Source organism: Streptomyces sp. NPDC050509 (assembly GCF_044457965.1).
GTDB lineage: Bacteria > Actinomycetota > Actinomycetes > Streptomycetales > Streptomycetaceae > Streptomyces.
In genome coordinates, this window is the sequence record NZ_JBITHL010000008.1 from 450,932 (window position 1) to 497,732 (window position 46,801).

Below are 46,801 nucleotides of genomic sequence, written 5' to 3' on the forward strand. Positions count from 1 at the left end.
TCGGTCATCTCGACCCTGCGCTCCAGCCGCTTGCCGGACGTGGCCCGGTAGCGGTCGCGGACCGGCCGGTCCGTACGGCGCAGGAAGCGCAACCCCTGGGAGAGGTCGGCGCGTTCGGTGACGAGGCCGACGGGCGAGGGCGCGAGGACCGTCCGGCCGCCGCGCGACACCGTGAGGCTCAGGGCGCCGGTGGCGGGGTCCAGGGAGACCCGGGCGTGCGGTACGCGCGCCACGGCGGCGCGGCCGGGGCCGGCGGCGGGTGCGGGGGCGGACACGTCCCAGAGGTGCTGGGGCGAGCCGGTGTCCTGGCCGGCCCGCGCGGGGCCGGCTGTGAGGAGGGTGGCCGTGAGGAGTGTGGCCGCCAGTGCGGCGCGGAGCAGCGCGCGGAGCGGGGTGATCGCGGTCCTGAGCGGAACCGCCATGGGAACCTCCCGGGGTGGTGGGGTCGGGGGCCGGTGTGCCCGCCCCGTACGGGGCGATGTCCTGTGGTCGCGCGGACGCCCGGGGCTACGGGCACGCCTGAGGGCTACGGGCACGCCCGGGGCTTACGGCAGGCCCCAGGCCGGCCCCGGTTCGCCGACCGGGACGGGCGCGATGACCAGGTCGGGGCGGCGGCCGGAGTGGACCAGCACCTCGCGGCCCCGGGGCAGATCGATGGCGAGGGTGCCGTCGCCGAGGTCCTCGGTCCTGGCCGGGGTCCCGTCGTCCAGCAGTACGGTGAGCGCCCCGGCCAGCCCGTGCCGGAGCCTGAGCGGCTCGCCCGCCAGGCTCCTGATCCGGATGAACCGGGTGGCCCCGGCCTTCCGTACGGCGCTGACCAGGAAGGCGCCCTGGGTACGGAAGTCGTGCAGCGTGACGTCCGCCCAGTCGGCCGGGACGGCGGGGAAGACGCGGATCACGCCGCCCCAGCTCTGGCAGAACATGTCGTGCAGCGACTGCGAGGCGGACAGCGGCGTCTCGATGACCGGACCGGCCTCGGTGTAGTGGGTGTTGGCCCGGCACGGGAAGCGGCTGCCCGGGTCGAAGAACTTCCGCAGATACGTGAGCGCGGTGTCCCCGTCGCGCATCATCGCGTACATGGAGGCGGCCCCGGTGTAGCTGTACCCCCGGTGGGCGCCGGTCAGCGCGTGCCAGTGCGTCAGCGACGTCGCGATCAGCTCGCGGGAGCCCGGCTGGTCCCAGTTGACCAGGTACAGCGGGTACACCATGAGCAGGTGCGAGTAGTGGCGGTGGGACTGCGCGTACGGGGTGTCCGCGCCGATCATGAAGCCGTTCCCGTCGACCGGGTACGGCGTGAGCCGGGCCAGCACCTCCCGCCAGCGTGGCGCCGACTCGTCCTCGACACCGAGCAGTTCGGCGGATTCCAGCAGGGTCCGGCAGCCCCAGCGGATCAGTGCCAGGTCGTAGTTGGTGTCCTGCGGCGGTACGACCGGGTACTCGGGCGAGAGCGTGCTCGGCAGGTGGAGGCGGCCGTCACTGCCCGGGGTGAGGAAGTGCAGGTAGTAGGCGATGGCCCGGCGCAGCACGGGGAAGACGGTGTCGCGCAGCAGGCTCTCGTCCATGGAGTGACGGTAGGAGAGCCATACGTTGTGCAGCGCCCAGGTGAGGTCGCCGGTCTCGGCGCCGGTCCCCGGTCTGCCCACGCCGCGGTTGGCGAACATGTCGGAGCTGCGGCCGACGCCCGAACTGTCCGCGCGGTAGGCGGCGGGCACATTGGCGATGAGCTGTTCCTGGTTCTGCCGCAGGGTGGTGGCGAGCGAGTCCAGTTCCAGGTGGTTGGAGCCGTGGATGAGCCAGTACTCCAACTGGACGTTGAGGTTCCACCAGACCGCGGGCCAGGGGGTGGGCTCCAGCCAGGGGCCCGAGGTGGCCATGACGGGGCCGTCCGCCCGGCTGGCGGAGGCGATCTTGTAGAGCTGGATCCAGTGGAAGGACTGCATCCGCTGGTCCGGGAAGGAGACGAAGCTCTTCCGGTAGAACGCGTGCCACCAGCGCAGATGCCGTTGGCGCAGGGCGCCCCAGGACGCCGCGCGCCGCAGGTTGCGCAGCGAGTCCGCAGCGGCGGCGGTGAGGGAGGGCGCGCTGTGCCCGACGCTGAGCAGCAGCTCGTCGCGGGTACGGCGACAGGCGGTGGCGGTCTGTCCGACGCCGGTCAGGGGCTGGAGCACCTGCTCGGTGCCGTCGGCGGTGGTCCGGGTGGTCCAGGGCGGGTGGGCGGTGTAGCCGGCGGGCGGCTCCTCGCTGATCCTCCGGGGGCTGACGGCCTCCTCGGGGTGGAAGGTCCAGACGGCCCGTTCACCGCCGGTGGCCGTGGTGCGGACGGCGAGGACCTCGTCGTGGATGAGGGCGGCGAGGGTGAGCGTGCCGCGGGTGGTGGTGACGGTGCCGGTGAGTTCCGCGTTCCACAGGCTCAGCCGCCAGTCGACGGCGGTGATCGTGCCGACCGGGTCCAGCGTGAGGTGCCCGACCGGGAGCCGGCAGGTGCCCCAGGCGCTGCCGAACTCGGGCCGGTGGTCCTGTACGCGTCCGTGCTGGACGGTGAAGCGGATCCGGTTGCTGTCCGGCTCCTGGTAGACCATGGTGCCGAGCTGCCCGTCGCCGAGGAACGGGCCCTCGTACCAGGACGTGGGCAGCCGGGTCCACAGCAGGTCCTGGCCGCGCAGGAAGCTCGCCCAGGCGCCGTCGGTGGACATCGCGTCGCGGAGTTTCCAGGGACGTGCGGTGCGGGCGGGGTGCTCGGGGACCTCGGGGTGCGCGGGAGGTGCGGGGGGTGCCGCGTGGGCCGCTGCGGGCAGCGCCGCCGCTGCCGCGCCGCCCAGCGCGGTGCCGAGTAAGGCCCTGCGGTCCACGGGCGAGGGCTTTCCTGACGGTGAGGTCATCGTCGTCCTCCAGACCTGACGGATCATCGAATGCATCGGATACATCGGGTGTGTCGGTGAACCTAGGTACGTTGCGTGCACCTGTCAATGACGGGGAGTCGGCGGAATCAGGCCACTTCTGCCCGGCAGTCTGCGGATTCGAGCCTCCTGCCCCTGGTGGTCCCGCTCGGGCTCACACCCCGGACTCATCCGATGTATAGCCGCTGGTCGGCGGCCGACCGGCCCGGGAAAGTCCACAGGATTTATTGCGCAACAAATGTTGTGCAATTTTTCTTTTCTTATTACGGTCGGTCCATGGCAGACCAGGAACAGCGGGACCAGCGCCGGATCACCGACATCGCCACCCTCAAGGCCCTCGGCCACCCCCTGCGGCTGCGGCTCTACCGGGCGCTCTTCATCGCCCGTCAGGCCACCGCCTCACACCTCGCCGACCAGGTCGACGAGGCCGTCTCGCTCGTCAGCTACCACCTGCGCAAGCTCGCCGAGCACGGGCTCATCACGGAGGCCGAGCCGCAGGGGACGGACGGGCGGGAGCGGTGGTGGCGGGTCGCCTCCGAGGGGGTGAGCTGGGGGCACGAGGACTTCAGCGACGCGCCCGAGGAGGTCGCCGCGTACAGCGCGATCGGCCGGCTCGTCTTCGAGCAGCGCGTCAGCCAGTACCGGGCCTTCCTCGACAGCCAGAACGCCTGGCCGTCCGAGTGGCGCACCGCAGCCTTCAGCGGTGAATACATGGCAGCGCTCACCGCGGCGGAGCTGGAGGCTTTCAGCCGTGAGCTGCACGAACTGGCGCTGAAGTACCAGAACGCCGGGCGCGCCGCCGAGGACACGGGCGACACCGAGGGGCGCGAGACCGTCGCGCTGCATCTGTACGGCTTCCCCTTCCGCCCCTGAGACCCCTTCCGCCCCTGAGACCCCTTCCGCCCCGGAGACCCCTGAGATCCCTGGGAGTCCTGAGCCTCCTGAGAGAGGACGGCACCGCTTGTGAGCGCGCCCCCCGGACCCACGCCCGCCCCCTCCGCCACCCCCACCCGCCCCGTCCCCGCCCCCACTCCCGCTCCCGAGCGGCCCGCCCACCGGGACGCCAACGTGCTGCGCTGGCTCGGTGCCTACACCGCCTCGATGGTCGGCGACAGCGTCTACTACATGGCGCTGTCCTGGGCCGCGGTCCGCAGCGGCAGCCCCGCGCAGGCCGGGTTCGTCCTCGCCGCGGCTTCCGTACCCCGCGCCCTGCTCATGCTCGGCGGGGGAGTGATCGCCGACCGGTTCGGGCCCCGACGGGTCGTCATCGGCGGTGACGCCGTACGCTGCGCCGTCATCCTGGGCGTCGCCCTCGCGCTGCTGTTCACCACCCCCGCGCTCTGGATGCTCCTCGCGGTCGCCCTGGTCTTCGGCGCCGTCGACGCGCTCTTCCTGCCCGCCGTCGGCGCCCTGCCGCCCCGGATCACCGCCCCCGGCCAGCTCGCCCGCGTCCAGGGGATGCGCGGCCTCGCCCAGCGCGTCGCCGGGGTGACCGGGGCGCCGCTCGGCGGGTTCGCGGTGGCGCTCGGCGGGTCGCCGGCCGCGTTCGCCGTCGCCGGGGCGCTGTTCGCCGTATCGCTGCCGCTGCTCCTCGCCGTACGGATGCGTCCTGGGCCGGCCAAGGACCCGGCGGACGGTCACGCGGACCTCGGGGCCTGGGGCGAACTGCGGGACGGGCTGCGCTACTTGCGCCGCCACCGGGTGCTCGCCCCGCTGATGGCCACCGTCGCCGTCGGAGAGCTGGGCTTCGTCGGCCCGCTCAACATCGGGCTCACGCTCCTCGTCCAGGAACGCGGCTGGGGCGCCGACGGCATGGGGTGGATCCTCGCGTCCTTCGGCACCGGCGCGGGCCTCAGCGCGCTGCTGCTGACCGTACGGGGGCGCATACCACGCGCCGGGCTCGTCATGCCCCTCTTCCTGTGCGGCGGCGCCGTCTGCGTCGCCGCCATGGGGTACGTGCCGTCGATCCCGTACGCCGTGGCCGCGGGCGCCCTCATCGGGCTGCTCGCCGGCCTGAGCGGCGCGCTGGCCTGGGCGATCCTCCAGACGGCCTGCGACCCGGCCTATCTGGGCCGCGTCACCTCCGTCTCGACGCTCGTCACCCTCGGGATCGCGCCCCTCTGCTACCCGCTCGTCGGCGCGGCGGTCGGCCTGTGGGGCGCTGGCCCGGTCTTCCTCGCCTGTGCGGCGGTCTGCGCGGCCGGGGGCGTCATCGGACTCGGCCCGAAGACGCTGCGCAGGGCCGAGCTGCCGAAATGAGACCGCCCGGCGCCAGGAGTCCGCATCCGCACGCCCCCGTACCTACCTACCTGCGTACGTACTACGCGATGCCCAGCTTCGCGTCCCTGACCCGCTCGATCGCGTCCTTGTCGCCCGCCAGCTCCACCCTCGCCGCCTCCTGGCGGCCCGACACGAACAGCAGCAGCTCGCTCGGCTCACCCGTCGCCGTCACCACCGGGGCGCCCCGGTGCGCCACCGCCGTCTGGCCGTCCGGGCGGCGCAGGACCAGGCCGACCGGGGACTTGCGGCCCATCATCCGGCCGCCCTTCTCCAGGCGCGACCACAGCGTGTCGGCGAAGACGCGGTCCACCTCCCGGGGCGTCCAGTCGGGCTGCGCCCGGCGCACGTCCTCGGTGTGGATGTAGAACTCCACCGTGTTCGCCACCTCGTCGAGCTGCTTGATGCCGAGCGGCGACATCCGCGGCGGACCCGACCGGATGAGCTGGATCAGCTCCTCGTACGGCTTCGCGACATACTCGGCCTGCACCCGCTCCAGCCGGTTCCTGAGCGCGGCCAGCATCATCCCGCCCGCCGCGTCGGGGCGGCGTTCGCGGACCACCACATGGGCCGCGAGATCCCGGGTCAGCCAGCCGTCGCAGAGCGTCGGTGCCTCGGGGCCCGCCGCCTCCAACAGGTCGGCGAGCAGAAGTCGTTCACGCTTGGCATGGGTCGACATGCCTCCAGCGTACGGCGGCCGGAACCCGTCCGCCCAGTGGACGTCGCGCCGGGGAACCGCACGGGCGCGGCACAATGGCCGTATGACCAGCACGAGCGGGGCGCCGTCCCCGACCGGAGGGCTCGACCCCGCCATCGCCGACCGTCTCAAGCGCAGCGCCGACGGCCTGGTCCCGGCGATCGCCCAGCAGTACGACACCGGCGAGGTGCTGATGCTGGGCTGGATGGACGACGAGGCCCTGCACCGCACGCTGACCACCGGCCGCTGCACCTATTGGTCCCGCAGCCGCCGCGCGTACTGGGTGAAGGGGGACACGTCCGGCCACGTCCAGCACGTGAAGTCCGTCGCCCTGGACTGCGACGCGGACACCGTCCTCGTCCAGGTCGACCAGGTGGGCGCCGCCTGCCACACCGGCGCGCGCACCTGCTTCGACGCCGACGTCCTGCCCCTCGGGTAGGGCTGGACAGCCCGCCCGCACGCCTCCCTTCCCCGTACGCGCAACGAGTAGGGTCAGCCGCCATGGACCTTGAGACCTTCCGCAAGCTGGCGGTGGACCGCCGTGTCATCCCCGTGAGCCGGCGCCTCCTCGCGGACGGGGACACCCCGGTCGGCCTGTACCGCAAGCTCGCCGCCGAACGCCCCGGCACGTTCCTGCTGGAGTCCGCGGAGAACGGCCGCTCCTGGTCCCGCTACTCGTTCATCGGCGTACGGTCGGCCGCCACCCTCACCGAGCGCGGCGGGCGGACGCACTGGCTGGGCACCCCGCCCGTCGGCGTCCCCGTAGACGGCGATCCGCTGGGCGCCCTGCGCGCCACGGTGGAGACCCTGCACACCCCCCGCGACCTGGCCTCCGGCATGCCGCCCTTCACCGGCGGCATGGTCGGCTACCTCGGGTACGACATCGTCCGCCGGCTGGAGAAGGTCGGCGACCACGCCCGCGACGACCTGCGCATCCCCGAGCTGACCATGCTGCTCACCTCCGACCTCGCCGTCCTCGACCACTGGGACGGCTCCGTCCTGCTGATCGCCAACGCGATCAACCACAACGATCTCGACACCGGCGTGGACGAGGCGTACGCGGACGCCGTCGCCCGGCTCGACGCGATGGCCGCCGACCTCGACCGGCCGTTCCACTCGCCGCCCGCCGAACTGCCCGCCTCCGAGCTGCCCGAGTTCACCGCGCTGTGGGGCGGCGCCGCCTACCAGGACGCCGTCGAGGACATCAAGGAGCGGATCAGGGCGGGCGAGGCCTTCCAGGTCGTGCCCTCGCAGCGGTTCGAGACGCCCGTCACCGCGAGCGCGCTCGACGTCTACCGGGTACTGCGGGCCACCAACCCGAGCCCGTACATGTACCTCTTCCGCTTCCCCGCCACCGAGGACGGCGGGGCCGCCTTCGACGTCGTCGGCTCCAGCCCCGAAGCGCTCGTCAAGGTCGAGGACGGCCACGCGATGGTCCACCCCATCGCCGGCACCCGGCCGCGCGGCGCCACCCCGCAGGAGGACCAGGCGCTCGCCGACGAACTCCTCGCCGACCCCAAGGAGCGCGCCGAGCACCTGATGCTCGTCGACCTCGGCCGCAACGACCTCGGCCGGGTCTGCGAGCCGGGCAGCGTCGAGGTCGTCGACTTCATGTCGGTCGAGCGGTACTCGCACGTCATGCACATCGTGTCCACCGTGACGGGACAGGTCGCCAAGGGCCGTACCGCCTTCGACGTGCTGACCGCCTGCTTCCCGGCGGGCACCCTCTCCGGCGCGCCCAAACCGCGCGCCCTCCAGATCATCGACGAGCTGGAGCCCACCCGGCGCGGTCTGTACGGCGGCTGCGTCGGCTATCTCGACTTCGCCGGGGACTCCGACACGGCCATCGCCATCCGTACGGCGCTGCTGCGCGACGGCACGGCCTACGTCCAGGCGGGCGCGGGCGTCGTCGCCGACTCCGACCCGGTCTCCGAGGACACCGAGTGCCGCAACAAGGCGGCGGCGGTGCTCCGGGCCGTCCACACCGCGAACCGGATGGGCGGCGCCTGACCCCCGCGCGGTGCCCCGGGCTCCGGGGGGTTTGCGGCGGTAGGGGATAGTGGGGTACGTGAGTGCCGTACCCGTACCCCAGCCCCGTACCGCCGCGGCCCCCGCGGCCACCGACACGCGCGGCAGCCGCCGCAGTCTCGCCGCGGCCCTGCTCCTCGGCGCCCTCGGCGCCGCCGTGGTTCTGATCGCCTCCGGCCAGACCTGGGCGGAGGGCGCGGCGGCCGTCGGAGGCGGCTCCCTGCCGCTCAAGGCCGACGGCCGGGACATCACCGGCGTCCCGGCCGCCCTCGCCATCGTCGGCCTCGCCGCGCTCGTCGCCGTCTTCGCCGTCCGCAGGGCCGGACGGCTGCTCGTCTCCGCGCTGCTCGCCCTGAGCGGTACGGGCGCGGCCGTCGCCGCGTTCCTCGGCGCCTCCGACAGCGCGGCGCTCGACGACAAGGCCGCGCAGACCACCGGCGACACCGCCGCCACGGTCTCCGGGCTCAGCCACACCGCGTGGCCCTACGTGACCACGGCGGGCGGCGCGCTGATCCTGCTCGCGGGGGCGCTCGCCCTCGTGTACGGCAGCCGCTGGCCCGCGATGTCCGGCCGGTACGAGCGGCCGGGCCAGGCCGCCGGGGCCGGGACGGGCGGCGCCCCGGGACGTGGCCGCGGTGCGCGCAAGGCGCCCGTGGTGGACCCCGACCGGCCCGAGGACCTGTGGAAGGCTCTGGACCGCGGCGAGGATCCGACCCGCGAGAGCTGACTCACACCGGGCCACCCCCGGGAACCTTCCGCCCCGCGCGTGCGGGACAATATGGCGTGAGCGTCCGACTCACCCGGCGCAACCGGCGCAACAGCAACGAGGAGCAACTCATGGCGGGCAGCAGCCACGGACACACCCCGGCGGCCTGGACCGGCGTCACCATCGCCTTCATCGGCTTCTGCGTGTCGGGGGTCGGCATGGTGGCGGTCAACTTCCTCGCGTTCTACGGCGGCCTCGCCGTCGTCGTGCTCGGTGGGATCGTGAGCATGGCGATGAGCGCCGCGGGCATGGGCATGCCCAAGGAGTCGCCGGAGGTGGCCGCGGCCAGGAACGCCGCGGCGAACAAGCAGGTCAACCTGCGCTCAGAGGACATCAGGGCCCAGATCCTGGCGCAGACCGCGTCCCACGAGCAGCACCACGAGGCCGCCGCGCCGCTCACGGCCCAGGCCCAGACCGTCTGACCCCGTAGCTCCAGAGCTGAAGCGGTCTCCTGCACACAGCGCAGTCCGCTGCACATGACGCAGTCCGGCGAGGCCGGGCTGCGTCTTTCCGTGGGAGCGGCGACAATCACCGGGTGGACCACGCGCCGAACGCCCCGCACCCGCCCGCCGTACCGCCGCCGACCACGCCGCCGTACGAGCCGGGCGGGTCCTACGGGCCGTACGCGTCGGCCGGGTCCTACGGGCCGCGCGCGCCGTACGAGGTGCCGCAGTCCGCGTCCCGGGTCAGGCGGCTGCTGACCCCGCTCGCCACCCTCGCCGGGATCGCCGCCGCGTTCACCTACGTCGGCCTGGTCGACCCGAACGAATCCGGCCACTACCCGCCCTGCCCGCTCTACAGCCTCACCGGTCTCTACTGCCCCGGCTGCGGCGGCCTGCGCGGCGCCCACGCCCTCGCCCACGGCGACCCGCTCACCGCGCTCGGCGACAACGCGCTGGCCTTCGCGGGCTACGCCGTCTTCGCCGTCGTGTGGGTGATCTGGGTGGTGAGAGCCGGAAAAGGGCTCCCCCTGCGCATCACCCAGCGCCCCCTGTGGTGGTGGACCCTCGGCACCGTCCTCGTGGTCTTCAGCGTCCTCAGGAACCTGCCCTTCGGGGCATGGCTCGCGCCCTGACGGGCCGCCGCGGTGGCACGCGCGGCCGACCGGATGCGAGCCCTTCGGCCACTTCCGGCTAGCATCGGGAGGGCCGGACACGACGACATGGCCGAACAGGGCCCGATGGCGGCCCCGGCCGCCATCGGTACGATCCGTAACTGAACCGCACCCGTCCCGGAAGGGGGCCGCTCGCGTGAGTGTGCTCGACGAGATCATCGACGGCGTACGCGCCGACCTCGCAGAGCGGCAGGCGCGCGTCGGCCTTGACGAGCTCAAGGAGCGCGCGGCCAAGGCGCCCCAGGCCAAGGACGGCGTCGCCGCGCTGAGCGGCGAGGGCGTCCAGGTGATCTGCGAGGTGAAGCGCTCCAGCCCGTCCAAGGGCGCGCTCGCCGCGATCGCCGACCCCGCCGCCCTCGCGGCCGACTACGAGGCGGGCGGCGCCGCAGTCATCTCCGTACTGACCGAGCAGCGCCGCTTCGGCGGTTCGCTGGCCGACCTGGAGGCCGTCCGTGCCCGGGTCGACATCCCGGTCCTGCGCAAGGACTTCATCGTCACGTCGTACCAGCTCTGGGAGGCGCGCGCGCACGGCGCCGACCTGGTGCTGCTGATCGTCGCCGCGCTCGAACAGCCGGCGCTCGTCTCGCTGATCGAGCGGGCCGAGTCCATCGGGCTCACCCCGATCGTGGAGGTCCACGACGAGGACGAGACCGAGCGCGCTGCGGACGCCGGAGCGAAGATCATCGGTGTCAACGCGCGCGATCTGAAGACCCTCAAGGTCGACCGCTCCACGTTCGAGCGGGTCGCCCCGGAGATCCCCGCCGGCGTCCTGAAGATCGCCGAGTCGGGTGTGCGCGGGCCGCACGACCTGATCGCGTACGCCAACGCCGGGGCCGACGCCGTACTCGTCGGCGAGTCCCTGGTCACCGGCCGTGACCCGAAGTCCGCCGTCGCGGACCTCGTCGCCGCCGGCGCGCACCCCGCGCTGCGGCACGGGAGGGACTGACCCCGCCATGCCCGCCGCCACCCGCTCCGCAGCCGCCGTCACGCCGGACACCCACGCGCCGCTCGCGCGCGGGTGCCGCCCGCGTGGCTGCCGCGCGCCGGCCCGGCGGGTGCACGGACGGCGGGTGCGGTACGTGATCGGGGACGAGCCCGGCCAGGTCAACGGAATGCGATGGCCCGTGTAACCGCGCCCCAGGCCCCTGCGGACCGTTAGATCCCGGGGGCCCCGGCGCGGTGCGCGCCGGAGCAGGTGATCGCCACGAGGTGCGCGATGGCGCCCGCCCGGCGCACTACGGTGCTCTCCGTCCGTTGCTTCTGAGGAGTTCCCGCGTGTCCGAGTTCTTCATTCCCGACCCCGAAGGTCATGTCCCGAGCGCCGAGGGGTACTTCGGTGCCTTCGGCGGCAAGTTCATTCCCGAGGCGCTCGTCGCCGCCGTCGACGAGGTCGCCGTCGAGTACGACAAGGCGAAGAGCGACCCCGCCTTCGCCGCCGAGCTCGACGACCTCCTGGTCCACTACACCGGCCGGCCCAGCGCGCTGACCGAGGTCCCCCGGTTCGCGGAGCACGCGGGCGGCGCCCGGATCTTCCTCAAGCGGGAGGACCTGAACCACACCGGTTCGCACAAGATCAACAACGTGCTCGGCCAGGCCCTGCTGACGAAGCGGATGGGCAAGACCCGGGTCATCGCCGAGACCGGCGCGGGACAGCACGGGGTCGCGACCGCGACCGCGTGCGCGCTGTTCGGGCTCGAATGCACCATCTACATGGGCGAGATCGACACCCAGCGCCAGGCCCTCAACGTGGCCAGGATGCGGATGCTCGGCGCCGAGGTCGTCCCCGTGAAGTCCGGCAGCCGGACGCTGAAGGACGCCATCAACGAGGCGTTCCGCGACTGGGTCGCCAACGTCGACCGTACGCACTACCTGTTCGGTACGGTCGCGGGCCCGCACCCCTTCCCCGCCATGGTCCGCGACTTCCACCGCGTCATCGGCGTCGAGGCCCGCCGCCAGATCCTGGAGCGCGCCGGACGGCTGCCCGACGCCGCCGTGGCGTGCGTGGGCGGCGGTTCGAACGCGATCGGGCTCTTCCACGCGTTCATCCCCGACGCGGACGTCCGTCTGGTGGGGTGCGAGCCCGCAGGACACGGCATCGCGACCGGCGAGCACGCCGCCACCCTGACGGCGGGCGAGCCCGGCATCCTGCACGGCTCGCGCTCGTACGTCCTCCAGGACGAGGAGGGCCAGATCACCGAGCCGTACTCGATCTCCGCGGGGCTCGACTACCCGGGCATCGGCCCGGAGCACGCGTACCTCAAGGACAGCGGACGCGGCGAGTACCGGGCCGTGACCGACGACGACGCGATGCAGGCGCTGCTGCTGCTCTCGCGCACCGAGGGCATCATCCCGGCGATCGAGAGCGCGCACGCGCTGGCCGGGGCGCTGGAGCTGGGGCGTGAGCTGGGGAAGGACGGCCTGATCGTCGTCAACCTCTCCGGGCGTGGAGACAAGGACATGGACACCGCCGCCACGTACTTCGGACTGTACGACGGCAGCGGAACCGGTAACGGGGAGAACGGGGAGGACGCCAAGTGAGCGGGAACATCGGGCTGCTGAGCGACACGCTCGCCGCTGCCAAGGCCGAGAACCGGGCCGCGCTGATCGCCTACCTCCCGGCGGGCTTCCCCACCGTGGACGGCGGCATCGCGGCCGTGAAGGCCGTCTTCGAGGGTGGCGCTGACATCGTCGAGGTCGGGCTGCCGCACAGCGACCCGGTGCTCGACGGCCCCGTCATCCAGACCGCCGACGACATCGCGCTGCGGGGCGGCGTGAAGATCGCCGACGTGATGCGCACGGTCCGTGAGGCGTACGAGGCGACCGGCAAGCCGGTGCTCGTGATGACGTACTGGAACCCGATCGACCGGTACGGCGTCGAGCGGTTCACCGCCGAGCTGGCCGAGGCGGGCGGCGCCGGGTGCATCCTGCCCGACCTGCCCGTCCAGGAGTCCGCCGTCTGGCGCGAGCACGCCGAGAAGCAGGGTCTGGCGACCGTCTTCGTCGTGGCGCCCAGCAGCAGGGACGCCCGGCTGGCCACGATCACCGAGGCCGGCAGCGGCTTCGTCTACGCGGCGTCGCTGATGGGCGTCACCGGGACGCGGACCTCCGTGGGCCTGGAGGCCCAGAACCTGGTGGCGCGGACCCGCGCCACCACGGATCTGCCGGTCTGCGTCGGGCTCGGGGTGTCCAACGCCGAGCACGCCGCCGAGGTCGCGGGGTTCGCGGACGGGGTCATCGTCGGCTCCGCGTTCGTCAAGCGGATGCTGGACGCGCCCGACGAGGCCGCGGGGCTGGTCGCGGTGCGCGAACTCGCCGCTGAGCTGGCCGAGGGCGTACGCAAGCGCTGACGGCCCGCCCCTCGGGGCGTCGGGTGGCCGTGTCACCCGTACGGGTGGAAGTGGGACCGGGGAGGTGCGCAGGCACCTCCCCGGTTCGTTTGCGGGGCGTGAGCGAGAAGAACCGTGAGGTAAAGAGGAGCGCGAGAGAGCGGCTCCAGCAGGAACGCGTGGCGGACGCGGCGCGCGAGAAGCGCAGGCGCACCCTGATCATGGCGGCGACCGTGGCCGGGGTGCTCGGCCTGGTCGGTGTCGTCGGGGTGATCGCGGCGAACGTGAAGAAGAACAGAGGATCGGAGGCGGCGGGCGCGGTGAGCGCGCCGTCCGGTGTGAACGGCAAGGACGATCTGGCGATCCCCGTGGGGGCGGCGGACGCGCCGTCCACCCTCGCGGTGTACGAGGACTTCCGCTGCCCGGCCTGCTCCCAGTTCGAGAACGGCTTCCGCGGTGTGATCCACGATCTGGAGCGGTCGGGCGAGCTGAAGGTCGAGTACCACCTCGCGACGATCATCGACGGCAACATGGGCGGTACGGGCTCGCTGCGCGCGGCCAACGCCGCCGCGTGCGCGCAGGACGCCGGGAAGTTCGCCCCGTACCACGACCTGCTGTACGCGAACCAGCCGGCGGAGACGGACGACGCCTTCGCGCAGAACAGCAAGCTGCTGGAGCTGGCGGGCAAGGTGAACGGCCTGGAGTCGGCGCCCGGCTTCCGCCAGTGCGTGGAGAAGGGCGAGCACGACCGGTGGGTGGAGAAGGCCGCCGAGGCGTTCCGCACGGGCGGCTTCTCCGGGACGCCGACCGTGCTGCTCAACGGGGAGGCAGTCTTCCCGAAGAAGGGCGGCGAGGACATCACCCCGGCGAATCTGAAGAAGTGGGTCCAGGAGGCCAACAAGGGCAAGAAGCCGGGCACCGCCACGCCCACCGCGCCCGCCTCGATCCCGGCGGGCGCCCTACAGCGGGGCCAGCGTGGCCCCGACGAGGCACCCGCCGGGGAGTCCGCGAGCGGATCGGCGACGGAGCCCCAGGCCCAGCCGGGCACGCTGCCCGCCGCCTGAGCAGGAGGCGCCGGGGCGCCGGGAGGCCGGTGGGACCCCGGCGCGGCCCCGCTCGTCAGGGACGGCGGTTACGGAGAAAAAAATGCCGGGCGGGTTGCCGCAGCTCCCGCCCGGCACTGTACCGTCGGGTCTGATATGGACCTTGCCTACATTCCCAGCCCGTCGACCGGAGTGCTCCACCTCGGACCACTACCGCTGCGCGGCTATGCGTTCTGCATCATCATCGGTGTCTTCGTCGGCGTCTGGTACGGCGGCAAGCGCTGGGTCGCCCGGGGCGGAAAAGTCGGCACGGTGGCCGACGTCGCCGTCTGGGCGGTGCCCTTCGGACTGGTCGGTGGCCGTCTCTACCACGTGATCACCGACTACCAGCTCTACTTCAGCGAGGGCGAGAACTGGGTCGACGCCTTCAAGATCTGGGAGGGCGGCCTCGGTATCTGGGGTGCGATCGCGCTGGGCGCGGTCGGCGCCTGGATCGGCTGCCGTCGCCGGGGCATCCCGCTCCCGGCGTACGCGGACGCCATCGCGCCCGGGATCGTCCTCGCGCAGGCCATCGGCCGCTGGGGCAACTGGTTCAACCAGGAGCTGTACGGCAAGCCGACGGACCTGCCGTGGGCGCTGGAGATCTCGGCGGGCCCGAACCGGGAAGCCGGTCTCTACCACCCGACCTTCCTCTACGAGTCGCTGTGGTGCGTGGCCGTCGCGGCCCTGGTCGTCTGGGCCGACCGCCGCTTCAAGCTGGGCCATGGCCGGGTCTTCGCCCTGTACGTCGCCGCGTACTGCGTGGGACGTGCCTGGATCGAGTACATGCGCGTCGACGAGGCGCACCACATCCTGGGCGTCCGGCTGAACGTCTGGACGGCGGTCCTCGTCTTCCTGCTCGCGGTCACCTACATCGTGATCTCGTCGCGGCTGCGGCCGGGGCGTGAGGAGATCGTGGAGCCGGACCTCGACGCGAAGGCCGACGCGACGGCGGACGGCGAGACCGGTTCCGGTTCCGACGGCAAGGTGGACGCGAAGGCCACGAAGGTCGCGAAGGGCGCCACCCAGGCCGACGCGAAGGCCGACACGGACTCCACGGACGAGGGGAAGACCCCCGCCGGGAAGCCTGGCCAGAGCTAGTACCCGTACCTTGTAGTACCCAGTACCCCTCCCGGCACGCTGTGCCGGGAGGGGAAGCGGTGCGGCGGTCGCGTCAGGTGACCGTCTGCGACCCCCGCACCGCCAGGGCGAGTGTGCGCCGCGCCGCCGCCACGATCGCCGCGTCCACAAAACGCCCGTCGACCAGCGCCTGCGCGCCCGCCTCCTCGGCCGCCGCCTCGACGATCTCCTCCGCCGACGCGATCTCCTGCGGGGACGGCCGGTAGGCGCGCTCGATCACCGGGAGCTGGCGCGGGTGGATCGCCGCCCTGCCCAGCAGGCCCAGCGCCCGGCCGTGGCGGCAGGATGCCGCCAGCCCGTCCAGGTCCCGTACGTCGGGGAACACCGACTGCGCCGGGGGCGCCAGCCCCGCCGCGCGGGCCGCCACCACGGCCCGGCCGCGCGACCAGTCCAGGCCCCTGTCGTCCCGTACCCCCAGATCGGCGCGGAGATCCGCCTCGCCCAGGGCGATGCCACGGACCGCCGGGTGCGCGGAGGCGATGGCGTGGGCGTGTTCCACGGCGAGGGCCGATTCGAGCAGGGCGTACAGCGGGACGCCGGGGGCGCGCGCCGCCGCGCGGTGGATGTCGGAGGCGTGGGTGACCTTCGGCAGCCGGAGCCCGTCGAGCCCCGGCAGTGCGGCCACGGCGGGCACATCCGTCTCGTCCGCGACCCGGACATGGACGGGGAGCGGGTGCGGCCCGGTCAGGAACTCGGCGGTGGCGGCCCGCGCGTACGCCTTGCGCTCCGGCGCGACCGCATCCTCCAGGTCCACGATCACCACATCCGCGCCCGAGGACAGCGCCTTCACCATCATCTCCGGCCGGTCCCCGGGGACGTACAGCCAGGTCAGCGGGGTGGGTACGGTGCTCACAGCGCACCCTCCGCACGCCGCGCGGCGATCTCCCCCGCCGACAGGCCCAGCTCGGTGAGGACGGCGTCCGTGTCCGCGCCGTGCGGCCGGCCCGCCCAGCGGATCGCGCCGGGGGTCTCGGAGAGCCGGAAGAGCACGTTCTGCATCCGCAGCGGCCCCAGCTCGGGGTCCTGGACCTCGGTGATCGTCTCCAGCGCCCGGTACTGCGGATCGGTCATCACGTCGCGGATGTCGTAGACGGGCGCGATCGCCGCCTCGGCCTTCTCGAACGCGGCCAGCGCCTCGTCGCGGGTGTGGCGGGCCATCCAGGAGCCGACCGCGTCGTCCAGGGTGTCCGCGTGGCCGGCGCGCCCGCCGCCCGTCGTGAACCACGGCTCGTCGATCAGCTCAGGGCGGCCGACCAGCCGCATCACCCGTTCCGCGACGGACTGGGCCGAGGTGGAGACCGCCAGCCAGGAGCCGTCGGCGGTGCGGTAGGTGTTGCGGGGCGCGTTGTTGCGGGAGCGGTTGCCCGTACGGGGCTGGACGTAGCCGAGCTGGTCGTACCAGAGCGGCTGTGGCCCCAGCACGGTCAGGATCGGCTCGATGATCGCCAGATCGACCACCTGGCCCCGGCCCGTGGCGTCCCGCCCACTGAGCGCGGTCATCACCGCGTACGCCGTGGCCAGCGCGGCGATCGAGTCGGCGAGGCCGAACGGCGGGAGCGTGGGCGGCCCGTCCGGCTCGCCCGTGGCGGCGGCGAAACCGCTCATCGCCTCGGCGAGCGTGCCGAAGCCGGGGCGATGCGCGTACGGACCGAACTGGCCGAAGCCGGTCACCCGGGCCAGCACGAGCCGGGGGTTGGCCAGGGAGAGTTCGTCCCAGCCGAGGCCCCACTTCTCCAGGGTGCCGGGCCGGAAGTTCTCGATGATCACATCCGTCCGCGCGGCGAGCCCGAGCAGCAGCTCACGGCCGCCCCGGGTGGAGAGATCGAGCGTCATGGTCCGCTTGTTGCGGCCGAGCAGCTTCCACCACAGGCCCACCCCGTCCTTGGCGGGGCCGTGCCCGCGCGACGGGTCGGGGCGGGTGGGGTGCTCGACCTTGATCACCTCGGCGCCGAAGTCACCGAGGAGGGTGGCCGCCAGCGGCCCCGCGAAGAGCGTCGCGAGATCGAGGACGCGCACCCCGGCGAGGGCGAGGGGGCGGGCGGAGGCTTCGGGCGCGGTGGCGGTCTTCCCGTACGCCTTCCCGTACGTCTTCTCGTCCGTCGTGTCGTCCGTCGGGTCGTCCGTGTCGTCGGTCATCGGGCCTCGATCTCGGTGCGTACGGCGTGGGTGGCCTCGCGGGTCAGCTCCGCGAGGGTGTCGAAGCCGGTGCCGTGGAAGCCGGCGACGGAGGTCGCGAGCCGGTTCTTGAGCGGCGCTGTCCAGCGGTCGGGCAGCCTGGCCGGGTGCCCGGCCAGCAGTCCGGCGATCGACCCGGCGCTCGCGCCGTTCGAGTCGGTGTCCCAACCCCCGGACACGGCACGGCAGATGGAGCCGCTGAAGTCGCCGTCAGCGTGGGTGAGCGCGGCGGCGAGCAGCGCGGCGTTCGGGACCGCGTGGACCCAGTGGTAGTGACCGAGTTCGGCGTGCAGCACATCGGCCACGGTGTCGAAGTCAGGGTGGGCGCGGGCCGTTTCGATGCCGAGGCCCACCGCCCCGGCCAGCCGGGAGCGCGGTGGTACGACGCGGAGCCCGGCCCGCAGACAGGCGTGCACGTCGGCGCTCCTGGCCGCCGCCGCGATGATCGCCGCGACGAACATCGCGCCGTACACCCCGTTGGCGGTGTGGGTGAGCGTCGCGTCCCGGTGGGCCTGCGCGGCGGCGGACGCGGGGTCGCCGGGGTGGGTCCAGCCGTGGATGTCGGCCCGGATGGCGGCCCCGATCCACTCCCGGAACGGGTTGCGGTACCGGGCGGTGTCCGGCGGCTCGATCCCGGCGAGCAGATTGCGGTACGCGATCCGCTCGGCGGTGAAGGTACGCCCGGCCGGCAGCTCGTCCAGCCACAGCCGGGCGACCTGCGCGGTGGTGAACTCCGGCCCGTGGCGCTGGAGGAGCAGCAGATTGAGGAGCGGGTAGTTGAGATCGTCGTCCTCGGGCATCCCGTCGATGTTCTCGGCGAGCGAGGTCGGCGCGGAGCGCCGGTTCCAGGGGTACGCGGCGGCCAGCTCGGCCGGTACACCGCGCGCGGTGAACCAGGTGCGCGGCGGCCAGTTGCCGGTGGCGCGGCCGAGGGCGCGGATACCGGCGAGGGGAAGTTTCTCGACGGGCTTGCCGAGCAGACAGCCGGCGGCCCGGCCGAGCCAGGCCGCGTGCAACGCGCCCTGGGTGAGCGCGGGTTGGGAATCGCCTTGTGGTTCCTCCGGTCCGGGGGGCCAGGACGGGCAGGCCGCCCGGATCGCGGTGAGGTCCGTCGGCTCCGTCTCGGCGCGCGGGGCGGGCAGTTCGGCCAGTTCATCGAGCAACCGCCCTGCCAGCGACCGCAGTCGGGGCGCCGCCGGTTCGGGCGAGGCGCCCGCGCGGTCCGGGGCGGGGGCGCCGCCCGCCGCGTGCCAGCGGCCGGCGATCTCCGTGGCGTCGCGGCCGTCCTCCGCCGCCTGACGCAGCTCGTGGCCGACCAGGTCCTCGGGCTGCACCCAGGTGAGCCGAAGGCCCGTCACCGTACCCCCTGGAACTGACGCACCGTCAGCCGGGCGAAGGCCGACTCGTGGGCGCGGCGCCGCTCCGTGTCCCGGGCGAACATCTCGTACGCCACCGCGGTCAACTCCCGTGCCGGGGACCGCAGATCGAGGCGGCTCGCCTCGGCCACCCGGTCCGCCCACTCCGGCGGGACCGCCGCCGCGCCGCCCAGCGCCCCCGCGAGCGCGCCGCTCATCGTGGCGATCGAGTCGCAGTCCCGGCCGTAGTTGACCGAACCGAGCACCGTACGGCGGTAGTCGCCCGCGCCGATCAGCAACATGCCCAGCGCGATGGGGAGTTCCTCGATGGAGTGCAGCCGGGAGGGCCTGCGGGCGCCCAGGGAGGGCGCGCGGTAGTGCGGTCCCACCGTGTCGAAGGGGGTGACGGCCTCGCGCAGTCCGCGCAGCGCCGACTCCGTGCAGCGGTGCCGGGAGGCGACCTCGCACACCGCCTCGATCGCGGCGCGTGTGCCGTCCTTCGCGACGGCGAGGCAGGTCTCCACCACCGTGGCGGGCGTGGCCTCCGGCGCGCAGGCCGCGGCGACGGCCGCGGCGAAGACCCCGGCCGCCTCACGTCCGTACGACGACTGGTGCGCGCCCGCCACATCGATCGCCTCGGCGTACGCGGCCCGCGGATGCGCGGCGTTGACCAGTCCCACCGGCGCCATGTACATCGCGGCGCCGCAGTTGACGATGTTCCCCGTGCCCGCCTCGCGCGGGTCGACATGACCGTAGTGCACCCGTGCGACCAGCCACTTCTCGGCGAGGAAGATCCGCTGGAGAAGCAGCGCCTCGGCCTCCAGCTCGGGGATCCAGCGCGGGGTGGAGATCAGGTCGGGGACGAGGTGCTCGGCGATCGTGTACGCGTCGAGGTGGTCGCGGACGCGGGCGTACACCCGGATCAGGGCGTGGGTCATCAGGGTGTCGTCCGTGATGTGGCCGTCGCCCTTGTGGTACGGGGCGAGGGGGCGTGCGGTGCGCCAGTCCTCGTACCACGGCCCGACGATGCCGGTCACCCGGCCGCCGTGCCGCTCCACGATCTGCTCGGGGGAGTACCCCTCGACCGGGCCGCCGAGCGCGTCGCCGACGGCCGCGCCGATCAGCGCGCCGGCGATCCGGTCGCCGAGGTCCGGCGAGACGGGAGATTCGGAAGGGTCAGGTGTGACGGGAGGTGGAGGTGTGCCGGGCGTCGGGGGAGTGCTCAGCGTCGTCATGTCGGAATTGTCCCCCCGGAGCGGTCAGTTCCGTGGCTGTGAGAAGCCCGGCGAGTTCCACCAGATCCGTACCGGCGAGCCGGGGCAGCGCACACCCCGCGAGCGTGCGGCAGGCGTCCCGCCAGGCGACGGGCACGGCGTCCCCGCCGCCGAGCGCGCCGGTCAGCGCGCCGGCCAGCGCGGGGGCGGAGTCCGCGACCCGGGAGAGACAGGCGGCGGCCGGGACCGCGCCGCTGACCTCGCCACGGGCGGCGAGGGTCAGGGCGAGGGCGACGGGGACGGTCTCGGCGGCGGCGATGCCGTAGCTGTAGACGTGGTCGACGATCTGATGCTCCAGCAGCGGTACGAGGGCGAAGGCGCCGGCCGGTTCATGGGCGAAGTCCCGGGCCAGTTTGACGGCGTGGCGGGCGTTGCGGCCGATCTCCGTGGTGCCGGGGAGCTGGGCGAGCGCGGCGTCCACGGCGGCCTCGGGATCCGCGCCGCCCAATGCGGCGGCGACGGCCGCGGCCATCGCCCGGGCCCCGTGCACCCCGTCGCCGTCCTGGGTGTACCGGGCGTCGAACTCCGCGAGCGCGGCGGCGCGTGAGGGGTCGCCGGGGTGGACGGTGGCGAGAACGGCGGCGCGGACACAGGCAGCGTCGTCGAAGTAGTGCGGATTGTCGTGACCGGTGGCGGGCGGGCGCAGCCCGGTGGCGAGATTGCCGAGGCCCGCGCGTACGGAGATCCGGGCCCGCAGGGGCGGCACGGCCGACTCGACCTCGGGCGCGCGTGCCGCGGCGGCGGCGATCTCGCCGGCCAGGGAGTTCCAGGCGAGGTCGACGGCGACGCGGACCCTGCGGGCAGCGGTGAACCCGTCGAAGCGCCGCCCGGCGGCGGCGAGCACGCACCCGGCGGCGAAGGCCGCCCACTCGGCGTCGTCGGAGGGCCCGAGCCGGAGCGGTTCGGGCGGCTGGTTGAGGGCGATGGGGACGGGGAGGGTGGTGGTCGCGTTCTGCTCGGCGAAGGTGTCCAGCTCACGGGTGAGCCGGCGGGTCCACTCGGGCATCCGGGCCGCCCGGTGGCGCGCGGCGGGCCAGCCCGCGGCATCCCCGGCGGCGAGCCCGAGGAGCAGGCCCTCGATCCGCCGGAACGGATCGCGGGGGGCGGCGCGGGCCGGCTCAGGAGCGAGCAGCAGCCCGGATCCGTACCCCTGGGCGACGGCCCCGCCCGGGGCGCGCCCCGCGCTCCCGGCCACGGGGAGCCCCACCCCGTCCCCCGCCCCTGCCCCTGCCCCTGCCCCTGCCCTTGTCGTGGCCTGCGCGTCGTTCCGTCCCGTCGTCATGAGGCCGCCTCTTCGTCGCCGTCCGGGCCGTCGCCGTACGGACCGTCGCCGTACGGACCGTCGCCGTACGGACCGCCGTCGTACGGGCCGTCCCCGTACGGATCGTCGTCGTACGGAGTGAGCAGGTCGGCGATGTCCAGGACGTGGTAGCCGCGCATCGACGGCAGACAGCTTCCCCGTACCGGGCCGATGGCCGAGGACCACTCCGTGGGGATCGCCCGTGCCCCCGACAGGGCGCCCGCCAGCGCGCCCGCGACCGCCGCCGTGGTGTCCGCGTCGCGGCCCATGTTGACGGCGGTGAGTACCGACGTACGGAAGTCGCCGCGCGCCGCGGCGAACGCGCCGAAGGCCAGGCCGACCGCCTCGGGGGCCAGGTCCGTCCACGGGTAGCCGCCGATGACCACCGCCGAGCGGACCGCGCGTTCCCTGGTGAGGGTGTCGGGGTAGGCGTGCCGCGCGGCGACGACACCGCGGCGCAGGGTGCGGGCCGTCCAGGAGTCCATGGGGATGACGGAGAGCGCGGCGGCGATCACCGAGGCGGGTCCCGCGCCCGTCATCGCGGCGGCGACGCCCGCCGCGACCGCCCGGCCGCCGTAGATGCCCTCGCCGTCGTGGCTGACCCGGCCGTCGACGGCGACCAGCCGCGCCGCCTCCTCGGGGCGGCCCGCCGCGAAGACCCCGAACGGCGCGGCGCGCATCGCGAGTCCGTCGCTCCAGGCGTGCCGGTGCTGGGCGGTGATCGGCGCGGCGAGCCCGCGCCTGAGGTTCTCCAGGGTGCCGCGTTCACTGAAGCCGGCCCCGCGGAACGGGCCCTCGTCGTGGTCCGCGAGCCAGTGGTGCCACGCCTTCTCGACATGGGCGACGGTCAGCGCCGAGCCGTGCCGGGCGAGCAGCAGCCCGGAGAAGATGGCGTACTCGGTGTCGTCCGTACCGGCCGGGTGCTCGGCCACGAAGCCCTCGATCCGGCCCCAGCGGCGCCGGATCTCGGAGGGCCGCATGTTCTCGGCGGGCGCGCCGAGCGCGTCGCCGACGGCCAGGCCCAGCAGCGCGCCGCGCGCCCGGTCACGTACCACCGCGATCTCGGCGGCGGGGTCGCATGCCGTCTGTTCCATGGTGTGACCCCTCAACTCGACCCCGACCTCTGCACCCTCTGCCCCCACTCCACCCATGGCGTCTTCCGCCATCCCTGCCACGTGGAGCGCCGGACGAGTCGGGTGGCGCCTCGCTGTCACCCGGGTGGCATCCGCGACGCGCGTCACCTGCCATGCTCGTGACCATGACGGCGACGGCGACGGCGAACGGCCCACGGATCGAACCGGCGCGGACGGCGGACGTCCATCAGGTCCTCGCCGACCACCCGCGCTACTGGGGCGAGCGCGATCTCCGGTCGCTGCACCTGCTCGCCCTGGTGCAGGAGTTCGGCCCGACCTGCCTGGTGGCGCGCGCCGAGGACGGCATCCGCGGGTATCTCTTCGGGTTCGTCACCCCGACGGGCACGGGGTACACGCATCTCGTCGCCGTCCGGGACGACGCGCGGGGCACCGGCCTCGGGCGACGGCTGTACGCGGCGTTCGCCGAGGCCGCGCGGGGGCAGGGCGCGGATCGGCTCAAGGCGGTCACCTCGGTGGGGAAAACCGGCTCCGTCGCCTTCCACCGCCGACTCGGCTTCGCCGTGGAGACCGTCGACGACTACAACGGGCCGGGGCAGCCCATGGCTGTCTTCCACCGCGATCTGCCGTTCGGCGATCCGGGCGCCTGACCGCCTTCCCTTCCTCGTCTTTTTCCCTCCTCCTGCCTGGTAAGTACGGCCTTCCTTGCTGGCGGGAGCGATTTTTCGTGCGTACTTTCGAAGCGTTGGGGGGTGTGGACCGGTCCGCGGACGGACCCGGGATCCGCCCCCGCGAAGGGGAGAAGCATGTCCATCATCGAAACCGAGGCCACACTCCACGAGGCCCACCGTGACAATCACACGCACCGCGATGTGAACGGCGGCTGGCTGCGTCCCGCGGTGTTCGGCGCGATGGACGGGCTGGTCTCCAACCTGGCGCTGATGACCGGGGTCGCCGGGGGTGCCGTCTCGCAGCAGACGATCGTGATCACCGGGCTGGCGGGGCTCGCCGCGGGCGCCTTCTCCATGGCCGCGGGCGAGTACACCTCCGTGGCCTCTCAGCGGGAGCTGGTCCAGGCTGAACTCGACGTCGAGCGGCGGGAGTTGAGCAAGCATCCGGCGGACGAGCTGGCCGAGCTGGCCGCGCTCTACGTCTCCCGGGGCGTGAAGCCGGACCTGGCCCTCGAAGTGGCCACGCAGCTCTCGCGCGACCCCGAGCAGGCGCTGGAGATCCACGCCCGCGAGGAGCTGGGCATCGACCCCGACGATCTGCCGTCGCCGCTGGTCGCCGCCGTGTCGTCGTTCGGCTCCTTCGCGCTGGGCGCGCTGCTGCCCGTCCTGCCGTATCTGCTCGGTGCCACCGTGCTCTGGCCCGCGGTGCTGCTCGCGCTCGTCGGGCTCTTCGCCTGCGGCGCGCTGGTGGCCCGGGTGACCGCGCGGAGCTGGTGGTACAGCGGGCTGCGGCAGCTCGTCCTCGGCGGTACGGCGGCGGCGCTCACGTACGGGCTCGGCGCGCTGTTCGGCGCCGCCCTCTGACGCGCCCGCCTCGTGGCCCCGTAACCCCCGCCCCGTAACCCTCACCCGGTACATACGCCTCGTACATTCCCGGTACGTTCCGTACATCCGTACGACACATGGCGCGGCCGAAAAGATTCCCCGTCCGGCCGGGCCCGGCGGGGGAAATCGTCCGCCCTGTGACCTACGTCCCTGGGCGTTCCGGCCCTGCGGGTGCGACACTATGCCTGGCGCCACATATGTAGCCGTTACCCGGCGGTTTCGAGTCGTTCATCACCGGGCATGAGCCGTAGGCGCCGCAGGCAACGAAGCCAGCTCCGCCACAGCCGAACGGACGACGATCTGTCCGTCTGCGCCCCCACATCCACCGCTACGAGCGGTGTCCACATGCTGGAACGTGCCATCCGCTTCCCGAGAAGCTTTCCATCATGTAACCTGCACGAAATTTCCTGGAGGGCCAGCGTCGTCCCTCGGTAATCGCATATGCCAAGCCGATACACACGACGACGGGAGAGCCGATGCGTTCCGACGCCTGGTCGCCCATGGACGGTCGCCCCGCCCCGCAAGGGATGTACGACCCCCGTAACGAGCACGACGCCTGCGGCGTCGGCTTTGTGGCCACCCTCACCGGTGTTGCCAGCCACGAGCTGGTGGAGCAGGCGCTGACCGTACTGCGCAATCTCGAACATCGCGGCGCCACCGGATCGGAGCCCGACTCCGGCGACGGCGCCGGAATCCTCCTCCAGGTGCCGGACGCCTTCTTCCGCGAGGTCGCGGGTCTCGACCTGCCCGAGGCCGGCGCGTACGCCGCCGGTATCGGCTTCCTGCCCGCCGACGACGCCACGGACGCCGTCTCGCGCATCGAGACGATCGCCGCCGAAGAGGGCCTGAACGTCCTCGGCTGGCGCGAGGTCCCCGTCGCCCCCGAGCTGCTCGGCTCCACCGCCCGCGCGACGATGCCGGCCTTCCGCCAGATCTTCGTCGCGGACGGCACCAGCACCGGCATCGCCCTGGACCGCAAGGCATTCCTGCTGCGCAAGCGCGCCGAGCGGGAGGCCGGGGTCTACTTCCCCTCCCTCTCCGCCCGGACCATCGTCTACAAGGGCATGCTCACCACCGGCCAGCTCGAACCGTTCTTCCCGGACCTCTCGGACCGCCGGTTCGCGACCGCCGTCGCGCTGGTCCACTCGCGGTTCTCCACCAACACCTTCCCGAGCTGGCCGCTCGCCCACCCGTACCGCTTCGTCGCGCACAACGGCGAGATCAACACGGTCAAGGGCAACCGCAACTGGATGCGCGCCCGTGAGTCCCAGCTCACCTCCGACCTCTTCGGCGACGGGACCCCCGAGAACACCGCGAAGCTGGAGCGGATCTTCCCCGTCTGTACGCCCGACGCCTCCGACTCCGCCTCCTTCGACGAGGTCCTGGAGCTGATCCACCTCGGCGGCCGGTCGCTGCCGCACTCCGTGCTGATGATGGTCCCCGAGGCGTGGGAGAACCACGACTCGATGGACGCCGACCGGCGCGCGTTCTACCAGTTCCACGCCACGATGATGGAGCCGTGGGACGGCCCCGCCTGTGTCACCTTCACCGACGGCACCCAGGTCGGCGCGGTCCTCGACCGCAACGGACTGCGCCCCGGCCGCTACTGGGTGACCGACGAAGGCCTCGTCGTCCTCTCCTCCGAGGTCGGCGTCCTCGACATCGACCCGGCGAAGGTCGTCCGCAAGGGCCGCCTCCAGCCCGGCCGGATGTTCCTCGTCGACACCGCCGAGCACCGCATCATCGAGGACGACGAGATCAAGGCGTCCCTCGCCGCCGAACAGCCCTACAAGGAGTGGCTGGAGACCGGCGAGATCGAGCTGTCCGACCTCCCCGAGCGCGAGCACATCGTGCACACCCACGCCTCGGTCACCCGCCGCCAGCAGACCTTCGGCTACACCGAGGAGGAGCTGCGCGTCCTGCTCGCGCCGATGGCCCGCGCGGGCGCCGAGCCCATCGGCTCCATGGGTACGGACTCCCCGATCGCCGCGCTCTCCGCCCGGCCCCGGCTGCTCTTCGACTACTTCACCCAGCTCTTCGCGCAGGTCACCAACCCGCCGCTGGACGCCATCCGCGAGGAACTGGTCACCTCGCTGCGCTCCTCGCTCGGCCCGCAGGGCAACCTGCTGGAGCCGACCGCCGCGTCCTGCCGCAGCGTGACCCTGCCCTTCCCGGTGATCGACAACGACGAGCTGGCCAAGCTCGTCCACATAAACGCCGACGGCGACATGCCGGGCATGAAGGCCGCCACGCTCTCCGGCCTCTACCGGGTCAGCGGCGGCGGCGACGCCCTCGCCGCCCGTATAGAGGAGATCTGCGCCGAGACCGACGCCGCCATCGAGAGCGGCGCCCGGAACATCGTGCTCTCCGACCGGCACTCCGACGCCGAGCACGCCCCGATCCCCTCGCTGCTGCTCACCGCGGCCGTCCACCACCACCTCATCCGTACCAAGCAGCGCACCCAGGTGGGGCTGCTGGTCGAGGCCGGCGACGTACGCGAGGTGCACCACGTCGCGCTGCTCATCGGCTTCGGCGCCGCCGCCGTCAACCCGTACCTCGCCATGGAGACCGTCGAGGACCTGGTCCGCGCCGGTACCTTCATCGAGGGCCTGACCGCCGAGCAGGCGATCCGCAACCTGATCTACGCGCTCGGCAAGGGCGTCCTCAAGGTGATGTCCAAGATGGGCATCTCCACCGTCGCCTCCTACCGCGGCGCGCAGGTCTTCGAGGCCGTCGGCCTGGACCAGGCGTTCGTGGACAAGTACTTCAACGGGACCGCCACCAAGATCGGCGGCGCCGGACTCGACGTCGTCGCCCAGGAGGTCGCCGCCCGGCACGCCAAGGGCTACCCCGCCTCCGGGATCTCCGCGAGCCACCGCAAGCTGGAGATCGGCGGCGAGTACCAGTGGCGCCGCGAGGGCGAGCCGCACCTGTTCGACCCGGAGACGGTCTTCCGCCTCCAGCACGCCACGCGCACCCGCCGCTACGACATCTTCAAGCAGTACACGGGCCGGGTTAACGAGCAGTCCGAGCGGCTGATGACGCTGCGCGGCCTGTTCAACTTCACCGCCGGACGCGCCCCCGTACCGCTGGACGAGGTCGAGCCCGCCTCCGAGATCGTCAAGCGCTTCTCCACCGGCGCCATGTCGTACGGCTCGATCTCCCAAGAGGCGCACGAGACCATGGCCATCGCCATGAACCAGCTCGGCGGCAAGTCCAACACCGGCGAGGGCGGCGAGGACGCGGAGCGGCTGTACGACCCGGCCCGCCGCTCCTCCATCAAGCAGGTCGCCTCCGGACGCTTCGGCGTCACCAGCGAGTACCTGGTCAACGCCGACGACATCCAGATCAAGATGGCCCAGGGCGCCAAGCCCGGCGAGGGCGGTCAGCTCCCGGGCCACAAGGTCTACCCGTGGGTCGCCAAGACACGGCACTCCACCCCTGGCGTCGGCCTGATCTCCCCGCCGCCGCACCACGACATCTACTCCATCGAGGACCTCGCCCAGCTCATCCACGACCTGAAGAACGCCAGCCCGCAGGCCCGCATCCACGTGAAGCTGGTCTCCGAGGTCGGCGTCGGCACCGTCGCCGCCGGTGTCTCCAAGGCACACGCCGACGTCGTGCTCATCTCGGGCCACGACGGCGGTACGGGCGCCTCGCCGCTCACCTCGCTCAAGCACGCGGGCGGCCCCTGGGAGCTCGGCCTCGCCGAGACCCAGCAGACGCTGCTGCTCAACGGCCTGCGCGACCGTATCGTCGTCCAGACCGACGGCCAGCTCAAGACCGGCCGCGACGTCGTCATCGCCGCGCTGCTCGGCGCCGAGGAGTACGGTTTCGCGACCGCGCCGCTCGTCGTCTCCGGCTGCGTCATGATGCGCGTCTGTCACCTGGACACCTGCCCGGTCGGCATCGCCACCCAGAACCCGGTGCTGCGCGAGCGCTTCTCCGGCAAGGCCGAGTACATCGTCAACTTCTTCCAGTTCATCGCCGAAGAGGTCCGCGAACTCCTCGCCGAGCTGGGCTTCCGCAGCCTCGAAGAGGCCGTGGGCCACGCCGAACTCCTCGACACCGAGCGCGCCGTGGACCACTGGAAGGCCCAGGGTCTCGACCTCGCGCCGCTCTTCTACGTACCGGAGCTGCCCGAGACCGCCCCGCGCCACCAGGTCATCGAGCAGGACCACGGCCTGGAGAAGGCCCTCGACAACGAGCTGATCAAGCTCGCCGCCGACGCGCTCGGCGCCGACAGCGCCGAGGCCGCCCAGCCCGTACGCGCCCAGGTCGCCATCCGCAACATCAACCGGACCGTGGGCACCATGCTCGGCCACCGGGTGACCAAGAAGTTCGGTGGCGCCGGCCTGCCCGACGACACCATCGACATCACCTTCACCGGCTCCGCGGGCCAGTCCTTCGGCGCGTTCCTGCCGCACGGTGTCACCCTGCGCCTGGAGGGCGACGCCAACGACTACGTCGGCAAGGGCCTCTCCGGCGGCCGGGTCGTCGTACGTCCCGACCGCGGCGCCGAGCACCTCGCCGAGTACTCGACCATCGCCGGCAACACCATCGGCTACGGCGCCACCAGCGGCGAGCTGTTCCTGCGCGGCCGGACCGGCGAGCGCTTCTGCGTCCGTAACTCCGGCGCCACGGTCGTCTCCGAGGGCGTCGGCGACCACGGCTGCGAGTACATGACCGGCGGCCAGGCCGTCGTCCTCGGCGAGACCGGACGTAACTTCGCGGCCGGCATGTCCGGCGGCGTCGCGTACGTCATCGACCTCGACCCGGACAACGTCAACGCCGGGAACCTGGCGGCCGTCGAACCCCTCGACGACTCCGACAAGCAGTGGCTGCACGACGTGGTGCGCCGCCACCAGGAGGAGACGGGCTCCACCGTCGCCGGGAAGCTGCTGGCCGAGTGGGACGCCGCCGCGGACCGCTTCAGCAAGATCATCCCGACCACTTACAAGGCAGTGCTCGCCGCCAAGGACGCCGCCGAGCTGGCAGGTCTCTCCGAGACCGAGACCACCGAGAAGATGATGGAGGCGGCGACCAATGGCTGACCCGAAGGGCTTCCTCACCACCGGGCGCGAAGTCGCCACGTCCCGCCCCGTCGAGGAGCGCGTCAAGGACTGGAACGAGGTCTACGTTCCGGGCTCGCTGCTCCCCATCATCAGCAAGCAGGCCGGGCGCTGCATGGACTGCGGCATCCCGTTCTGTCACAACGGCTGTCCGCTCGGGAACCTGATCCCCGAGTGGAACGACTACGCCTACCGCGAGGACTGGACGGCGGCGAGCGAACGCCTGCACGCCACCAACAACTTCCCGGAGTTCACCGGACGGCTCTGCCCGGCGCCCTGCGAGTCCGCCTGCGTCCTCGCGATCAACCAGCCGGCCGTCACCATCAAGAACGTCGAAGTCTCCATCATCGACAAGGCGTGGGACAGCGGCGACGTCACCCCGCAGCCCCCCGAGCGGCTCTCCGGCAAGACCGTCGCCGTCATCGGCTCGGGCCCGGCCGGCCTCGCGGCGGCCCAGCAGCTCACCCGGGCCGGTCACACGGTCGTGGTGTACGAGCGCGCCGACCGCATCGGGGGACTGCTGCGCTACGGCATCCCCGAGTTCAAGATGGAGAAGTCGCACATCAACCGCCGTATCGAGCAGATGCGCGCGGAGGGCACCAAGTTCCGTACGGAGACGGAGGTCGGCCGGGACATCACCGCGTCGACCCTGCGCAAGCGGTACGACTCCGTGGTCATCGCCGCGGGCGCCACCGTCTCGCGCGACCTGCCCGTCCCGGGCCGCGACCTCCAGGGCATCCACTTCGCGATGGAGTACCTGCCGCTCTCCAACAAGGTGCAGGAGGGCGACCTGACGGTCTCCCCGATCACCGCCGAGGGCAAGCACGTCGTGGTCATCGGCGGCGGCGACACCGGCGCGGACTGCGTCGGTACGGCGCACCGCCAGGGCGCCGCCTCCGTCACCCAGTTGGAGATCATGCCGCAGCCCGGCGCCGAGCGCGCCGCGCACCAGCCGTGGCCGACCTTCCCCATGCTCTACAAGGTCACCTCCGCGCACGAGGAGGGCGGCGAGCGGCTCTACTCCGTCTCCACCACCCACTTCGAGGGCGACGAGGACGGCAACGTCCAGTCCCTGCACCTGATCGAGGTGGAGTTCAAGGACGGCAAGCTGAACCAGAAGGCGGGCACGGAGCGCGTGATCCCCGCCCAGCTCGTCACCCTCGCGATGGGCTTCACCGGCACCGACCAGCAGAACGGCCTGGTCGAGCAGTTCGGCCTGGAGCTGGACGAGCGCGGCAACATCGCGCGGGACGCGCAGTACGCGACCAACGTCCCCGGCGTGTACGTCGCGGGTGACGCGGGCCGCGGCCAGTCCCTGATCGTCTGGGCGATCGCCGAGGGCCGCTCGGCGGCGGCGGGCGTGGACCGCCACCTCACCGGGGCCAGCGACCTCCCGTCCCCGATCCGCCCGACGGACCGGGCCCTGATGGCCTGATCCGTACTACTGCACCACTCTGCACCACCGCACGACCCAAGACTCCCGTACAACGGCGTACGGGCGGTGTTGGCCCGGGGAGCGTCTCCCGGGCCCTCCCGCAAGACGCGGCGCCTGCCTCCAAGTCCCCGACCGGACCCATGGCAGGCGCCGTGGCGTGCGTGGGGACCGGCAGCGTCCTGACCAGTGGGAGAATCACGGGAGTTCAGCTCCGCCGACCGCAGAGGACGCGCATGGTCACGGCTCCCGGTTCCGCCCCTTCCGGCCCTTCCGGCGCGGGCATCAGCCTGCGGAAGATGGAGGAGACGGCCCCCGCGCTGGTCAGCCTCTACAAGAGCGCGAAGGTGTCGCTGGAGAAGAACGGGCTGGGCGGGGAGCGCGCCGCCGTCTACCTCGTCCTCGACTACTCCGGCTCGATGCGCGAGTACTACCGGGACGGCACGGTCCAGGCCCTCGCGGACCGGGTGCTGGGGCTCTCGGCGAACCTGGACGACGACGGGATCGTCCCGGTCGTCATCTTCTCGACGGACATCGACGCGGAGACGGACATCTCGCTGGCCGGTCACGAGGACCGTATCGCCAAGATCGTCGCTTCCCTGGGGCACATGGGGAAGACCAGCTACCACCTGGCGATGGACGCCGTGATCGACCACTACCTGGACAGCGGTTCGACCGCCCCGGCCCTGGTCGTCTTCCAGACGGACGGCGGCCCGATCAGCAGGGCGGCGGCCGAGCGCTACCTGTGCAAGGCCGCCAAGCTGCCGCTGTTCTGGCAGTTCATCGGCTTCGGTGACCCGGACAGCAGCCAGTTCGACTTCCTCCGCAAGCTCGACGAACTCCCGGTGCCGCAGAAACGCGCCGTCGACAACGCGGGCTTCTTCCACGCGGGCCAGGACCCGCGCGGGGTCCCGGACGACAAGCTGTACGACCGGCTCCTCGCCGAGTTCCCGCACTGGCTGGCGGCCGCACGGGCACAGGGCATCGTCCCGTGACCCCCCGCGTGCTGCGAGCGGGGAGTCGCGCCGCCGTACCGTGGCGCAACGGCGGCGGCGTCACCCGCGAGATCGCCTCCTGGCCCGAGAGCGCCGGTACGGCCGGATTCGACTGGCGGATCAGCCTCGCGGAGGTCGCCGGGGACGGCCCGTTCTCCGTCTTCCCCGGCGTCGACCGGATCCTGACCATGGTCGAGGGCGCGGGCATGGACCTCACGGTCGGCGGGCGGCGCCGACGGGTGGACGAGCGCTACGTTCCGGCGTCCTTCCCGGGCGACCTGCCGACCGGCTGCCTCCTCCTGTCGGGCCCGGTCGTCAACTTCAACGTCATGTACGCCAGGGACCGTACGGCCGCGGAGGTCGCCGTCGTACGGGGCGCCCTCCCCGTCCCCGTACCCGGCGGCGGGACGGTGGTGGCCGTGGTCCTGGAGACACCGATGGTCCTGGAGACGGCGGCGACCCGGGGCGGCACCCCGCTCGACCGCTACGACGCGGCGGTCCTGACGCCCGGCTCCGGCCCGGTGACCCTCCACGGTGAGGGACGCGCGGCGCTCGTCACGCTCCGGACCGTCCCGCCCGTTCGGTCGCGCTGAGCCGGCCCGCCTCATCTGTCACCAGCGTGAGCGCCCCGCTCGGACAGATGTGCACGGCCTCCCTGACCCTGTCGAGGTCGTCCTCCCCGACCTCCTCGGCCAGGACGACCACCGTGCCGTCGTCCTCGGTCTGGTCGAACAGCTCAGGTGCGGTGAGGACGCACTGACCGGCGCCGACACAGCGCGTACGGTCCGCGACGATCCGTGGTGCGGTACTCATGGGATGGCCCCTTTCACCAACTGACCGGCATCTCGTAGATGCCGTAGACCGAGCTGTCGTTCTTGAACGGCAGCTTCTCGACGGGCGCCGCGAGCTTCAGCCCCGGGACCCGCCGCACCAGGGTGTCGAAGACGATCTGCAGCTCCATCCTGGCCAGGTTCTGCCCCAGGCACTGGTGCGCGCCGAAGCCGAAGGCGAGGTGGTTACGGGCGCCACGCTCGATGTCCAGCTCGTCCGGGCGCGGGTAGACCGCCGGATCGTGGTTGCCCGCGTTGCTGAGGACGAGGATGCCCTCACCCGCCCGGATGAGCACCCCGCCCACCTCCACGTCCGCCGTGGCCGCACGGGACACCACGGCGTCGGCGATGGTGAACGAGCGCAGCATCTCCTCGACGGCCGCCGGGGTCCTCGCCGGGTCCGCGCGCAGCGCCGCCAGCTCGTCCGGATGCTCCAGCAGCGCCAGCGTGCCGAGCGAGATCATGTTCGCGGTGGTCTCGTGACCCGCGATGAGCAGCAGGAACGCCAGACCGATCAGGTCCTCACGGTTGTACGAGCCCTCCTTGCGGTGCTTGAGGATCTGCCGGCCGAGCAGATCGTCGGTCGGCTCCCGCTCCTTGTCCGCGATCAGGGTCCCCAGATACCCCTGCAGCGAGTTCAACGCGTCGAGCTTCTCCTCGTACGACGGGGTGCGGCCGATCAGCCGGGACGAATGGTGCTGGAAGAACTCGTGATCCGCGTACGGGACCCCCAACTGCTCGCAGATGACCAGCGAGGGCACCGGCAGGGACAGCGCCGTCACCAGATCCGCCGGCCGGGGCCCGGCCAGCATGGCGTCCAGGCACTCGTCCACGATCTGCTGGATACGCGGCTGGAGTCCCCGCATCCGCCGTACGGTGAACTCGCCCAGCACGGCACGCCGCGCCGTACCGTGCTCCTGCCCGTCCATACCGATCATCGTGGGCCTGACCTCGGTGGCCAGCTTCTGCTGCGACGGGCTGAGCGCGGGGAAACCGGGCGCCGTCCGGTCCGAACTGAACCGGGGATCGGTCAGCACCGTACGGATGTCCTCGTGCCGCGTGATCGCCCAGGCGGTGGCGCCGGTGGGCAGGGAGACCCGCGCGACCGGAGTCTCCTCGCGCAGCCGCCTGTACTCGGCGGGCGGGGCGTAGGGGCAGGTGCGGGGGAGAGGCATGTTCACATCGGACCGGTCGGTCACATCGGGCCGGTCGGTGACATCAGGGGGATTGCTCATCGGATCACTCCATTCCAGGCGGTGGAGCCAAAGCGGGATCACCTGTGCGCACTCTCGACGGTAACTAAGTGGAGGTTTTTCGTCCATATCAGGGGTGGCAGAATCAGCCATCCCTTACGGAGAGGCGGTGACATGAGGCAGGACCCCGCAAGACCCCTGAGGGCGGACGCCCGGCGCAACCGCGACCAGATCCTCGCGGCGGCCAAGCGAGTCTTCGGCGCCGAGGGCCCCGACGTACCGATGGAAGAGGTCGCCCGGCAGGCGGGCGTCGGCATCGGCACGCTCTACCGGCGCTTCCCCGACCGCACCTCGCTCATCCTGGCCGTCGCGCACGACAGCTACGCCCAGGTCATCACCGGCGCCCGGGCCGCCCTCGCCGAGGAGTCCAGCGCCTGGAACGCCCTGGTGCGGCTGCTCCGTACGTCACGCGAACTCCAGTTGAGCGTGCAGCTCACGATCCTCTCGCCGCTGGTGTCCCGCGCCGTCGAGGCGGACCCGGAAGCCACCGAATTCCGGCGCGAACTGCTCGCGATCCTGGACCAGGTGGTGCGCGCGGCCCAGGAGGAGGGCACACTGCGCCCGGACGTCGGGACGGGCGACGTGGCCGCGTTGCTGTCCCTGCTGCTGCGCCCGATGCGCGCCGTCTCCGACGCGGCGTCCTGGCAGGTCTCGGAACGCGCGATGGCCCTGGTCCTCGACTCCCTGCGCGCCCCGGCCGGCTCAACACTCCCGGGCAGCCCCCTGACCCTGGACACCCTGAAAGCCGGCTTCTCGGCGGACCCGCACTGACGAGTGGGCGCCCGGCGCCGCCGGGCGCCCACCCGGGCCTTCAGTGGTAGCCCATCATGCCCGGGGAATCGATGCCGACGGTGACCACGCCGGGCGGGTAGGCGCCCTCTTGGTCGGTCAGCAGGATCGGCATGCCCGTGAATTCCGCCCGGGGCAGCGCGCAGTAGAGAGCATGGCAGGTGTCGGGGCCGCCGTAGCCGTCGCGGATCATCGTGCCGACGGTGGCAGAGGAAATGGTGTCGAGCGGGTCCACGATCACGGCGGAGAAGGCGAGGGCGCGTCGACCGGCATCCGCGTCATCGGCTTCGGCCTGCATCAGGCACAGAGCGGGGATCCGGAGGGCGTCTCCCGAGGTGAGGGCCATGTTGCCCGCCAGTCGGTTAAGGGTCTTGTGCCTGGACACGAGGGCCTTGAGGGCGCCGGTGTCGAGAATGATCACGCTGCGGTACCCCGGGCGGACCTGGCCTTGTCAGCGGCGATCTTGTAGATGTTGCCGAGGATGTCGGCTGCTTCGTCGAACTCCTGGTCGCTGACGTCGACGCCCATCAGGCGACGCGCCGTCGCACGATCGGCGGCCAGCCGCTCGGCGCGCTGGGCGGCTGTCGGCTGCTCGTTTGCCAGGGCTTCGACCACCTGGCCGATGCCATAGGGCCGCTATAGGGCGGTTATAGGTGGCTGTGGAAGCCGGTTCGGGTTGGCGGAAAGCCGGTAGCCGCGCGCCGTCAAGCATGGCGGCCTCGCCTGAGCAACGCCGGTCCGGCGTCGAGAAGTTCGGGCGGGGCCTGTCGGGGTGGGCCGGTGGTGGGTGATGGCGGGCGGTCCGCCCCCTCCCTGGTTCGATGATCGCGGCTCCGGGGTGTGCGTCAAGGGCGCTCCTTTGTCGCGTCGGCTTCGCCGATGTCGCTGCGCTCCACCCTTGACCCACACCCCTCCACCGCTGGAAAAGGCGTGGGGAGGGGGCGGGGGGGGGAGGGGTCCCCTGGGAAACACCGATGTCCCTGGGCTCCGTTCCAGGCTGGCGGGTCGGCTCGCCCTGCGGGGCACGCGGCAGTGGAGTGGGGCGGTGACGCGTCTCGTCAAGCGGCTCCCCACCGGACGACGGCCGGGCTTCATGCCCCGCTGGTTACCCGCCATGATCAGGGGGTGACTGGGGGTGGATCTCAGGTATCGGACGACCCTGTGGTGCGGGCCGTGAGGTGCGTCACAGCGGCGCGGGCCGAGTGATGTCCGCCGGTCAGTGCCCGGCGGAGGCAACGGCCCACCGCTGTCCGCCGATCCCATGGGCGCCCCGTCGCCAAGCTGGGCGGAGCGTTGCCCGGACGATCAGCGGGAGACTTAGGCCACCCTTCCCTGCTACTGGGAGCGCCTGGTAGGGATGGTGAGGTCCCCTCCGCACATCGGAAGTCTCGCCATGAACCAGGACAACGCCAACGAACTCACCCCCTTCACGATCGACCTGACCTTCGAGGAAGCCCGGCGCCGGACCGAGGTCATGGCCGCGCTCGGCCCCGACTGGGACCCGGTGGCCGCCCTCCAGGGCGAGGACGAGGCATACGCCCTCCTCTACTCGGGCCTGGATGCCGAGCAGCAGCGCACCTACGACATGCTGGTGGCCGCCGGTGTCCTGCCAGGGGAGGGCCCGGGCCGTGCGGCTACCCATTGATCCCCAGGCAGACCCCGCCCGCCGCGCCTGGGTGGCCTGCCCCGTCTGCGACGACGCCCGCCACTGCGCGACCTGCGCGGACCGTCGCAACTGCGGTGAGCACTGGCGCTACCTGATCTCAAACAGCGGACCGGTCGTCCACCTCCAGTGCCCGCGCTGCACGCACCTATGGTCATGGAACACCCGCCCCGGCATCCCTCGCCCCGGCGGCCCCTGCCCCTGAATCCAGGGACCGTGTACCCGTAGTCCCGTGTACGTGCGCTCCGGGCGCGCAGACGCTGGAACTGCGTGCCCGGCATGTGCAATTGGGGCATATCTCATGCCTTGCGGACGTTGAAGAGGCCGATTGGCGTCCCGATGCCGCCTTTCCCGGAACTACGCTTCCCCATCCGGCCATTCACCACCGGCCCCACCCACGGCGGGTGACCAGCGGGGCATGAAGCCCGGCCGTCGTCCGGTGGGGAGCCGCTTGACGAGACGCGTCACCGCCCCACTCCACTGCCGCGTGCCCCGCAGGGCGAGCCGGCCCGGCAGCCTGGGTCCGGCCCCAGGGACATCGGTGTTTCCCAGGGGACCCCTCCCCCCCGCCCCCTCCCCACGCCTTTTCCAGCGGTGGAGGGGTGGGGGTCAAGGGTGGAGCGAAGCGACATCGGCGAAGCCGACGCGACGCAGGAGCGCCCTTGACGCACACCCCGGAGCCGCGATCATCGGACCAGGGAGGGGGCGGACCGCCCGCCACCACACACCACCGGCCCACCCCGACAGACCCCGGCCGAACTTCTCGACGCCGGACCGGCGTTGCTCAGGCGAGGCCGCCATGCTTGACGGCGGTGACGAAGGTGGTCCAGCCGGTGGTGGGGATGAGGATGGCGGGCCCGTGGGGGTTCTTGCTGTCGCGGACGGGGACGGTGGCGGGGTGGCCGTCGGAGACCTCGATGCAGGCGCCGTCTCCGTTGTTGCTGTAGCTCGACTTGCGCCAGGCGGTCAGGGCGGATGCGTCAGGAATCTTGTTCATCTTCGTACTCTCCCAGGTACTTGCGGATCAAGTCGAGAGACTCGTCCTCTGGCAGAGCGAGGGACCGGGCGATGTCGAATCCTTGTGTCAGCTCGACCACCCTCTTTGGTAACTCCACTGTTTCGCCAGACTTGAAGCTCTCGACGAAGGCCATCGTCCCGCCGTCGAGAAGGGTGAGCAAGGTCAGGCACCCTCCCAGCATGGGGTGCGCCCCTCCGCTGAACGGCAGTACCTGAACTGTGAGGTGGCGACTTTCGGTTACCTCAAGGATGTGGCGAAGCTGTGCTGCCATGAGAGCCGCGCTCTTCATTGGGCGTCGTAGGGCTGCTTCGTCCATGATCGCCCAGTAGAAGGGCGGGTCATCGCGTTCGAAGATTCCCTTTCGCTTCATTCGAACTGCCACGAATTTGTTCAACCCGTCTTCGGACTCGCCTGGAAGTGATGCGCGGAACAGCTCCCACGCGTACTCCTTGGTCTGGAGAAGCCCGGGGATGAGGCTGCTCGTGAACACCTGGATTCGTACGGCATCTGCCTCCCTGCTGACGACGACGCGACCGTAGTCGGGGATTGAACTGTCGTGGACCAGTTCCAGCAGTTCACTCAGCACGCCGTCGGTGTTGAAGTACGCGTCCAATGAGCTGACGAGTGCTTCCGACGGGAGCTGGTCCCCCAACTCCACCCGACCGAGATAGCTGTGTGAGTATCCGCCCACCTGTTCGGATAGTTGACGGAGTGACAGCCCTTCACGTTCTCGCAGCTTGCGGAGTCGCCTGCCCAGCCTCATACGCGTGGTGAGCTTGCTGGTTTCGTTGTTCAACTCCACTGTGATCGCGCCTTCTTTCGTGCATGCCGCTGTCTACTCCTGGCTTCGGTGACAGCTCGGATATGTACTCACTGTGCCCGATAGGGAAGGGTGACAGCCACCCCTTCCCGGTATCGGGATCGCCCAATTGAGGCCATTCCGTTGGGAATTCAATAAGTGCCGTGGGGTCGGTTCCGCATGCCCGGCTCGCCACAAAGGAATACCCTCGCGACGTTGTCAGGACGTCCGAGGGCGTGGCCAACGCTTAACAGGAGCGTCGACAGTTATGAAGCTTATCGCCCGCCTCTTCGATTCGTTGAGGCAAGTCCTCCATTCGTTGCCCCGCCGACAACATCCGGCCCCCGCCGCCCCGTCTCAACTGGCGGTTTACCGCTCGGCGGAGGTGGCCTGATGCCGTACAGCCCGGGTCCGGACCCGGACCCGGACGCGGACCCCGAGGTGGGCCCCGGCGCGGACCCTCATGCGAGTCACCCCAACTCCCCCTACTTCGGGGCTGTCGTGCTCCGCTGGAACCGGCATCCGAGCTGCGTCGGCCTCGCCCGGCTGGAGTTGCGGAAGGCGCTCGCCTCGTGGGGGCTCGGGCGGCTGGAGGACTCGGCTGTGCTGATCCTCTCCGAGCTGCTCACGAATGCCGCCCGCCATGCCCGGGTGTCGCCGGGCCGGGAGATCGAGACCCGGTACGTTCGCCGGCCGTGCGGTGGGCTCCGTATCGAGGTGCACGATGCCTCCTCCGAGCGGCCCCGGCGGCGTACCCCGGAGCTGGACGCCACCGATGGCCGGGGGCTCGTCATCGTGGACGCGCTCGCCGACGTCTGGGGTGTGGGCGAACGCAACGGACCCGGCAAGGTGCTCTGGGCGCACCTCGACCCGCCGCCCGAGGGATGAGAGGGGAGGGCGGGGAGGACGGGAAGAGAGGGGAGGAGAGGGGAGGGGAGGAGAGGGGAGGAGAGGAGAGGGGGGCGTGCTCGGCTGAACGCGCGCTAAATGGCGACAGAGGATGTCGGGTATCCCCGGTTGGCTGTCCCCATGACATTCACCTGGGCCGATTTCGCCTCGGCGGAGCCGCGCTTCGCCGAGGGCGTACAGCGGCGATTCGAGAAGTACTCCCACCATGTGCTCGCCACCCTCAGAAAAGACGGCTCCCCGCGCGTCACCGGGCTCGAAGTCACCTTCCGGTGGGGGGAGTTGTGGCTCGGGATGATGCCTCATTCGCGGAAGGCGCAGGATCTCGGACGTGATCCGCGATTCGCCGTGCACGCGAATCCCGGGCCGGATGACCGAATGGCGGACGGGGACGTCAGGATCGGCGGGCGCGCGGTGGAGGTGCGGGACGAGGAGGTGCGGGCGCGGTTTGTCGGTGAGCTGTCGCCGCCGGAGCCGTTCCTGCTCTTCCGGGTCATCCCCGAGGAGGTCGTGGAGACCTCCATCGACGGGTCTGACCTGGTGGTACGGGTCTGGCGGCCGGGGAGTCCGGTCCGCACCCTGCGGCGCGGCCCGGGCGACGGCCCGATCTGCGAGGTTCCCCGCGAGGATCCCGGTGATGACCCCGGAGATCACTCCGGTGATGATGATCTCCGTGTGGATCGCCGTGAAGGGGTCTGAGAAGGGACACGCGGGGACCGCTGGCACAAGGGCGCGATCATGTGGGGTGTCCCACTCGATCTCCGCCGCCGAGGCGTGCTAGGCTGACTGCGTTGCAGTTTTGGTACCCATGAACTTTATGTGCGCCTGACGGGAATGTTCCTCAGGCGCATTATTGTTTTTGCCGGCTTCTCCGGATGGGGCTCAATGCGGCGACGAGGAATCCGTAAAGTGCGGATTTCCGGCTCTGCACCTGTTTTAGGAGAATGACATGGCTACTGGCACCGTGAAGTGGTTCAACTCGGAAAAGGGCTTCGGCTTCATCGAGCAGGACGGCGGCGGCGCCGACGTCTTCGCCCACTACTCGAACATCGCCACCCAGGGCTTCCGTGAGCTCCAGGAGGGCCAGAAGGTCTCGTTCGACGTCACGCAGGGCCAGAAGGGCCCGCAGGCGGAGAACATCGTCCCGGCCTAATTCCCGGACGTTGTACCTCGCAGCCGGGGCTCGCACCTGCACGGTGCGGGCCCCGGCTCGCGCTGTCCTCAGGCTCAAGGCCCAGGCCGTCCTCAGGCCCAGGAAGGTCAGGGCCTTTCATCTGGATCATGCTGGGCTCGCGTGCCCTGGTGCCGTGCCTCGCGGCGTTGCCGTCGGCCGGCCCGCTCCCTGATCCAGCCTGATCCAAACGAAAGGCCCTAGTACCGAATGACTCGATCCGAACGCCCGGCACGTGCACCCCGACCTGCCGGTAAGCGCCCGGTGAACTCCCGCGCCAGGGGAGGAGCCGCGAAGGCACCCGCCCGCCGCGCCCCCGCCCGGCCGCAGGAGTTCACGCTGCCGGAGACTCTCACCCCCGCACTGCCTGCCGTCGAGGCGTTCGACGAGCTGGACATGCCCGCAGGGCTGCTGAAAACCCTCACTGCCCAGGGCGTCACCCAACCCTTCCCGATCCAGGGCGCGACCCTGCCGAACTCCCTCGCCGGCCGGGACATCCTCGGCCGTGGACGGACCGGTTCCGGCAAGACGCTCGCCTTCGGTCTGGCGCTGCTGGCCCGTACGGCGGGACGCCGCGCCGAGCCGCGCGCGCCGCTCGCCCTCGTACTGGTGCCCACGCGCGAGCTGGCGCAGCAGGTCACCGACGCGCTCACCCCGTACGCGACCGCCGTCAACCTGAAGCTGACCACGGTCGTCGGCGGGCTCTCCATCGGCAAGCAGGCGGGCGCGCTGCGGCGCGGCGCCGAGGTGCTCGTGGCCACGCCCGGACGGCTGAAGGACCTCATCGAGCGCGGCGAGTGCCGGCTCGACCAGGTCGCGATCACCGTGCTGGACGAGGCCGACCAGATGGCCGACATGGGGTTCATGCCCCAGGTCACGGCGCTGCTCAAGCAGGTCGAGCCGGACGGGCAGCGGATGCTGTTCTCGGCGACGCTGGACAAGAACATCGACCGGCTCGTCCGGCAGTACCTCACCGACCCCGTCGTGCACTCCGTCGACCCGTCCCAGGGCGCGGTCACCACGATGGAGCACCACGTGCTGTACGTCCTGGACGAGACGGACAAGAAGGAAGTCACCACGCGGATCGCCGCGCGGGACGGCCGGGTGCTGCTCTTCCTGGACACCAAGCGCTCCGTGGACCGGCTGGTCAAGCGGCTGCTGGCGAGCGGTGTACGGGCCTCGGGGCTGCACGGCGGCCGTTCGCAGCCGCAGCGCAACCGGACGCTCGAACAGTTCAAGAACGGCCTGGTCACCTGCCTCGTCGCGACCAATGTCGCGGCGCGCGGCATCCATGTCGACGATCTCGACCTGGTCGTGAACGTGGACCCGCCCGTCGACCACAAGGACTACCTCCACCGCGGCGGGCGCACCGCCAGGGCGGGGGAGTCCGGCAGTGTGGTCACGTTGGTCCTGCCCGAGCAGCGGCGTGAGATGACCCGGCTGATGTCCGACGCGGGGATCGCGCCGAGGTCCGCGCGGATCAAGTCCACGGACGAGGAGCTGGCGACGCTCACCGGTGCGCGGGTGCCCTCCGGGGTGGCCGTCACCATCGAGGTGCCGCAGCCCGTGGTCCAGCAGAAGCCGAAGGCGCAGCGGACGCGGACGTCCCGCCCGGCCCGGAGCAACACGGGTGGCGGAGCGGGCGCGACCGGTGGCGGTTCGTCACGCGGCAGCCGTGGCCGCCGCGGTGGCTCCGGCGGTTCCGGCAGTTCCAGTGGGGCGGGCGGCTCGGGCCGTGGCGCCCAGGGCGGTCGGCGTACGGCCGCCTGAGCGAGAACATCCGCAGGTGGGGCCCGGTGGCGTGGAGGAACACGCCGCCGGGCCCCACCCGTTCCGGGGGAGCGTTCCGGGGGCGCGAGGGGCCGCGGGGTGAGGCGGCGTACGGGACGCGTACGAGGCGCGTACGGGGCGCGCGCAGGGCGGTGTACGGGGAGCGCCCGGCCGGGGCGGACGGTTAACTTCGGGGAAATTCCGCGCGGTTGTTATTGACGTGTGCACGTCTACGCGCGTCATCATGAGGCATGCGAATTCCCCCACGTATCGCCACCCTTGGTGGCCTCGCCGCTCTGGTCTCGACTCTGCTCGTCGGTGGAGTCACCGCTACCGCCACCGCCGCCCCCACCGCGGTCGGCAGCATCTGCTACTCCAACCTGCCGTCCCAGGCGCACGACACGCTCGACCTGATCGACGCCGGTGGGCCGTTCCCGTACTCCCAGGACGGCGGCGTCTTCCAGAACCGGGAAGGCATCCTGCCGAGCCAGTCCGCCAGCTACTACCACGAGTACACCGTCATCACGCCGGGCTCCTCGAACCGCGGCGCGCGCCGCATCGTCACCGGCTCCAAGGCCAGCGAGGACTACTACACGGCCGACCACTACGCGTCGTTCTCGCTCGTCAAGTACTCCTGCTGAACCCGGCTCCACGGAAGGTAACCTCCGTCCCATGACGGTGACATATGTGATCGACGGGGCGGAGGTCACCGGCCTCGACCGCTTCTGGCAGGTGATCGGCGCCGCCGTGAACGGGCCCGACGGGTACTTCGGGGGCAACCTCGACTCCCTCGCGGACTGTCTGCGCGGCGGCTACGGAACGCCGGACGACGGCGACTTCGTCATCGAATGGCACCGGCACGAGCTGTCGCGCCGGGCACTCGGCCAGGAGGAGACCGTGCGGACGCTCCAGCGGCGGCTGGAGCGCACGCACCCGGACAACCGGCCCGCCGCGCGGGCCCGGCTGGAGGACGCCCTCGCGGGCCGGGGGCCCACGGTCTACGACGAGCTGGTCCAGCTCATCGAGGAAGAGGCCCCCGGGACGCTGCGGCTCCTCTGAACCACGTACGTCCTCTGAACCACGTACGTCCTCTGAACCACGTACGTCCTCTGAACCACGTACGTCCTCCGAACCACGTACGGTCCGTCAGCGGCGGCGCGGGAGTGTGCACTCCAGGCGCCGCCGCTCCGGGCCCTTCGGTACGTACGCCACCGCCTCCACCGCCGTCCTGCGCGCCCGCCCCGCCGGATCCTCGTCCAGCAGGATCCGCTCCAGCGCGGCCACCGCCCGCGGGTCACGCCGTACCGCCAGCCCCCACGCCGCGCGCGCCGCGGTCCCCGCGTCCGGCTCGTTCAGCCGGGCCGCCAGCGCCTCACGGATCTCGTACGTGTCCGCCTCCAGCGCCGCCAGGGCCAGCACCGCCCGGTCCCTGACCGACGCGTCCGCGTCCCGGCTCAGCAGCAGCTCCGCCCGTACGCCGTCCTGATGGTCCGCCGGTACGAGGCCGGTCAGCGCGACGGCGACCCGGCGCCGTACCCCCGAGTCCGGGTGGGCCGTGTGGCGCAGGATCTCCGGCAGCGCGGCCGGATCGCCGTGCTGGCCCAGCGCCACCACGACCGAGCTGATCAGCTCCGGCTCCACCGCCTGCCGGGACAGCTCCCGCAGCAGGGGCACCGCGCGCGCCGCGAACGGGGAGCCGCCGTCGGCCGCCTCCGGGGTCACACCGGGCCCGCCCGCCCCGTCGCCGCCCGTCGCGCCCAGGCGGGCCAGTACGTCGGCGGCGAACGCCTGCCGCAGCGGTTCGTCGCTCGCGCACCACGCGGCGCACGTCAGGAACGTTTCCTCGTCGCCGCGCCGCCACAGCGCCGCGACCGCCTCGATCCAGTCGTCCCGGTCCGGATCCCCGCAGCCCAGCGCGCGCCCCGCCAGCTCCTCGTAGGGCGGCGCGATCCCCAGCTCCGTCTCCAGCAGCGTCACGACGGCCGCGTGCCCGGTCTGCTGCTCGCGCCCGGCCACGGCGCCCCCGTCCCGCAGCAGTTCGACGACGACCGTCTCCGAACCCTCCTCCCGGATCCGGCGCACCACCGTCTCGTACCCCTCGCCGTAGGCGCTCAACAACCCCGCCCGCAGCTCCTGTTCGACGTCGAGCGCCATCCAGCGCCGCGCCTCGGCGAGCGCCGCCCCGCGCGTGCCGGAGTCCGCGTGCGCCTCCTCGGCCGGGGATCCGCCGCCGTCCACGGAACCGCCGCCGTACGCGGATCCGCCGTCGCGCGCGCCGGCGCCGTACCGCAGCAGCACGCGTACGGTCGCCGTCGAGCCGCGCCGGGCCGCCAGTACCAGGGGCGCCTCCCCGCCCGGGCCCGGCAGATCCGGGTCCGCGCCGTACTCCAGCAGGGTCTCCGCCGTGTCCGCGAACCCCTGCACCACCGCCCACGCGATCGCCGTGTAGTCGAACGCCTCCCGGCCGTCCGGCGCCGCGCCGGCCGCGAGCAGCGCCCTTACGACCTCGGTGTGGCCGCCGCAGGCCGCCGCGCACAGCGGCAGGTCCCAGCCCTCGGGGCCGCTCGCACGCTGCGGATCGGCGCCCGCCGCGAGCAGCAGCCGTACCATCCCCGGCTCGTCGCCGACCGCCGCCCGGTACAGGACCGTCTCGCCGTCCGGGTCGGTCGCCTCGGCCGACACGCCCGCCCTGAGCAGCCGTACGACGGTGTCGTCCTCGCCGCCGGTCACCGCCTCGAACAGGTCGGTGACGCCCGCTGCCGCCTCTTTCGTCATGCTTCGACCCTACGTTTCCCGAGCCGACCGTGTTACTCGCGATTCGCTCACGTGTCGCAGTGCAGCACGGTCCCGCAGAGCCCGCACCGTGCCCTGACCCGTCCGCGTACGGGTACCCGGATCCGCTGGAGACACGTCGGGCAGGGGAACGAGACGCGCAGCCCGTCCGGCAGGGTCTCGAACGCGTACGGCGCCGCGAGATCGGGGGCGGCGCCCGGGTGGTCGAGCGCGTAGCGGCGGTCCTTGGCGTAGCGGTGGCGGCCCGTCCACCCCGCGGTCGTCAGCGGCGGCTGCTGCTCGTCGCGCCGCGCCTGTGCGCTGCCTTTCGTATACGACGTGTACCCCTGCGGGCTCGTGAACCAGATCCGCGGATCCTCGTCGAAGACCTCCGCGCGCTTGGCGAGGACGTAGCCGAACTCCTCGGGTGTCAGGTAGCCGAGCTTCTGGCTGGAGTCGCGGTCCTCGCGGTACGCGTCGAGCAGCAGCCAGCCCGCGCCCAGGTAGGTGGTGGCCGTGTCGGTGAGGATCTCGTTGTCCCGGGTGCCGGGGAAGCTCAGCCCCAGCCGGTGCAGCAGGACATGGGTGATCTCGTGGGCGAGCGCGGCGCCGATGTCCCTGCGGTGGGTACGGAAGCGGTCGTTGAGTTCGACGAAGTATTCGGGGCCCGCAGTCAGCTCCACGTTCGCCGCGTGCGTCATCTCCCGGAAACTCACGATCACGCGCGCGTCGGGCAGCCGGAGCTGCTGCACCAGGGCGTGCGCCACCCGCTGGGTGCCCAGATGGAGATCGTCCAGATCGGAGAAGGCGACGTCGGCCGGGGCCACGCTGGGGGCGTACGCCCGGATCCCGTCGGCCGAGAGCCGGTGGTAGAGCGCGGTGATCGCGGCCCGCACCGTGTCCAGATGCGGATATCCGTGGACGACCTCGCCGCCGTCTGTCACGTCCCCTGCCCCCTCCGCCTGCCCGTGCCTGGCTCGCGGGGCGGTCGAGCCCGCACCCGTCAACTGTACGGCGGCGCCCGGACGGAGCGCGGGAGCGCACCGCGCCGATGTCCGGCCGGCGGGGGCCTTCACGCGGAGTCCCTCATGCGGGGTCCTTCAAGGGGGATCTTCAGGCGGAGTCCCTTCAAGGCGTCAGGGGGCGTCCGGTCAGCGGGCGGTGGCCTACAAGTGATCTCGCATGGTGGCCGAAACATGGTTCTTGTGGCGCGGCGTATTCCCTCCGCATAATCCGGATCACGCTTTCTTGTCGGGCCCATGTCATCGAGGCGCAACGCGCGTCGACCCGGGCCCGGTGCAGTGCCCCCACACGCATCCCCCACGAAAGGCAGACCGTTGAACATTCTTGGTGCCCTGAAGAGATGCGCCGCCGTCGGCGCCGTCGCTCTCGCCGCCATCAGCCTTCAGCCGTCCTCCGCCTCCGCGTCGCCGCTGCCGGCCCCGGCGCCGGCCGCTCAGGCCGCAGCGCCCCTCGCGCCGCCCGTCGTCGGCGGCACCCGCGCCGCCCAGGGCGAATTCCCCTTCATGGTCCGGCTCTCCATGGGCTGTGGCGGCTCGCTGTACTCATCGACCATCGTGCTGACCGCCGCGCACTGTGTGAGCGGCTCGGGCAACAACACGAGCATCACCGCCACCGCGGGTGTCGTGGACCTCCAGAGCACCAGCGCCGTCAAGGTCAAGTCCACCAAGGTCCTCCAGGCCCCCGGCTACAACGGCTCGGGCAAGGACTGGGCGCTGATCAAGCTCGCCTCGCCGATCAACCAGGCGACGCTGAAGATCGCGACCACCACGCAGTACAACACCGGCAACTTCACCGTCGCCGGCTGGGGCGCGGCCACCGAGGGCGGCGGCCAGCAGCGCTACCTGCTCAAGGCGACCGTGCCGTTCGTCTCCGACGCGAGCTGCAACTCCTCGTACGGCGGCGACGTCATAGCCAACGAGGAGATCTGCGCCGGTTACGCGAGCGGCGGCACCGACACCTGCCAGGGTGACTCGGGCGGCCCGATGTTCCGTACGGACAACTCCGGCGCCTTCGTCCAGGTCGGCATCGTGAGCTGGGGCAACGGCTGCGCCCGGCCCGGCTACCCCGGTGTCTACACCGAGGTCTCGACCTTCGCCTCCGCGATCGCCTCGGCCGCGGCCACTCTCTAGTGCCCGTCCGCACACCATGACATGAGGGGGCGTGGCCCCCCCCCCCCCCCCCGGGGGCCCCCCCCCCCAAACAGTGGAAAGCCCGCCCGGGCCCATGGCC

At 72.0% G+C, this 46,801-nt stretch carries 45 protein-coding genes and 1 pseudogene (1 of these 46 only partly in view); 29 read left to right on the plus strand and 17 right to left on the minus strand.

The genetic code is table 11. The features are described 5' to 3' along the window. Together ACIBJC_RS24735 and ACIBJC_RS24740 are read right to left on the minus strand one after the other, a co-directional pair. Positions 1–422, minus strand: the beginning of a protein-coding gene (locus ACIBJC_RS24735; RefSeq protein ID WP_399295916.1) for a glycoside hydrolase family 97 catalytic domain-containing protein. Its footprint begins 1,540 nt before the window's first position; the window shows 422 of its 1,962 coding nt (coding positions 1–422); it begins with the start codon at positions 420–422; its stop codon lies off the left edge, out of view. A gap of 123 nt (positions 423–545) precedes the next feature. Further along, positions 546–2,879, minus strand: coding sequence for a glycosyl hydrolase family 95 catalytic domain-containing protein (locus tag ACIBJC_RS24740; protein WP_399295918.1), 2,334 nt, complete (start codon positions 2,877–2,879; stop codon positions 546–548). A gap of 294 nt (positions 2,880–3,173) precedes the next feature. Here ACIBJC_RS24740 and ACIBJC_RS24745 point away from each other — a divergent pair, with 294 nt between their 5' ends. Together ACIBJC_RS24745 and ACIBJC_RS24750 are read left to right on the plus strand one after the other, a co-directional pair. Then, positions 3,174–3,770 carry an ArsR/SmtB family transcription factor gene (locus ACIBJC_RS24745; RefSeq protein ID WP_399295919.1) on the plus strand — a complete coding sequence of 199 codons (597 nt, stop codon included), beginning with the start codon at positions 3,174–3,176 and terminating at the stop codon, positions 3,768–3,770. 90 nt (positions 3,771–3,860) lie between these two features. After that, positions 3,861–5,156 (plus strand): MFS transporter, encoded by a 1,296-nt coding sequence (locus ACIBJC_RS24750; RefSeq protein ID WP_399295921.1) that lies wholly within the window; start codon positions 3,861–3,863, stop codon positions 5,154–5,156. Positions 5,157–5,217: 61 nt separating this feature from the next. Here ACIBJC_RS24750 and ACIBJC_RS24755 read toward each other — a convergent pair whose 3' ends face one another. Continuing rightward, positions 5,218–5,853, minus strand: a complete 636-nt coding sequence (locus ACIBJC_RS24755) for a TIGR03085 family metal-binding protein (RefSeq protein WP_399295923.1) — start codon at positions 5,851–5,853, stop codon at positions 5,218–5,220. An 82-nt stretch (positions 5,854–5,935) separates the two neighbouring features. Between ACIBJC_RS24755 and hisI the strand changes: the two genes are divergently transcribed. From hisI to lgt, 11 genes and pseudogenes are all read left to right on the plus strand, one after another. Further along, a complete protein-coding gene (gene hisI, locus ACIBJC_RS24760) occupies positions 5,936–6,310 on the plus strand; it encodes a phosphoribosyl-AMP cyclohydrolase (protein WP_329826068.1) in 375 nt (124 codons plus the stop codon). 62 nt (positions 6,311–6,372) lie between these two features. Next, a complete protein-coding gene (locus tag ACIBJC_RS24765) occupies positions 6,373–7,881 on the plus strand; it encodes an anthranilate synthase component I (RefSeq protein ID WP_399295925.1) in 1,509 nt (502 codons plus the stop codon). Positions 7,882–7,930: 49 nt separating this feature from the next. Beyond that, positions 7,931–8,626, plus strand: coding sequence for a TIGR02234 family membrane protein (locus ACIBJC_RS24770; RefSeq protein ID WP_399295927.1), 696 nt, complete (start codon positions 7,931–7,933; stop codon positions 8,624–8,626). Positions 8,627–8,736: 110 nt separating this feature from the next. Further along, positions 8,737–8,976 (plus strand): annotated as a pseudogene (locus ACIBJC_RS24775) (HGxxPAAW family protein); the annotation flags it as partial. A gap of 224 nt (positions 8,977–9,200) precedes the next feature. Beyond that, the gene (locus tag ACIBJC_RS24780; RefSeq protein WP_399295929.1) at positions 9,201–9,740 is read left to right on the plus strand and encodes a DUF2752 domain-containing protein; all 540 of its coding nucleotides are present in this window, start codon (positions 9,201–9,203) and stop codon (positions 9,738–9,740) included. A gap of 175 nt (positions 9,741–9,915) precedes the next feature. Beyond that, positions 9,916–10,725: an indole-3-glycerol phosphate synthase TrpC gene (trpC, locus tag ACIBJC_RS24785; RefSeq protein ID WP_399295931.1), complete on the plus strand. Its 810-nt coding sequence runs from the start codon at positions 9,916–9,918 to the stop codon at positions 10,723–10,725. A gap of 7 nt (positions 10,726–10,732) precedes the next feature. Further along, positions 10,733–10,909 carry a tryptophan biosynthesis modulator TrpM gene (gene trpM / locus ACIBJC_RS24790; protein ID WP_399295933.1) on the plus strand — a complete coding sequence of 59 codons (177 nt, stop codon included), beginning with the start codon at positions 10,733–10,735 and terminating at the stop codon, positions 10,907–10,909. A 145-nt stretch (positions 10,910–11,054) separates the two neighbouring features. Beyond that, positions 11,055–12,317: a tryptophan synthase subunit beta gene (trpB, locus tag ACIBJC_RS24795; RefSeq protein ID WP_399295935.1), complete on the plus strand. Its 1,263-nt coding sequence runs from the start codon at positions 11,055–11,057 to the stop codon at positions 12,315–12,317. Further along, entirely contained in the window at positions 12,314–13,126 is an 813-nt protein-coding gene (trpA, locus tag ACIBJC_RS24800; protein WP_399295936.1) for a tryptophan synthase subunit alpha, read from the plus strand. Before trpB ends, trpA begins: the two co-directional genes overlap by 4 nt. A gap of 98 nt (positions 13,127–13,224) precedes the next feature. Next, positions 13,225–14,169 carry a DsbA family protein gene (locus ACIBJC_RS24805; protein WP_399295938.1) on the plus strand — a complete coding sequence of 315 codons (945 nt, stop codon included), beginning with the start codon at positions 13,225–13,227 and terminating at the stop codon, positions 14,167–14,169. 135 nt (positions 14,170–14,304) lie between these two features. Beyond that, positions 14,305–15,288 (plus strand): prolipoprotein diacylglyceryl transferase, encoded by a 984-nt coding sequence (lgt, locus tag ACIBJC_RS24810; RefSeq protein ID WP_399295940.1) that lies wholly within the window; start codon positions 14,305–14,307, stop codon positions 15,286–15,288. A gap of 73 nt (positions 15,289–15,361) precedes the next feature. Here the strand turns inward: lgt and ACIBJC_RS24815 are convergent, their stop codons facing one another. From ACIBJC_RS24815 to ACIBJC_RS24840, 6 genes are read right to left on the minus strand one after another with little or no spacing between them, the layout of a single operon-like run. Beyond that, entirely contained in the window at positions 15,362–16,180 is an 819-nt protein-coding gene (locus tag ACIBJC_RS24815; RefSeq protein WP_399295942.1) for an HpcH/HpaI aldolase/citrate lyase family protein, read from the minus strand. Beyond that, on the minus strand, positions 16,177–17,463 hold the full coding sequence (locus tag ACIBJC_RS24820) for a CaiB/BaiF CoA transferase family protein (RefSeq protein WP_399295944.1): 1,287 nt from the start codon (positions 17,461–17,463) through the stop codon (positions 16,177–16,179). The genes ACIBJC_RS24815 and ACIBJC_RS24820 overlap by 4 nt, the downstream gene beginning before the upstream one ends. Next, positions 17,460–18,860, minus strand: a complete 1,401-nt coding sequence (locus ACIBJC_RS24825; RefSeq protein WP_399295946.1) for an ADP-ribosylglycohydrolase family protein — start codon at positions 18,858–18,860, stop codon at positions 17,460–17,462. The genes ACIBJC_RS24820 and ACIBJC_RS24825 overlap by 4 nt, the downstream gene beginning before the upstream one ends. Then, positions 18,857–20,092, minus strand: a complete 1,236-nt coding sequence (locus ACIBJC_RS24830) for an ADP-ribosylglycohydrolase family protein (RefSeq protein WP_399295948.1) — start codon at positions 20,090–20,092, stop codon at positions 18,857–18,859. The genes ACIBJC_RS24825 and ACIBJC_RS24830 overlap by 4 nt, the downstream gene beginning before the upstream one ends. Then, positions 20,034–21,413, minus strand: coding sequence for an ADP-ribosylglycohydrolase family protein (locus ACIBJC_RS24835; RefSeq protein WP_399295950.1), 1,380 nt, complete (start codon positions 21,411–21,413; stop codon positions 20,034–20,036). The genes ACIBJC_RS24830 and ACIBJC_RS24835 overlap by 59 nt, the downstream gene beginning before the upstream one ends. Then, the gene (locus ACIBJC_RS24840; RefSeq protein ID WP_399295952.1) at positions 21,410–22,525 is read right to left on the minus strand and encodes an ADP-ribosylglycohydrolase family protein; all 1,116 of its coding nucleotides are present in this window, start codon (positions 22,523–22,525) and stop codon (positions 21,410–21,412) included. The genes ACIBJC_RS24835 and ACIBJC_RS24840 overlap by 4 nt, the downstream gene beginning before the upstream one ends. 164 nt (positions 22,526–22,689) lie before the next feature. Here ACIBJC_RS24840 and ACIBJC_RS24845 point away from each other — a divergent pair, with 164 nt between their 5' ends. From ACIBJC_RS24845 to ACIBJC_RS24870, 6 genes are all read left to right on the plus strand, one after another. Next, on the plus strand, positions 22,690–23,172 hold the full coding sequence (locus tag ACIBJC_RS24845) for a GNAT family N-acetyltransferase (protein WP_399295954.1): 483 nt from the start codon (positions 22,690–22,692) through the stop codon (positions 23,170–23,172). Between the two features lie 156 nt (positions 23,173–23,328). Beyond that, a complete protein-coding gene (locus tag ACIBJC_RS24850; RefSeq protein WP_399295956.1) occupies positions 23,329–24,057 on the plus strand; it encodes a VIT1/CCC1 transporter family protein in 729 nt (242 codons plus the stop codon). A 497-nt stretch (positions 24,058–24,554) separates the two neighbouring features. Continuing rightward, positions 24,555–29,132, plus strand: a complete 4,578-nt coding sequence (gene gltB / locus ACIBJC_RS24855) for a glutamate synthase large subunit (protein ID WP_399295958.1) — start codon at positions 24,555–24,557, stop codon at positions 29,130–29,132. Beyond that, on the plus strand, positions 29,125–30,585 hold the full coding sequence (locus tag ACIBJC_RS24860) for a glutamate synthase subunit beta (protein WP_399295960.1): 1,461 nt from the start codon (positions 29,125–29,127) through the stop codon (positions 30,583–30,585). The genes gltB and ACIBJC_RS24860 overlap by 8 nt, the downstream gene beginning before the upstream one ends. Positions 30,586–30,818: 233 nt before the next feature. Further along, entirely contained in the window at positions 30,819–31,577 is a 759-nt protein-coding gene (locus ACIBJC_RS24865) for a vWA domain-containing protein (protein ID WP_399295962.1), read from the plus strand. Continuing rightward, positions 31,574–32,170, plus strand: coding sequence for a HutD family protein (locus ACIBJC_RS24870; RefSeq protein WP_399295964.1), 597 nt, complete (start codon positions 31,574–31,576; stop codon positions 32,168–32,170). Before ACIBJC_RS24865 ends, ACIBJC_RS24870 begins: the two co-directional genes overlap by 4 nt. On the opposite strand, the gene ACIBJC_RS24875 is transcribed toward ACIBJC_RS24870, so the two are convergent. Together ACIBJC_RS24875 and ACIBJC_RS24880 are read right to left on the minus strand one after the other, a co-directional pair. Further along, complete coding sequence (locus ACIBJC_RS24875; RefSeq protein WP_399295965.1) at positions 32,133–32,390, minus strand: ferredoxin; 258 nt, start codon at positions 32,388–32,390, stop codon at positions 32,133–32,135. The two genes, ACIBJC_RS24870 and ACIBJC_RS24875, sit on opposite strands and share 38 nt — an antisense overlap. 13 nt (positions 32,391–32,403) lie before the next feature. Further along, complete coding sequence (locus ACIBJC_RS24880) at positions 32,404–33,642, minus strand: cytochrome P450 (RefSeq protein ID WP_399295967.1); 1,239 nt, start codon at positions 33,640–33,642, stop codon at positions 32,404–32,406. Between the two features lie 132 nt (positions 33,643–33,774). Between ACIBJC_RS24880 and ACIBJC_RS24885 the strand changes: the two genes are divergently transcribed. Further along, positions 33,775–34,431, plus strand: a complete 657-nt coding sequence (locus ACIBJC_RS24885) for a TetR/AcrR family transcriptional regulator (protein WP_399295969.1) — start codon at positions 33,775–33,777, stop codon at positions 34,429–34,431. 40 nt (positions 34,432–34,471) lie between these two features. Here ACIBJC_RS24885 and ACIBJC_RS24890 read toward each other — a convergent pair whose 3' ends face one another. Both ACIBJC_RS24890 and ACIBJC_RS24895 read right to left on the minus strand, forming a co-directional pair. Continuing rightward, positions 34,472–34,870 carry a hypothetical protein gene (locus ACIBJC_RS24890; RefSeq protein ID WP_399295971.1) on the minus strand — a complete coding sequence of 133 codons (399 nt, stop codon included), beginning with the start codon at positions 34,868–34,870 and terminating at the stop codon, positions 34,472–34,474. Beyond that, positions 34,867–35,064 carry a hypothetical protein gene (locus ACIBJC_RS24895; protein ID WP_399295973.1) on the minus strand — a complete coding sequence of 66 codons (198 nt, stop codon included), beginning with the start codon at positions 35,062–35,064 and terminating at the stop codon, positions 34,867–34,869. The genes ACIBJC_RS24890 and ACIBJC_RS24895 overlap by 4 nt, the downstream gene beginning before the upstream one ends. Positions 35,065–35,842: 778 nt before the next feature. Between ACIBJC_RS24895 and ACIBJC_RS24900 the strand changes: the two genes are divergently transcribed. Both ACIBJC_RS24900 and ACIBJC_RS24905 read left to right on the plus strand, forming a co-directional pair. Beyond that, entirely contained in the window at positions 35,843–36,094 is a 252-nt protein-coding gene (locus tag ACIBJC_RS24900) for a DUF6400 family protein (RefSeq protein ID WP_399295975.1), read from the plus strand. Then, positions 36,078–36,317, plus strand: a complete 240-nt coding sequence (locus tag ACIBJC_RS24905) for a hypothetical protein (protein ID WP_399295977.1) — start codon at positions 36,078–36,080, stop codon at positions 36,315–36,317. Before ACIBJC_RS24900 ends, ACIBJC_RS24905 begins: the two co-directional genes overlap by 17 nt. Before the next feature lie 579 nt (positions 36,318–36,896). Here the strand turns inward: ACIBJC_RS24905 and ACIBJC_RS24910 are convergent. Beyond that, positions 36,897–37,109, minus strand: coding sequence for a DUF397 domain-containing protein (locus ACIBJC_RS24910; protein WP_399295979.1), 213 nt, complete (start codon positions 37,107–37,109; stop codon positions 36,897–36,899). Further along, positions 37,093–37,932 carry a Scr1 family TA system antitoxin-like transcriptional regulator gene (locus ACIBJC_RS24915; RefSeq protein ID WP_399295981.1) on the minus strand — a complete coding sequence of 280 codons (840 nt, stop codon included), beginning with the start codon at positions 37,930–37,932 and terminating at the stop codon, positions 37,093–37,095. Before ACIBJC_RS24915 ends, ACIBJC_RS24910 begins: the two co-directional genes overlap by 17 nt. A 390-nt stretch (positions 37,933–38,322) precedes the next feature. On the opposite strand from ACIBJC_RS24915, the gene ACIBJC_RS24920 reads away from it, so the two are divergent. The 6 genes from ACIBJC_RS24920 to ACIBJC_RS24945 all read left to right on the plus strand — a co-directional run bounded on the left by ACIBJC_RS24920 (position 38,323) and on the right by ACIBJC_RS24945 (position 42,835). After that, positions 38,323–38,817 (plus strand): ATP-binding protein, encoded by a 495-nt coding sequence (locus tag ACIBJC_RS24920; RefSeq protein ID WP_399295983.1) that lies wholly within the window; start codon positions 38,323–38,325, stop codon positions 38,815–38,817. 141 nt (positions 38,818–38,958) lie between these two features. Further along, positions 38,959–39,534 carry a pyridoxamine 5'-phosphate oxidase family protein gene (locus ACIBJC_RS24925; RefSeq protein ID WP_399295985.1) on the plus strand — a complete coding sequence of 192 codons (576 nt, stop codon included), beginning with the start codon at positions 38,959–38,961 and terminating at the stop codon, positions 39,532–39,534. Positions 39,535–39,784: 250 nt separating this feature from the next. Then, the gene (locus tag ACIBJC_RS24930) at positions 39,785–39,988 is read left to right on the plus strand and encodes a cold-shock protein (protein ID WP_015607926.1); all 204 of its coding nucleotides are present in this window, start codon (positions 39,785–39,787) and stop codon (positions 39,986–39,988) included. 228 nt (positions 39,989–40,216) lie between these two features. After that, positions 40,217–41,776 (plus strand): DEAD/DEAH box helicase, encoded by a 1,560-nt coding sequence (locus ACIBJC_RS24935; protein ID WP_329826091.1) that lies wholly within the window; start codon positions 40,217–40,219, stop codon positions 41,774–41,776. Positions 41,777–42,027: 251 nt separating this feature from the next. Then, complete coding sequence (locus tag ACIBJC_RS24940) at positions 42,028–42,417, plus strand: ribonuclease domain-containing protein (protein WP_399295987.1); 390 nt, start codon at positions 42,028–42,030, stop codon at positions 42,415–42,417. A 31-nt stretch (positions 42,418–42,448) separates the two neighbouring features. Beyond that, the gene (locus ACIBJC_RS24945; RefSeq protein WP_329826093.1) at positions 42,449–42,835 is read left to right on the plus strand and encodes a barstar family protein; all 387 of its coding nucleotides are present in this window, start codon (positions 42,449–42,451) and stop codon (positions 42,833–42,835) included. Positions 42,836–42,922: 87 nt separating this feature from the next. On the opposite strand, the gene ACIBJC_RS24950 is transcribed toward ACIBJC_RS24945, so the two are convergent. Together ACIBJC_RS24950 and ACIBJC_RS24955 are read right to left on the minus strand one after the other, a co-directional pair. Then, positions 42,923–44,551 carry an ankyrin repeat domain-containing protein gene (locus ACIBJC_RS24950; RefSeq protein ID WP_399295989.1) on the minus strand — a complete coding sequence of 543 codons (1,629 nt, stop codon included), beginning with the start codon at positions 44,549–44,551 and terminating at the stop codon, positions 42,923–42,925. Between the two features lie 47 nt (positions 44,552–44,598). Continuing rightward, complete coding sequence (locus tag ACIBJC_RS24955) at positions 44,599–45,492, minus strand: hypothetical protein (RefSeq protein WP_399295991.1); 894 nt, start codon at positions 45,490–45,492, stop codon at positions 44,599–44,601. Between the two features lie 393 nt (positions 45,493–45,885). On the opposite strand from ACIBJC_RS24955, the gene ACIBJC_RS24960 reads away from it, so the two are divergent. Next, complete coding sequence (locus tag ACIBJC_RS24960; RefSeq protein ID WP_399295993.1) at positions 45,886–46,701, plus strand: S1 family peptidase; 816 nt, start codon at positions 45,886–45,888, stop codon at positions 46,699–46,701. Positions 46,702–46,801: the final 100 nt, after the last annotated feature.

Coding starts and splice junctions, on each gene's coding strand:
- ACIBJC_RS24740 (WP_399295918.1), bottom strand. CDS start 2,879: ATGACCTCACCGTCAGGAAAGCCCTCGCCCGTGGACCGCAGGGCCTTA.
- ACIBJC_RS24745 (WP_399295919.1), top strand. CDS start 3,174: ATGGCAGACCAGGAACAGCGGGACCAGCGCCGGATCACCGACATCGCC.
- ACIBJC_RS24755 (WP_399295923.1), bottom strand. CDS start 5,853: ATGTCGACCCATGCCAAGCGTGAACGACTTCTGCTCGCCGACCTGTTG.
- hisI (WP_329826068.1), top strand. CDS start 5,936: ATGACCAGCACGAGCGGGGCGCCGTCCCCGACCGGAGGGCTCGACCCC.
- ACIBJC_RS24765 (WP_399295925.1), top strand. CDS start 6,373: ATGGACCTTGAGACCTTCCGCAAGCTGGCGGTGGACCGCCGTGTCATC.
- trpM (WP_399295933.1), top strand. CDS start 10,733: ATGCCCGCCGCCACCCGCTCCGCAGCCGCCGTCACGCCGGACACCCAC.
- lgt (WP_399295940.1), top strand. CDS start 14,305: ATGGACCTTGCCTACATTCCCAGCCCGTCGACCGGAGTGCTCCACCTC.
- ACIBJC_RS24820 (WP_399295944.1), bottom strand. CDS start 17,463: ATGACCGACGACACGGACGACCCGACGGACGACACGACGGACGAGAAG.
- ACIBJC_RS24830 (WP_399295948.1), bottom strand. CDS start 20,092: ATGACGACGCTGAGCACTCCCCCGACGCCCGGCACACCTCCACCTCCC.
- ACIBJC_RS24835 (WP_399295950.1), bottom strand. CDS start 21,413: ATGACGACGGGACGGAACGACGCGCAGGCCACGACAAGGGCAGGGGCA.
- ACIBJC_RS24840 (WP_399295952.1), bottom strand. CDS start 22,525: ATGGAACAGACGGCATGCGACCCCGCCGCCGAGATCGCGGTGGTACGT.
- ACIBJC_RS24845 (WP_399295954.1), top strand. CDS start 22,690: ATGACGGCGACGGCGACGGCGAACGGCCCACGGATCGAACCGGCGCGG.
- ACIBJC_RS24850 (WP_399295956.1), top strand. CDS start 23,329: ATGTCCATCATCGAAACCGAGGCCACACTCCACGAGGCCCACCGTGAC.
- gltB (WP_399295958.1), top strand. CDS start 24,555: ATGCGTTCCGACGCCTGGTCGCCCATGGACGGTCGCCCCGCCCCGCAA.
- ACIBJC_RS24860 (WP_399295960.1), top strand. CDS start 29,125: ATGGCTGACCCGAAGGGCTTCCTCACCACCGGGCGCGAAGTCGCCACG.
- ACIBJC_RS24865 (WP_399295962.1), top strand. CDS start 30,819: ATGGTCACGGCTCCCGGTTCCGCCCCTTCCGGCCCTTCCGGCGCGGGC.
- ACIBJC_RS24875 (WP_399295965.1), bottom strand. CDS start 32,390: ATGAGTACCGCACCACGGATCGTCGCGGACCGTACGCGCTGTGTCGGC.
- ACIBJC_RS24880 (WP_399295967.1), bottom strand. CDS start 33,642: ATGAGCAATCCCCCTGATGTCACCGACCGGCCCGATGTGACCGACCGG.
- ACIBJC_RS24885 (WP_399295969.1), top strand. CDS start 33,775: ATGAGGCAGGACCCCGCAAGACCCCTGAGGGCGGACGCCCGGCGCAAC.
- ACIBJC_RS24900 (WP_399295975.1), top strand. CDS start 35,843: ATGAACCAGGACAACGCCAACGAACTCACCCCCTTCACGATCGACCTG.
- ACIBJC_RS24910 (WP_399295979.1), bottom strand. CDS start 37,109: ATGAACAAGATTCCTGACGCATCCGCCCTGACCGCCTGGCGCAAGTCG.
- ACIBJC_RS24920 (WP_399295983.1), top strand. CDS start 38,323: ATGCCGTACAGCCCGGGTCCGGACCCGGACCCGGACGCGGACCCCGAG.
- ACIBJC_RS24925 (WP_399295985.1), top strand. CDS start 38,959: ATGACATTCACCTGGGCCGATTTCGCCTCGGCGGAGCCGCGCTTCGCC.
- ACIBJC_RS24930 (WP_015607926.1), top strand. CDS start 39,785: ATGGCTACTGGCACCGTGAAGTGGTTCAACTCGGAAAAGGGCTTCGGC.
- ACIBJC_RS24935 (WP_329826091.1), top strand. CDS start 40,217: ATGACTCGATCCGAACGCCCGGCACGTGCACCCCGACCTGCCGGTAAG.
- ACIBJC_RS24940 (WP_399295987.1), top strand. CDS start 42,028: ATGCGAATTCCCCCACGTATCGCCACCCTTGGTGGCCTCGCCGCTCTG.
- ACIBJC_RS24945 (WP_329826093.1), top strand. CDS start 42,449: ATGACGGTGACATATGTGATCGACGGGGCGGAGGTCACCGGCCTCGAC.
- ACIBJC_RS24950 (WP_399295989.1), bottom strand. CDS start 44,551: ATGACGAAAGAGGCGGCAGCGGGCGTCACCGACCTGTTCGAGGCGGTG.